The sequence below is a fragment of the Shimia biformata genome, assembly GCF_016888515.1.
GTDB lineage: Bacteria > Pseudomonadota > Alphaproteobacteria > Rhodobacterales > Rhodobacteraceae > Shimia_A > Shimia_A biformata.
The window spans coordinates 455250-511284 of the sequence record NZ_JAFEJK010000001.1 but is presented as its reverse complement, the minus strand read 5'-3'; the positions used below and the strand labels follow the sequence as shown (position 1 = coordinate 511284).

Sequence of the window (56035 nt, the reverse complement as noted above, 5' to 3'; positions counted from 1 at the left end):
GTTGCTGTTGGCCACCCGACAACTGAGCCGGGCGGCGGCCACCAAAGCTGCCCATTTCAACCATGTCCAGCGCGCGCTTGACCTTTTCCTCGCGTTCGGATTTGCCCATCTTGCGGACTTCCAGCGGGAACGACAGGTTCTCGGCGATGGTCATGTGCGGAAACAGCGCATAGTTCTGGAACACCATGCCGATCCCGCGTTTGTGCGGTGGAATGTTGTTGATCGAAACGCCATCCAGACGAATGTCACCATGGGTCGCGGTTTCAAAACCCGCTAGCATCATCAGGCAAGTCGTCTTGCCGGACCCGGACGGGCCGAGCATGGTCAGGAACTCGCCCTTGGGCATGGTGAGGTTCAGGTCTTTGACGACGAGCGTTTCGCCATCATAGCTCTTCTGGACGCGTTCGAATTCAACGAACGCATCGTTTGAAGTTTTGTTAGCCAAAATCGGCTCCCCGTTTTTTGATCCGTCAGTTGGTCTGCGGTTATCGACTCTAGGTAAACATACGAGGCTAGGGTCGTGCAACCAATTGCTGGACGTGGATTTGAAATCGACGTTCAAGAAACGAAAAACGACAGCAAGGCAGGCATTTATGCAAACAATTGCGACAAGACTGGACGCGAATGATATTTTCCCCCAACTTTTTCTCACAAGGCGCGCCGAGACGTGAAAGACGCCCTGATACAGGTGAGAATCGACCATGACGGGACAGAACATTCCCTTTTCAATGTCGGAATATGCCGACCGGCTGGCCCGCACACGGGCTTCGATGGAGCGCGCCGGGCTGGACGCGATCTTTGTCACCGACCCGTCGAACATGGCCTGGCTGACGGGCTATGACGGCTGGTCGTTCTACGTTCATCAAGGCGTGATCCTGACCGGTGACGGAGATCCAGTCTGGTGGGGTCGTTCCATGGACGCCAATGGCGCGCGGCGCACCGTCTGGATGCCGGATTCTGCGGTGGTCGGCTATGACGACGGCTTTGTCCAATCGACCACGCGCCACCCGATGCAGGACCTGGCAACCCGGTTCGGTAACCTCGGCATAAAGGGCCGCGTCGGGATTGAAATGGAGAACTATTACTACTCGGCCAAGGCCCATGACGCCCTGACGTGTGCCGTCGATGGCGTCGAACTAGTCGATGCGACCGGGCTTGTGAACTGGCAGCGCGGGATCAAATCCCAAGCCGAACTTGGGTTCATGCGCAAGGCTGCACGCATTTCCGAAAAACTGGTCGACGGTTGGCTGGAGCGGGTCGAACCGGGCATTCCAAAAAACCTGATCGTCGCCGAGATCATGCGCGACGCAGTGACCGGCGTGGGCGACGACTGGGGCGATTACCCCGCCATTGTGCCGCTGCTACCATCAGGAGCGGATGCCGTGGCACCGCACCTGACATGGGATGGGCGCCCTTTCCAGACCGGCGAGGCGACGTTTTTTGAACTCTCGGGCTGTTACCGCCGCTATCACGCGCCGTTCTGCCGGACGCTATACTTGGGCACCCCGCCCGACGACATCCGCCGTGCCGAAGCCGCTCTGGTAGAGGGGCTGGAGGCCGGTCTGGACGCCGCCCGTGCGGGCAACCGCGCCTGTGACATCGCCAACGCCCTTGCCGGTCCACTGGAACGCGCTGGGATCGAACGCGGCGCACGCTGTGGCTATCCTGTTGGCCTCAGTTATCCCCCTGACTGGGGCGAACGCACGATTTCGCTGCGCGCCGAGGACCAGACGATCCTTCAACCGGGCATGACATTCCATTTCATGCCCGGTCTCTGGATGAAAGACTGGGGGCTTGAGATCACCGAAACCATCCTGATCGGTGAAAGCGGACCAGCGGAAACACTGTGCAACCGCCCTCGAAAACTGTTCGTAAAATCATGAGTCTACTTGACCAGACCAAGGCCATACTCGGCGACCTTGTTGGTTTTCCGAGCGTGTCCTCGGACAGCAACCTGGACATCATCGCCTATATCGAGGCGCGGATGCGGGCGATTGGGGCGCGGACCCTGGTCCTGCCGAACGACACCGGGGAAAAGGCCAATCTTTTTGCGTCGATCGGGCCAGATGTTCCGGGCGGCTTGTTGCTGTCGGGCCATACGGATGTGGTGCCTGTCGAAGGGCAGGACTGGACCACCGACCCGTTTGTGATGCGGGAAGAGGACGGGCGGCTATACGGGCGCGGCACCTGCGACATGAAAGGGTTTCTGGCCGCCTGCCTTGCGATTGCCCCAAACATGGCGGCACGCGACCTGACCGCGCCCGTGCATTTCGCCTTTACCTATGACGAGGAAGTCGGTTGTCGCGGCGCGCGTGCGCTGGTGCCCGACCTTGAAGCGCGCGGCATTCGCCCCGAGATGGCACTTGTCGGAGAACCGACGCTGATGCGTGTGATCGAGGGCCACAAGGGGTGCTGCGAATACACCGCCCGCTTTTCCGGGCTTGAAGGTCATGGTTCGGACCCGTATGTCGGTGTCAACGCCGCCGCCTATGCCGCGCTCTATGTTGGCAAGCTGCTGGAATTGCGCGCGGAATTGGACAGGGGCGTCCCCACCGACAGCCCCTTCCACCCGCGCCAGACCACCATCAATATCGGACGCATCGAAAGCGGCACCGCCCATAATGTCATCCCCGGCAAGGCCGAAGTCGATTGGGAAATGCGCCCAGTCCGCCCCGAGGATGCCGATTTCGTGCGCGAACGGATCACCGCCTTTGTTGCCGATGACCTCTTGCCAGCCATGCAGCAGGTCTTTCCCGAAGCTGATATCGAGACCGAGATCATTGGCGAAGTCGCAGGTCTGATCCCTACCCCCGCGAACAAGGCCCGCGACCTTGTCATGGAATTGACCGGCGCAAACGGGGCCGACCTCGTGCCGTTCGGGACCGAGGCCGGACTGTTTCAATCAATGGGCACCGACACCGTGATCTGTGGTCCCGGCAGCATCGAACAGGCGCACAAGCCGGACGAGTTCGTGACCCTCGACCAACTGTCCGCCTGCCTGCAATTGCTGGAAGGTCTGGCAGACCGGATGACCCGACCCGCCACCTGACAATCAGGCCGCCTTGAAAAGGTCCTGCGCCTTCAACTGCTCCAGACATTCGTCCAGCGCAATGCGGGCGCGGGTGATCAGCGTGTCGATATCCGCCTTCGAGATCACCAAGGGCGGCGAAATCACCATACGGTCATTGACGTGGCGCATGATCAGGTTGTTGGCGAAACTGCGTTCACGGCAGATGTATCCAACCGTTCCGGCCGGCGACGCAAAGGCGGCGCGGTTCGCCTTATCCGGCGAAAGCGCGATTGAGCCCATCATGCCGGAAATCACCGCCTCACCGACCAGCGGATGGTCGGCCAGGGACTCCCATTTCGCCTTCAGATAAGGGGCGGTTTCGGTGCGAACGGTGTCGACGATCTTTTCCTCTTCGAGGATACGCAGGTTCTCAAGCGCGATAGCTGCGGCGACCGGGTGGCCGGAATAGGTATAGCCATGGTTGAATTCGCCGCTGCCGATGACCTTTGCGACCTCATCCGTCACAATCGACCCGCCGATAGGCACATAGCCCGACGACAGCCCCTTGGCGATGGTCATCACATCCGGGCGGATGTTCAGCGTCTCTGACCCGAACCAGTTGCCGGTACGCCCGAAGCCGCAGATCACCTCGTCCGCGATCAAAAGAATTTCGTATTTGTCGCAAATGCGCTGGATTTCCGGCCAGTAGGACGCCGGGGGTATGATAACCCCGCCCGCGCCCTGGATCGGTTCCGCGATAAAGGCGGCGACGCGGTTCTCGCCCAGTTCCTTGATCGCTGTTTCCAGCTCTTGCGCGCGCATCAGACCAAAGTCTTCCGGGGTCATGTTGCCGCCCTCGGCGTACCAATGGGGCTGACCGATGTGGTGAATGTCCGGGATCGGCATGCCGCCCTGAGCGTGCATGTAGCTCATTCCGCCCAGGCTGCCCGATCCGACGGACGACCCGTGATAGGCGTTGTGACGGGAGATGATAACCTTCTTGTCGGGTTTTCCCTTCATGTCCCAATAGGTGCGCACAAGGCGGATATTGGTGTCATTGGCTTCCGACCCGCTGCCGGCAAAAAACACGTGGTTCAGATCACCGGGCGCCAGTTCCGCCAGCTTCGCCGCCAACGCGATGGCGGGCACGTGGGTGGTTTGGAAGAAGGTGTTGTAATAGGGCAGTTCCCGGATCTGACGCGCGGCAACCTCTGCCAGCTCCTCGCGACCATAGCCGATGTTGACACACCAGAGACCCGCCATGCCGTCCAGAATGTCATTGCCTTCAGAGTCGCGCAGCCACGATCCCTTGGCGCCGGTAATGACCCGCGCGCCTTTTTCTGCAAGCTCGCCCTGAGCGGTGAAGGGATGCATGTGGTGGGCGGCGTCCAGTGCCTGCAATTCGGCGGTCGGCATGTGATTGGTGATCATGTTCATCGGGGGCCTCATTTCGCAAAACGACGCGCGGGAATACGGCGTCGAACAATTGCCGCCAAGAATATGATCAAATTTTTTCCTGTCAATCGCCTGTCGATCAGGCGGTGGCGGGATAAAGCGCCTCGCGGATCTGAACCATGCCCTGAATCACGTCTTCACGGATGGCTTCACGGGCTTTTTCGACATCACCCAGACGCATTGCGTCGATAGTTTCCTTGTGCCGGTCGGGAAGGTTCTGGGTGCCCATACGTCCGCAGACCACCCGCAATGACGGTCCGAATCGCAACCACAGCCCATCCGCGATCTGGGTCAGGATCGGCGCAGCGGCAATGGCATATAGCTGTGCATGGAACTCGTAATTCAGACGCAGATAGGCCGGGATATCTCCATGCTCGATGGCACGATCCAGTTGCAGGTCCGTGGCTTCTAGCGCAGCGATCTGTTCCGCCGTCGCACGCTCGGCGGCCCGTTGCGCCAGTGCGGGTTCAAGCGCTTCGCGGGCGATGATTAATTCGTCAACATTGCCCGCGTTCAACTCGGGCACCGTGACACGACGATTGCCTTGAAACTCAAGCGCGCCCTCGGCGGTCAGGCGGCGAATCGCCTCGCGCACAGGTGTCATTCCAGCGCCCAGTTCCGTCACCAATCCCTGGATAGTGACCGGTTGGCCCGGTGTGAAGTCGCCAAACAGGATCGACTCTCGCAGTTGATGATAGACCTGCTGATGCGCGGGCGCGGGTGCCGTATTATTGCTGTCCTGACCGACATTTGCCGTTTGCATCACACTGCCCGTTTTTCAAGCGATCGCTGATCGCGTTTCTTCTGATTCCACCTGAATACCGCGCCGCAGCAAGGCATTTACGCAATGATATATTGCCATACGGGGAAAACTTGATCAAATTGTTCTCGCCAACACAACGCATCGGGTCAACCGGTGTCCAACGGGAGATTGATATGAATCGCAGAATCGCAACCCTTGCGGCAACCGTCGCCATGACCGCGCTGGCGGCGCAGGCGGACGAGGTCAGGGTCTATAACTGGTCCGACTATATCGACGAGGAACTTCTGACCAAATTCGAAGAAGAGACCGGCCTGAAGCTGATCTACGACGTCTTCGATTCCAACGAAGTGCTAGAAACCAAAATGCTGGCCGGCGGGTCAGGCTATGACGTGGTGGTCCCGTCGGGCACCTTTCTGCAACGTCAGATTTCTGCAGGTGCCTTCCAGAAGCTGGACCTGTCGAAACTGCCGAACCACGGCAACATGTGGGACGTGATCCAGGCCCGCACCGAACAATACGACCCCGGCAACGCCTATTCGATCAACTACATGTGGGGAACCACCGGGATCGGTTATAACATCGGCAAAGTCACCGAAGCCCTCGGCGAAGATGCGCCTCTTGACAGCTGGTCTCTGGTGTTCGATCCGGCCAACATGGAAAAGCTGGCCGAATGCGGTGTCTATTTCCTGGACGCCCCGGCCGAGATGATCCCGGCGGCTCTGAACTACATCGGTGAAGACCCCGACAGCCATGATCCCGAAGTAATCGCCAAGGCAGAGGCGGTCTTTGCCGCCATTCGCCCCTATATCCGCAAGTTCCACAGCTCGGAATACATCACCGCGCTTGCCAATGGGGACATCTGCGTGGCTGTCGGCTGGTCGGGCGACGTCTTCCAGGCGCAGTTCAGCGCGTCCGAAGCCGAAAACGGTCACGAGATCGACTATTCGATCCCGGTAGAAGGCGCACAGATGTGGTTTGACCAGATGGCGATCCCGGCGGATGCACCGAACCCGGAAGGCGCCCACGCCTTCATCAACTTCATCCTTGACGCGCAAAACTCGGCCGCGGCAACCAACTATGTCTGGTATGCGTCGGGCAACAAGGCCGCCCAAGAGTTCATCGATCAGGAAATCCTGGACTATCCGGCGGTCTATCCTGACGAGGCGACGCTTGAGAAGCTGTTCACAACCACGCCGTACCCGCAAAAGGTGCAGCGCGTCGTGACCCGCCTGTGGACCAAGATCAAGTCGGGCACCTGACCCCGTCAATTCAAAGCCCGCGCGACCCAAATCGCGCGGGCTTTTTGTATCCAACAAGGACCTCGCAACATGGCCCAGACTGTTTTCGAACCGTGGAATGACCCGGATGCGAAACCCATCATCCAATTCAAGAATGTCACCAAGCGTTTCGGCGACTTCACCGCAATCGACGACCTGACGATCGACATCTATGAAAGGGAATTCTTTGCCCTTCTGGGGCCGTCGGGCTGTGGCAAAACGACCATGATGCGAATGCTCGCCGGGTTCGAGACACCGACCGATGGCACCATCCTGTTGCAAGGCAAGGACATCGCGCCGATCTCGCCGAACAAGCGCGCAGTCAACATGATGTTCCAGTCCTACGCGCTGTTTCCGCACCTGTCGGTCTGGGAAAACATCGCTTTCGGTTTGAAACGCGACAAGATGGCCAAGGATCAGATCGCGGCGCGGGTTGATGAGATGCTGCGTCTGACCCGGCTTGAAAAATTTGCTCGCCGCAAACCGCACCAGATTTCCGGCGGTCAGCGGCAGCGGGTGGCGCTTGCCCGCTCGCTGGCCAAGGCACCGAAACTGCTTCTGCTGGACGAACCTTTGGGCGCGCTCGACAAAAAACTGCGCCAAGACACCCAGTTCGAGCTGATGGACATTCAGGAAAAGACCGGAACGACTTTCGTGATCGTGACCCACGATCAGGAAGAGGCGATGACCGTCGCCAGCCGGGTCGCGGTGATGGACCACGGCAAGATCATTCAGGTCGCCACCCCCGCCGAGATTTACGAGACTCCGAATTCAACTTATGTCGCCGACTTCATCGGGGACGTGAACCTGATCGAGGGGCGCGCCGAACAGGATGGCGACAAGGTCCGCGTAGCCTGGGCCGAAGGCCAACCCGCGATCGTCGGCACCACCACGCGCCAGTTTGACAAAGGCCAGACCTGCCATTTCGCAATCCGCCCCGAGAAGGTGGCGATCACCGCGACCAAGCCGGAAAACATCGCCAACGCGGTCAAAGGGAAGATCCACGACATCGCCTATCTCGGCAATATCTCGACCTATCACGTGGCGCTTCCTAACGGTCACATGATCAAGGCGCAGGCCGCCAACAACCGCCGCCTGTCGCGCCGGTCTTTCACCTGGGAAGACGATGTCTGGCTCAGCTGGACGGACACCGCCGGTGTCCTCCTGGAGCGGTAAGCCATGCGTCGTTTTACCCTGATCGCGATCCCATATTTCTGGCTTCTGGCGCTGTTTTTGGTGCCGTTCCTGATCGTCCTGAAAATCTCGCTTTCCGACACGGCGCTGGCCATTCCGCCCTATATGCCTTCGCTTGACCTGTCCGAAGGCTGGGCCGGGTTCATGGCCTTTCTGACGGAGCTGGATTTTGAGAATTTTGTCTGGCTGACAGAGGATGACCTTTACTGGAAGGCCTATCTGTCGTCGCTTCAGATCGCGTTTTTTTCGACTGTTCTGACCCTGATCGTCGGTTATCCCATTGCCTATGCCATGGCCCGCGCACCCGAGGAATGGCGCCCGACATTGCTGATGCTGGTGATCCTGCCGTTCTGGACGTCGTTCCTGATCCGCGTCTATTCGTGGATGGGTATCCTCAGCCAGGAAGGGTATCTGAACCAGGCGTTGATGTCGCTTGGCCTGATCTCGGAACCGCTGATTATCCTGAACACCAATATCGCGGTCTATATCGGCATCGTTTACACATATCTGCCATTCATGATCCTGCCGATCTATGCCGCGCTGGAGAAGCTGGACGGCAGCCTTCTGGAAGCCGCCGAAGACCTTGGCTGCAGCCGTGCTTCGGCCTTCTGGCTGGTGACGATACCTCTGTCGAAACAGGGTATCATCGCGGGCTGCTTCCTGGTGTTCATTCCGACCATCGGTGAGTTTGTGATCCCGTCGCTTCTTGGCGGCTCGCAGACACTGATGATCGGCAAGGTCCTGTCGGAAGAGTTCTTCTCGAACCGTGACTGGCCTGTGGCCTCGGCGGTGGCAATCATCCTGCTGTTGATTCTGGTGATCCCGATCATCCTGTTCCAGCGCAACGAGCAGAAGCAACGGGAGGCCGAGAAATGAGAAAGCTCACGTGGTTCAACGTCACCTCGCTGACACTTGGCTTTGCCTTTCTCTATCTGCCGATGGTCATCCTCGTGATCTACAGCTTCAACGCCTCGAAGCTGGTCACGGTCTGGGCGGGGTTCTCGACCAAATGGTATGCCGAACTGTTCCAGAACCAGGCCTTCCTTGACGCCGCATGGGTCACTTTGAGGGTTGCGGTGGTCAGTTCGACCTTTGCCACCATCCTGGGCACCATGGCGGCCTACGTCATGGTGCGGGCCGGGCGTTTCTATGGCCGTACGCTGTTTTCCGGCATGATCTATGCCCCGCTGGTCATGCCCGAGGTGATCACCGGCCTATCATTGTTGCTGTTGTTCATCGGCATCGGCCTTGATCGCGGCATCCTGACAATTGTCCTCGCACATACGACCTTTTCGATGTGCTACGTCTCGGTTGTCGTATCGTCACGGCTTGTCAGCTTTGACCAATCGCTGGAAGAGGCCGCGCTGGACCTGGGCTGCTCACCCTGGCAGGCGTTCCGGCTGGTCACTTTACCCATCATCGCACCTGCGGTGATTTCGGGTTGGCTATTGGCCTTTACACTGTCGCTGGACGACCTCGTGATCGCGTCCTTTACGTCGGGGCCTTCGGCGACGACCCTGCCGATGAAGATATGGTCCTCGGTCCGCTTGGGTGTGAACCCGCAGATCAACGCCCTGTCGACAATCATGATCGCAATCGTAACCGTGGGCGTCATCACCGCCTCGCTGATTTCGAAACGAGCGTCAGTGCGGGCGCTTGAGGATGAACAGGCAGCGGCGCGGACCTGATGCGTCGCATCCTGAGCCCGCACGCCTATTCGGACGCACCGATCGCGGATTGCTTCTGGGCAGACTCCGTGCCTCTTCCCGACTGTGCGCCGCTTGCCGGGGACAAAGTCGCGGATGTGGCCATCATTGGTGCCGGGTTCACCGGGTTATCGGCGGCCTTTCGGCTGGCAGAAGCCGGAAGGGATGTTGTCGTCCTTGATGCCAAGCAACCCGGGTGGGGTGCTTCGGGACGCAATGGCGGGTTCTGCTGTATCGGTGGCTCAAAGGCATCCGATACAGCACTGACTGCCCGGGTCGGGTCCGAAGGCTGCCGCGACTATCGACTGGCAGAGCGTGACGCGGTGCTTTTTGTTTCGGACCTGATCGACCGGCTGGGGCTGGATGTTGACCGCCACTCAAAGGGCGAAACCCTGCTGGCTCACCGCCGCCGCGATTTTGAGGCCATGAAGAGAGAGGCCGCCGGCGTCGAAACGCTTTATGGCGTAGCACCCGAACTGATCGAAGCCCGCGACCTGCCGGCCCATGGGATGGCAGGTTCATTCCACGGGGCCATGACCACACCCATCGGCTTTGCGCTAAACCCGCGCAAATACCTTGTCGGGCTTTTGACCGCAGCCCAGAACGCCGGTGCCTGTGTTCATGGCAACACAGGCGTCACCTCGGTCACTCGGACGGGCGCAAGCTTTGCCCTGCTCACCGAACACGGCACTGTCACGGCGGGTCAGGTGATCGTGGCAACCAACGGCTACAGCGCGGAGGACATCCCCAACTGGATGAGCGCCCGCGTCCTGCCCGCCCAATCCAGCGTTCTGGTCACGCGTCCAATCACGCCGGCAGAACAGGAACAACAGGGCTGGACGTCACAACAGATGGCCTATGACAGCCGCCGCCTGCTGCACTATTTCCGCCTGATGCCGGATGGCAGGTTCCTGTTTGGAATGCGCGGCGGAATTCGGACAAATGCATCCGCAGACCATCGCGCCCATGCCCGCACTCGTGCCGATTTTGAGCGGATGTTCCCCGCCTGGCGACACATCGGCGCGCCCTGGCACTGGTCCGGTTTCGTGGCTCTCAGCCGCGATCTGACACCCTTTGCGGCGTCTGTGCCGGATCAGCCCGGCCTGCATGCCGCCTTTGCCTATCACGGCAATGGAGTCGCCATGGGCAGCTATTCCGGCGCGTTGGTTGCGGACACTGTTCTGGGCAGGTCAGAGTTGCGTTATCCCGAGGTCATGAAAGCCCCGCCGGGCCGTTTCCCGTTCGGTTCGCTGCGGCGTGTGGCATTGGCGCCGGCATATCTGGCTTACGGGTTGGCCGACCTTTGAAGCGCCACCAGTTCCAACCCCATTGCCCGGGCATAATCGGTCTCACCCCTTTCAGCCTTCCACGCGCAATAGGCTGCCATGCGCCAGTGATACAGAGGTTTGAGGCTTCGGTATCGGGACTCGACTGCAGCATTGCCATAGGCCGAAAAAAACGCCCTTTCGTCCTCATTTGACAGTGGCGATCCGCCGTAGAGAACCTGCATGGCCGGGGAAAGAAAGATGGCGATGTCCTCGCACGGATCGCCAACCGCGGGGCATTGCCAGTCGATCGCGACCAACCCCGCTGATTCTGAAACAAGGTTCGACGGCACCAGATCGCCATGCAACAGGCACGTGGTTTTGGCGGGAGGAACATCCGCGATGCGCGGCATTGGCGGCAACGTGTTTTGAGCTACCCGCGCCGCGACCTCGCGTGCCGTCTGTCGCAATCCGTCGGCTCCGGTTGGCACATGACGCAAACCTGCTGGTGCCTGTACCTTATGCAGCCGGGCCAGGTAGTGCCCAACGTCATTGGGGTGAAAGCTGGCCACAGCACCGGGCACATGTTTGTAAAGAAGACAAAACCCAAGATCGGTGCCGCATCCGCCGATCGGCTTGGGCGCCAGACCAGTGTCTACGAGATGGGATAGCGTGTTCAACTCGGCATTGCCGTCATTGGGAAACAGTGGGTTGTCGCTATGTGTCGGAAAAAGTTTCAGCACCGCGTCGCCATCGGAAAGCGCCCCGCGCAACAACCAGATGCGATTGCTTCGCCCCCCTTCAAGAGGGATGAAGTCTGACGGCCGGGCGTCTATCCCGAACCGGGCCAACACCGGCGCAAGTGCGGTCGCAGATTTGTCCAAGAAGCAGTCCGGCACACCCTATCCACCCGAAATCGCCAATTCGAACGGCGGCCACAGCCGCCCCTTTGCCCTTTGCAAAATAGGCCAGTCAAAACGACATCCTTGCTCAGATGATCCGCCGCAACCCGTCGCTTAGGTGACGGACAGCATTAGGGCAGACCGGGGTGCGGCTCAACCCTTCAGCGCGGTTCGCGCAACGACAACACGTCCCCTGCGGCCACCATGACGCCCGTGCCGGTTGTAAGCATTGGGCCATCCGCGCCAATAACCGCCTCTTGCACACGAGCATATACCGCAGCCTGGCGTGAATCGATAATCTCTCCAGCCGCGCGGTTTTCGACCGTGAAACTGTAGGTCCCGTATAGGACCGGGTTGCCGTTTGTGTCGATGCCATTCCAGGTCATGCTGCGTGTTCCTTCCGCGATGGCAAAGCGGCCGACCTCGGACCCCGCCTGATCGCGCACCACAAGATCAGCCGAATCCGCCGCGGCCAGCCGGTCGACGGCGACCTCAATCGGCTGCCCCTGATAGGCGGCAGGCATAACCGCCTGCACCTCCATCCCGACCCAGCCCGACAATTGTGAGATATTGGTCATCGACATCAACGTCCCCATGTCGCGCAGCAGATCGTTTGTCAGGACCTGCTGCTCAACCGATGAAAACGTCGCCAGCTGCATGGCGAATTCACTTGAGTCCATCGGGTTCAGAGGGTCCTGATTCTGCATCTGGACGGTCAGCATCTTGAGAAACGTCTCAAAATCTGACGCCAGCGCCGAATTGCCGTTCGCGTCGGAGGTCGAAGCCTCGGACTGAGGCATACCCGTCGCCGCTGCCTGTGGCTGTGTGGCCGAAGAAATCATCTCAGATCCTCATGTCCATGGCGCCCTCTGCGGTAACCGGGCGTTGCCGCGGTTTTAACGAGTGCATTATTGCATCCTCAATTTCTGATAATGACGAGTCTTCATGAGTCCGATCCGCCGCGTGCTGTTGTCCCGATGGGCCGTGTTCGAAGGAAAATGACAGGTTGGAATAACCGATGTCGCGGAACTCGCGCGCCAATTGGTCGATGTGCCTCCGCATCAACTCAGCGGTTTCGCCACGATCCGCCACAATCGAGACGGTCAAATGCGTATCCCCGCCGGTCAGCGTCATGCGCACCGCCCCCAATTCCTCGGGATTAAGGCGAATCTCGACTGTGCCTCCGGCGCGCTGAACCGCAACTTCGGCGATCTGCTGCGCAACCGCGCGGGCAGCCTCGGCATGCGACGGAGCAACCGGGGTTGGCACCACATGGCCAGGTGCAACTGTCATGTCAGGGCCACGTGCTTGCAGTACGGTCAAAGGCAGTTCCTCGGCCAAATCTGGGACCGCGACATCCGGCGCGGAACTGGGCCCCGCCGGGGACTTGGGTAGGGCACTCTCAATTTCAACTGCGTTCGATGTGGACGATACGACGGTGGGACGGTGCCTTGGCGCCAACCCAGCCAACTCAGCATCTTTGTTGGACGCCCAATGGATGCTTTCCCCATATTTGTTCATCTTCCCAAGGCCAATATCGGGCACAGCACGAAGCTCGACGTCCGGCGCTGTCCGATCATCTCGGCCCGTCGCAGCTTTGGGCGCAGTTGAGTTATTCGGACCCGCCCCGCTATGCACAAGATCCCCAAACGCTCGATCCAGACCGGCACGGGTGGCGGGTTCCGGCGCAACGGCCACCGCCATGGCCCGTGCACCCCCCCGCTCTGTCTGCGTGGGCAGCGCGTTTCCAAACTGGGGTTCCTTCCCGTTTTCTCGCCCCACGACCAGCCCAACAGACCGCGCGCCTGCCATAGGTTCGGGCAGCACCCGGCGGACGGACCACGATACGTGCTCAAAATCCCTGGCCGTTGCCTGAAACTGGTTGGAACCAAAGTTTGCTTTGGTGCCATCCGTTTTTGTTGCTGACGGGGCGGTTTGGTCGATTGGGTTTTCCCGCAGCGCTGTTTGCGCAAGACGATGCGGCGCAGCCTCCGTCAACAAAATAACTCCTTCCGACACGGGCTGGTATTTTGCGAACGGATGAACCTCGCGATCGACCCCCACGTGCGTTGTCTGTTCGCGATTTGCCGGCTGTGCCGTCGCATCATCACCTGCGCGAACCGGGCTGCTGCGCGCCCAATCATCCGTCTGTGAAACCGCCTGCTGCGGCTCTGAAATGGCACTTATGGCAAACGCTTCAGCCTCAACGCCCTCGCCGCCTGCATCCGTGTCGCTCCGACTTGCACTGGCATGCGAAGCCACATGCGAATGGACCCGCAAGCGGGGCTTTGATGCCGCCAACATCGAATCACCGTTATCGCCTGCGAAAACCTCTGGTCCATTGGTCGTGGTTTTGTCGATCAATGCTGGCAAAAGCACCTGATTGATCCCCGGATTTTGTTGGTGCTTTTCGTGTAGGCTAGGAAGCGAGACGGGTTCGGGTGCATGATACTGATCGCGTTTGTCCGAGGCTGGGGTCTCAGCCTCAGAGAGCCCACTCCCTGATAAGGTAAGATCGACTTCCTCATCCACCTCAGGCAATCGTGCAAAGATGAGATCAAACGTATCGTCACCAAGCGCAGTTGCGAAAAGCGCAACCTCTGCGCCTGCGCTCGCGCTTATCGCGGTCTGACTTCCCGCCCCCTGAACATTTCCAAACATGATGACTCCGCGATTTCTTCTGCGACTTGGCCAAATATCGCGGCAAGCGGTTACCAGTTCTTTACTGGCGGCAGTGCATTTTCAGAGAAACCGATCAAATTGGAGGTAACCGTGAATCCAGTGTCACTTGGCCCGGTCATTCCCGGCGCAATGCTGCGGGCAGACCCGTTGCGCGTCGCCGCACAAGAACTTGAGGCGGTGTTCCTTTCCGAAATGCTGAAATCCGCTGGCCTTGGCGCGATACCAAATGCTCCGGGAGGGTTGGGTGAGGAACAGTTCGCGTCATTCCTGCGGGATGCCCAAGCGCGTGACATGGTTCGTGCTGGTGGATTGGGGCTTTCCGAGATGTTGTATCAAAGCTTGCTGGAGGCAGAGAATGGCCGGAACTGATCAAATTCTGGAATTGGACACTTTGTTGGACCTCGAACACCAGGCGTTGCTGGGGGGCGACCTGGATCATGTTGTTCGCCAGGCCAAGACCCGCGAACGACTGTTGGCAAATCTCGGCAAGTCCGTCGGAACACGGCGCCTGAGCGGACTGAAGTCGAAGTTGATCCGCAATCAGAACCTGCTCGAGGCCGCGATGGAGGGGCTGCGTTCGGTGCAAAACCGAATGGCCAACATGAAAGACGTCAGAAACGCGCTTCAGACCTACGACCCGACCGGGCAGGTCAGCCCAATTGACACGCGCGTGGACGCCAGGTTGGAACGCCGGTTCTAGCGGAAATTTTCATCAAATGCCCCGCAATCTGGGCTTTTCGTTTAGCACTCCATTAGCACTTCGCGCGCCAATGTGACCCCGCATCCGAAATCGGGTGGCGCCTGTCCTGGGTCCAGGAGGCAGCAGTCAGAACGACATTTGGTCCACCCGGCGGGTGGGGAATTGCAACGCGGCGCAAAGCGCCGCTTTTGATGGGAAAGTGCTATGTCCAGCATTCTGACAAACAACAGCGCGATGGTCGCGCTTCAAACACTGAAAACCGTAAACTCGAACCTCGCCAGTACGCAGAATGAAATCTCGACTGGCAAAAGCATCTCCACGGCCAAGGACAACTCGGCGATCTGGGCGATCTCCAAGGTCATGGAATCCGATGTCGAAGGATTCAAGTCGATCTCGGAAAGCCTGTCCCTGGGGCAGTCGACAGTGGCCGTCGCGCGACAGGCCTCCGAAACGGTCACCGACCTTCTGACCCAGATGAAAACCAAGATCGTCGCCGCACAGGAAGACAATGTCGATCGCGCCAAGCTGAATGCCGATGTCACCGCGCTCAAGGATCAGATCAACTCGGTTGTTTCCGCCGCGCAGTTCAACGGCTTGAACCTTGTTGACGGCTCCACTGCCAGCGCGTCGATCCTGTCTTCGCTTGATCGCGATTCCTCGGGCAATGTGACCGCCTCGTCGATTTCCGTCTCGGCACAGGATCTGTCAACCGGGGGCTATACGGCCAAGGCTGCATTTACCGGAACCGATGGGGTGTCCGCAGATAACGCGGATGCATTCGGCTTCTCGCTTGATGGCACGGGCGGTACGGATGACGCAGGCACGATCGTGATCACCGACCCGACCTATGCGGCGGGTGACAAGATCACCCTGCGCGTAGGTGAGAACGAGGTATCTTATACGGTCACGGCCGAAGATGTTGCCTCAACCACGCCGGAGGACATTATCGCGGTTGGGCTGAAGGCTGCGATTGAATCGACCTCGGCAGAAGTCACCGTCGACTACGACAGCGGTAGCCCGGGCACACTTACGATCACCAACACCGGCGCGGATTCGGTCCAGATCAGCGGCCAGTTCACGAATGCCGGCTCTGGCGCACTGGGGGCGTTGGCTTCCATTGACGTGTCCACAGGCAGCGGAGCAAGCGCTGCACTTGGGTCGATCGAATCGCTTATCAACACGGCAATCGACGCCTCGGCTGCTTTCGGTTCCGTCGAACGTCGCCTGGACACCCAATCAGACTTCGTCTCGAAACTGACGGATTCGCTGAAGACCGGTATCGGCACAATGGTCGACGCCGACATGGAAGAGGCATCGGCACGTTTGCAGGCGCTACAGGTTCAGCAACAGCTGGCAACACAGTCGTTGTCGATTGCGAACCAGGCACCGCAGTCGCTGTTGTCGCTGTTCCGTTAACCGCCATTTGGGCCGTAATCCGGCGCAGTTTCGCGCTGCGTCGGACGTCCACTCCCTGCACGACCGATCCAAGGACAACGCCACGTGACTTATCCCGCTCTTAAATCGAATCCTTACGCAGCTGCGGCGACCCATACCGCGACACCGCGCAGCCTTGAATACCAGGTGATCGCCCGCGTTACACGCCAGCTTCGCCAATCGTCTGAAAGCGCGAATTTTTCAGCGCTTGCCACCGCTGTTCATGACAATCGCCGTCTTTGGAACCTGCTGGCCACCGATGTCGCCGATGCCGCAAACAGCTTGCCGCAAACGTTGCGGGCGCAGTTGTTCTATCTCGGTGAGTTTGTTGCCGCGCACAGTGCGCGCGTGTTGCGTGGAGAGGCGGATGTTGCGCCGCTGATCGAAATCAACACGATGGTCCAGCGCGGCTTGCGCGGAGAAAGGGCCGCAGCATGAGCGGCCTTGTTCTGAAACTTGGCCCGCGGGAACGTCTGCTGATCAACGGGGCTGTGATCGAAAACGGGGATCGGCGCAGCCGGCTGTCGGTGGTCACGCCCGAAGCCAATATCCTGCGCCTTCGCGACGCGATCCATCCTGAACAGGCCAACACGCCGGTGCGCCGACTGGCCTATGCTATGCAGCTCGTCCTGTCGGGAGACAGCGACGCGGGAGAGTGCCGGCTTCAACTCTTGCGTCGGATCGAGGAGCTTAGCCGTATCCTGACTGACAGCGACAGCCGCAAGCAACTTGCCATCGCAACCGACGCGGTGCTGGAGGGTGCGCATTATCGCGGATTGAAGGCGGTCCGGACATTGATACCGCGGGAAGACCGGCTTCTTGCGGCGCGCAGCCACTGATGTTCCAGCCGGTCATCATAGGATCCGGCATGGCGGCTTTCGGATTGCTGAAACGCACAATGCCGCGACAAATGCAAACCATGTCGGCCGACCCGGTTCTGCAGCGCGATACCACCTATTTTAGAAACAAAATCGGGTCGATCACATCCGCCCGCGACCTCGTTGCGGACCGACGCCTGTTGACAGTCGCGCTTGGGGCTTTTGGTCTTGCCGATGACATCAACAGCAAAGCATTTGTTGAGCGGATTCTAACGGACGGGACCGCTGGGCCGGAGGCGCTGGCAAACCGCTTGACCGACAAGCGATACCGCGCAATTTCCGACGCTTTCGGGTTCGGACCTTTTGCAATCCCCCAGACCGCGCGTTCCGGTTTCGCGGACGACATCATCGCGCGGTTCGAACGTCAAAATTTCGAAACCGCTGTTGGTGATGTGGATGAAGCCATGCGACTGGCGTTGAATGCCGAGCGCGAGATTGAAGAGATTGCGCGCGCCGACACCAGCGCAGATGCCAAGTGGTTCACCCTCATGGGCTCGCCCCCCCTGCGCAAGGTCATGGAAACCGCGTTGGGGCTGCCGGGTTCATTCGGCAAGCTGGATATCGATCGGCAACTGACCGTGTTCCGCGAGAAATCGGACAAGATTCTGGGGGCTGGCGAGGTCGCGGATCTTGCCAGCGCGGACGGAATCAAAAAGCTTGTCCAAAGATTTCTTACCATGACGCAGATCGCGGATGATGGCGCAATGAGCCCGATGCAGATTTCACTGACCCTGCTGCAGCATTAAGGGCACCGTCACTATTTGGAAGCGGCGGATTTTCGTAGGATCAGATCAAGACGGTCAAAAGCACGGCCTATTTCACCCTTCTCCTGAAAAAACGTATCCAGATCGTCCCACGCGCGCATGGCCTGGTCCAGGACGGGATCATTGCCCGCCGCATACAACCCAGCCCTGATCATGGCCGCCGAGGCATCATGTGCCCCAAGCAGGCGCCGCACCTGAGAAATCAGTGCATTCTCGCGATCATCGGCGCAGCCGGGCAAGCTGCGCGAGACCGACCTTGAGATGTCGATGGCCGGAAAACGGCCGCGTTCGGCGATGTCGCGGCTGAGAACGATGTGCCCATCCAAGACGCCGCGCAGGATATCGGCCACTGGTTCTTCCAGGTTCGAGCCCGCGACAAGAACAGTAAAAACGGCAGTTATGTCACCGCAACCTTCGACCCCCGGCCCCGCCCTTTCACAAAGCGCGGCAATACGGTGCGCGACCGAAGGCGGGTGTCCCCGCAACGCCGGAAGCTCACCTGCCGCGAGCGCCACTTCACGATGCGATTCCGCCAGCCGTGTGATCGAATCCGCCAGGAACAGAACGTGTCGACCCGCATCTCGAAAATGCTCTGCGATCCGCATCGCGGTGGCGGCACACCGCCGCCTCACAAGAGGGGATTGATCCGAGGTCGCGGCGACGACTATTGCCCGCTTCATGCCGTTCACGCCAAGCGTCTGTTCGACAAATTCCCTCAGTTCCCGCCCGCGCTCACCGATCAGCGCGATGACCACCACGTCGCACTCAATGCCTGTTGCAAGATCCGCCAAAAGCCTTGTCTTGCCCACACCCGATCCAGCGAAAAGCCCTACCCGCTGCCCGCGCACAATGGGCAAAAGTGTATCAATGGCGAACAAGCCGGTTTCCAAGCGAGCGCCAAGTGGCTTGCGGGACATTGCGGGCGGTGCATCAGTCCGCGACATGGGCGGAACGGAACCGGGCAATAGCGGGCGCCCGTCCAGTGGTACCGCGTCAGGGTCGATCACACGACCCAACCAGCCATCGCTTGGAACGATATCAGGCGGTGCAAACAATTCGACCCGGTCCCCGATGGCAAGCCCCTCAAGGCCGGAATCCGGCAAAATCGCAACCTCGGGATCGCGCAACTGCACTGCTTCGCCGGTCACCATGCGTCCGTCACGCTTGCGGATTTGCATCCTGTCGCCCACGGCCGCCACGGTGGCCAATCCTTCCGCGCGCACAAGGTTTCCCTCGACCGCGCAGACGCGCCCCATGTCCCGAACAGGGGAAATACCGCGCAGGGCAGTGCTGAACGAGGTTTCGGTTGCTTGCGACACGGGACTCACCGGCTTTTTCGGTAAGCCTGGCAAAACGACGTTAACAGGTGGTTGACGCAACCCGGTCAAACCCGGATCAAGAGGCATGGGCGAAACTTTGGCAGCTTCCATTCCCCGCGTCCTGATCCTGGGCGCGAACGGCCGCATCGGTCGCCTGCTGCGGCTCGTCTGGGGTACTGGCGCGCGGTTCCAACTTGACCCGGTCTGGCAATGCCGGAACCCGGTGCAAGGCGATAGCACACAGTGCATTGCGCTGGATTTCATGGCCGACCCGGACGGGTTGATCAAAGCCATGACCGGAAGCGATTGCGTTCTGGTCCTTGCCGGGGTCACTCCGGGACTTGGGGTCGCGGAAGCCCGATTCGCCGACAATTCCAGGATCGCCCAGGCAGTGCTGGATGCGGCAATGATTGCGAAACCGGCGCGCGTCTTTCTGACGTCATCCGCTGCGGTCTATGGCGTCGCCTCAGCAGGACTAGATGGCCATGCCGAAACCGGTGCCACGCAGCCCGCAGCACCCTATGGCCTTTCGAAGTTGCATATGGAACAGGTCGCCGCAGCCCACCCGTTTGCACGCACCACATGCCTGCGGATCGGCAATGTTGCCGGGGCGGATCAGCTTCTTGGACCAGGGCTTCGATCGCTGATCGCACTGGATGTTTTTCCCGGCGGAAATGGGCCGCTCCGAAGCTATCTTGGCCCCAAAGCCCTGGCCGACATATTGGCCAGCCTGATCCGCGCGCCCATGCCGTTGCCACCCGTTCTGAATGTCGGGGGCGACGACGCGGTCGACATGCTGGATCTTGTTGTTGCTGCGGGAATGAGGATTCAGCGTAGGGACGCCCCCGACGGTTTGCCGGAACGGGTGGCGCTGGACACCCACCTGTTGCAACGGCATATCACCCTGCCCAAAGGCACGTCAGACGCCGCAACAATTGTGCAGGACTGGCAGGATGTCACCAGAGGGAACGCGATATGAAACGTCTGATCGATCTGATGCTGGCGCTGATCATGGGTCTATTCCTGGTGCCTGTCATCCTGCTGATCGCGGGCCTTGTGCTGATCCTTGACGGAGCCCCTGTGTTTTACGTGGCAGAACGGATGCAGGCACCCGGCCGGCCCTTTCACTTGTGGAAGTTCCGAACGATGACACCCGACATTGCTGACCGCGGTGTCTCGGGCGGGGACAAGGCGCGGCGCATCACCCGATCCGGGCGCATTCTCAGAAAGCTTCGACTTGATGAGCTGCCACAGATCTGGAACGTCATCCGCGGCGACATCAGTTTTGTCGGCCCACGCCCGCCCCTACGGGTTTACGTCGAGGATTACCCCGACCTTTATGCCCAAGTCCTGCAATCGACACCGGGGATCACGGGACTTGCGACCCTTGTCTTTCACCGCCATGAGGAATGGCTGCTGTCCGCTTGCACCACTGTCGAAGAGACCGACCGCGTCTATCGCCAGCGCTGTATCCCGCGCAAGGCGCAGTTGGACCTGATCTATCAGCGCAACCAGTCGGTCTGTTATGATCTTCTGCTGATCTGGCGCACCTTCGCCAAGGTTTTCCTTCGGTAAACGAAAACCGCGCACAGAAGGAACAAAACAGAAACCATTTTTAAAGGAATCACGCCTAGGGTCGCTTCATCCAATCGAGGGAGAAGCCCCGATGTTCCAATCGCTTGAAGTATTCAAGATTTCTTCGGCAATGGCCAGCCACGCCGCAACACGTCAGGCCGTCATCGCCACCAACATGGCCAATGCCGACACACCCGGTTACGTCGCCCGCGACATTGCCGATTTCAAGACGGCACTGGATGCCGCAGGCGATGGCACGTCCATGCGCGCTACCCGCACCGGGCATCTGTCGGGCGGTTTAGGCATGCATGAGCTGTCACCACAGAACGCCGCCACCCCGGAAAACCCAAACGGCAATGCTGTCTCGATCGAGGAAGAGATGGTGAAAGCGGTGAACACCCAGCGTCAGCATGAACGGGCACTAGCGGTCTATAAATCCTCGCTGACCATTCTGCGCAGCGTCGTGGGAAGGGGGTAAGGTATGAGCGATTTCTCAAACGCCCTTACCGTCAGTTCAAGCGGGCTACGGGCGCAGGCAGAACGCCTGCGCTTCCTATCCGAAAACATCGCAAATGCCGATACGCCGGGATACCGGCGCAAGACCGTCAGCTTTGAACAGGCATTTGGCGGACCCGATGGCATGGTCAAAACCGGACCTGTCGAGCTGGGGCGCGGGGCGCTCGAGAAAATCTATGACCCCGCACATCCCCTTGCCGATTCCAGTGGTCACTACATGGGATCAAACGTGGATCTCGTGATCGAGATCGCCGACGCCCGCGAAGCCCAACGCAGCTATGAGGCAAATCTCAAAATGTTCGATCAAACCCGGCAGATGTCGTCGGCGTTGATGGACCTGTTGCGCCGCTGAAGGAGGGGATAATGGATATTGCCAACAACATCGCCGCCCAGGGTTATGCCGCGTCACGCCCTGCCACGGCCCCGAAACCGGAAAGCCCGGAAACGGGTGGTCTGCACCAGGCGGCCAAAAGCTTTGCCGACACGCTGCGTGAAGGCGAAAACATCGCAATGCAGTCGATGACTGGCGGGGCCGATCCGCACAGTCTGGTTCAGGCATTGGCCCAGACCGAACTTGCCGTCGAAACCGCCGTTGCGGTGCGCAACAAGGTGGTCGAGGCTTATCAGGAAATCCTGAGGATGCCGGTCTGATGGATGAATCGATCTTTTTTGACACGCTGCAACAGGGGCTTTGGGTCGCCGTAGTGATCTCGATCCCGGTCTTGACGGTAGCCCTGGTTGCCGGCGTCGCAGTTGGTCTGTTCCAGGCGCTGACATCAATCCAGGAAATGACCCTGACTTTCGTGCCGAAACTGCTGGCCATCGTGGTTGTGTTCTGGATGTCGATGAGCTTCATGACTCAAACGCTTGTCGGTTTCTTCCACGGCCGCATCATTCCCTTGATCGTGGGCATCTGAGATGGACAACGCCACCTATACCACCCTGACCCGGCAGGCGGGGCTGATGCGCGAGATGAGCGTTGTCGCCAACAATATCGCCAATGCCGCGACCACCGGGTTCCGGCAGGAGGGGATGGTCTTTTCTGAATATGTCCGCGCGATCGAAGGCGGCCCGTCGCTGTCAATGGCCACCGCTGGGGGGCGGCATATCTCGGATGTGCAGGGGCCGCTGCAGCAGACCGGCGGGCAATTTGACTTCGCGATCGAAGGTACCGGTTTTTTCCGCGTCGAAACGCCTGAGGGCGACCGCCTGACCCGCGCGGGCAGTTTTTCCCCGAACGCGGCTGGCGACCTTGTCACCGCAGAAGGGTTCCGTGTGCTCGATGCGGGCGGAGGAGCGATTTTTGTGCCGCCGAATGCGACCAATCTTGCCGTGGGCACCGATGGCACGATCAGTTCGGACGGCCAACCTATCGCGCAGATCGGCCTGTTCCTTCCCGAACGCCCCGAGACGCTGACCCGTGCAGGCGGCACCGCGTTCACCGCCGACGGTGAGCTGGTCCCGGTTTTCGACGCCCGCATCCTTCAGGGGTTTGTCGAAAACTCGAATGTCGACACGGTATCGCAACTGGCGCGCATGATCGAAGTCCAGCGCGCCTATGAAATGGGTCAGGGGTTCCTCGACAAAGAGGATGACCGAATCCGCAACGCGATCAAGTCACTGACAAGATGAGGTAACCATGCGAGCACTCAAAATCGCCGCGACCGGAATGAGCGCGCAGCAGATGCGGGTTGATACGATCTCGAACAACCTCGCCAATATGTCGACGACGGGCTACAACGCCCGCCGCGCCGAATTTGCCGATCTGCACTATCAACAGCTTCAGCGCCCCGGCGCGATCTCGGCCGCAGACGGCAGCGTATTGCCAACAGGCGTTCAGGTCGGCCTTGGCGTCCGCCCCGCCGCGATTTCCTATACCTTGACCCAAGGATCGCTGACCCAGACCGGCGGTGACCTGGACATTGCCATCGAGGGGGCTGGATTCTTCGAGGTCACCCTGCCGTCGGGCCTGTCGGCCTATACCCGCGACGGCGCGCTGAAGCGTGGGCCAGACGGGTTGATCGTAACCTCGGACGGCTATGGCATCGCGCCCGAGATCACCATACCGCCCGACGCAAGAAGCATCTCGATCAACACACAAGGAGAGGTCTATGCCCATTTCGTCGACGCCACGGAAGCCGAGCTTCTGGGCCAGTTCACTCTGGCCAGCTTCACCAACGCAATGGGGCTTGAGGCCACCGGCAGCAACCTGTTCCTGGAAACCGAAGCTTCGGGTCCGCCGGTTCTGTCTACACCGGGCGAGGACGGGCTTGGAGCGTTGCGGCAGGGATATCTCGAAGACTCGTCCGTAGACGCGGTGCGTGAAATCACCGATCTGATCGAAGCCCAGCGCGGTTACGAGTTGAACGCCAAAGTGATTTCCGCCGCCGACCAGATGCTTGGCACAACGGCGCAGGTGCGGTGATGCGCTGGATAGTTGCCCTGATCCTGAGCGTCGCGCCCGCGCTGGCCGAAACCGTGGTCGCCAATACCGTCATCCGTGCCGGCACGCTCATCACCCCGGCGATGGTCCGGCTCGACCCGGCGACAGTGCCCGGCACCCTGAATGCGACCGAACTCGCGGTCGGTTTGGAAACCCGCGTCGCCATCTACCCGGGCCGCCCCGTCCTGCCCGGTGACCTTGGCCCGCCTGCACTTGTAGTCCGCAACCAGATCGTGCCGTTGATTTATGCCCGCGGCGGGTTGTCGATCCAAACCGAGGGGCGATCACTGGCGCGAGCCGGTGCTGGCGAGCGGGTCCGCGTCATGAACCTGTCCAGCCGGACGACCGTGACCGGATTGGTGCAGGCGGACGGCTCCATTCACGTTGAAAACTGAGGTTTCGATGCAACAAAAGATCATGCTTTGCGTTCTGCTTGTGACAACCGCCTGCAGTCGCGCAGACCACTTCGGCAAACCGCCGTCTTTCACCCCGACAATGAACAACAGCGAACACTACGCGATGATGAACCCGCCGATCCCGCTCGCATCGGACCGCCCGGTCGCGCGTGAGAAGGCGTCGCTCTGGAGCAAGAACCGGCAGTCGCTTCTTGGGGATCGTCGCGCGATGCAGCGCGGCGACATCCTGACCGTGGTGATCGAGATCGACGAAGAGGCCAAGATCTCGAACCAGACCAACCGATCACGGTCCGGTTCGGAAAAGATGGCGGTGCCCGCGCTGGTTGGCATACCTCAGGTCGCTGGGCAACACATGCCCGAAGGCAGTTCTCTTGACCCGGCGATCGATCTGAACTCATCGGGCAAAAGCAACGGCAGCGGCGCGGTGCGGCGGCAAGAAGAGCTGACACTGCGGATCGCCGCCACCGTTGTCGACGTTTTGCCCAATGGCATCCTGTCGATCGAGGGCAGTCAGGAAGTGCGGGTCAATTTCGAAATGCGCGAATTGCTTGTCACCGGTTTTGTCCGCCCCGAAGATGTGTCGCGCCAGAACCAGATCACCTATGACAAGATCGCGTCGGCGCGCGTGTCCTACGGTGGACGCGGCCAGATCACGGATGTCCAGCAACCGCGCTATGGCCAGCAGGCGCTGGACATGGTCCTGCCGTTCTGAGGCGCTGAGATGTTGGCAAAAGTTCTTCCCGTTGTTCTGGCCCTTCTGGGCACTGGCGCCGGAGTCGGGGCCGGCATAGTCCTGAAGAAACCGGCAGACGCCGAATTCGTGCAAATCGATCCCTGCGGGGACGTTGGTGACAAGCACGGCACCAAGGAAAAGAACTCCGACGGCAAGAACAAAGACGGATCCCACCATGAGTTCGTCAAGTTGAACAACCAATTCGTTGTTCCCGTCGTAACCGATGAAGTGGTCAGCGCGCTGATTCTGCTCTCGGTCAGCCTCGAAGTTGAATATGGCGGCAATGAAACCGTCTTTTCGCTCGAGCCCAAGTTGCGCGACGCCCTTCTGCAGGAAATGTTCGATCACGCAAACATGGGTGGATTTCGTGGGGCATTCACCAACTCCAGCAACCTTGATGTGCTGCGCATGTCTCTGCGTGAAGCGGCCCGGTCTGTGGCCGGTGACATTGTCAGGGACGTGCTGATCACCGATATCGCCCGTCAGGATACGTAATCGCGGCTGACGCGCAGTGCAGCAAACCCCAACAAAGCTTCGGACCGCGCCAGATCGCGCGCGGTTTCGTACTTGTCGTGCTCGGCGCGGCGCAGTTGTTCTACGGCCTCCAGCCTTCCGAATGCCTGCGCAGTTGCGGTCATCTGGGACAACTTTTGTGCCATGATGGTCGCCAGTTCGGCGTTCAGACAGTTACGCCGAGCCTGCACCCATTGCGCCCAAACCAAAGCGTGTCCGGCTTCGTTGTATCCGCTCATCTGCATCGCTTCGATCGCAGCCGTTTTCTCATGTGTTGAGAGTTCCTGCAAAAGCGACCGATAGCGAAACTCTTGGGTTTGGATGTCACGGAGCCGGGCTGTGGCCATGTCCAGACGGGCCCGCAACACGTCTTCGATCCCATCCAGATCCGTCATGGGCGCCACACCTTCGACTTGCGGCGGATCCGTTCGGCAAAGCGGATTGCGGCCGCCACTGCGCGGTAGTGATCAGGAGAGATTTCCTGCCCGACCCGGGTTTCCGCATAGAGCGCGCGCGCCGTTGGAGGGTCGCTTCGGATTGGGACACCGTTTTCGTTTGCGATCTCGCGCATACGCAGTGCGATCTCATCGACACCTTTGGCAATGCACCGCGGCGCTTCACCGGCATCACGGGACCATTTCAACGCCACGGCATAATGTGTCGGGTTCACGATCACCACATCGGCACCGGGCAGATCGCGCATCATCTGCGACATTGCGATTTCCTGGGCTTTCTGGCGGCGCCTCTGCTTCAGATGCGGATCGCCTTCCGCGTCCTTTGCTTCATCTGTCAACTCCTTTCGGGACATTCGGTTCTTGCGAAAGTGTTCATAACGTTGCCAGACATAGTCGATCACCGCGATGCCAGCTGAAACCAGAACGATCACAAACAAGAATTCGGCGCATAGCTTTCCCATCAAGGCCGCGATCATGCCCGGGCTGCCCTGTTGCGCACCCGCGATTTCAGGCAGGCGATTTACAAGCACCGCGGTCAGACTCAGCGTATAGACCATCAGTTTGACAAAACTCTTTCCAAACTCGAACAACCCGCTGCGTCCAAACTTGTTTTTTGCATTCTGGACCGGATCGATCCTCTGACTTTTGAAGGCGATCTTCGACGGTGCAAAAACAATGGCGCGCTGTGCAAGCAGTGACAAAAGAACCGCCATTGCGGGTATGACAAACAGGCCGGACGCCCAGCCGAGGACTTGCCAAAGAACGGAACGCAGAACTGGGGCTGGCGCTCCGGCAAACACCATGCCCGACAAAGCGCCTGCCTGGTCCAGAAGTACCGCAAGCAACTGGCCAGCGGATAGCATCATTGGCTGACCAAGCACCAAAAATGCCAAAAGCAGCCCCGCATAGCCCGCCGCCAAAGATACATCTGTGGATTTGACCAGCTCGCCACGCTTTCGTGCCTCGTCCAGCTTTCTTTGGCTGGCTTCGTGACTTTTCTCGGTGTCGTCGTCCTGGCTCATCTTGTTGGCTCCGCCGGATTGAACAGAAGACCATCAAGCGCTCCAAGCCAAAGCGTCAGAATCGCCGGCGTGACGAAACACAGGATGACCAGGGCGCCGCCAGTGATCAGCGGGGCACCGACAAAGGCGACCATCAGCTGGGGCATCGCGCGATTGATGGCGCCAAGCGCCAAGTAGTAAACGGCCGAAGCCAGAACAAATGGGGCCGCCAGACGGAACGCCAACGAAAACGATGCCGAAACCTGCTGAAGCCCCCAGCTCGACACCATCTCGCCCGATGGGAAGGCACCCGGCGCGATCAGGTCATAAGTCAGCACCATGTATTGCGCCGCTTTCACATGAAGCCCAGTCGCAAAGGCCAAAGCCAGCCCGCCCCAGAAAAACACGTGGCCCACTGCCGGCATCGGTTCAGTCGCCGCGCCGCCCAGAAGCTGGGACAGGGACGAGGCTTGCGCCGCGATTGCCCCTGCGGCTTGAAGAGCTATTGCCATCAGCCGAAGCCCGGCACCAAACAACAACCCGGTAAAAGTTTCTGTTGCGACCAGTTGCAGGGTTGGGATCTCCGACAGGTCATGGCGCTCAGCCACCACTGGCAGAACAACGAGTGTGAACGCGACCGCAATCGACAACCGGAACCGGACGGGAACCACCTGTTCGCCAAATCCCGGAAACAGCATCACCACGGCCCCGACGCGCAGGAACACCGCAAAGGCGTCTTGCCAAAAGGCCGTGCCCTGCCCCCCCAGCCACTCGAAAAGGGCAATCATGCGGCCACCACGCCGACGAGCGCGGGCCGGACGTTGGTCCCAAGTTCCTCAAACGACAGGACCGGGCTTGAAATACCCTTGGCGCTGAGAACCGTGCGCAGGAAACGGCGACGACGGGATGACGTCACGATCGCGGGAGTGACACCGGCCTCGCCATTTCTGGAGATTTCATCCGAAACATTACGGATCAGGTGATTGAAAAGGTCGGGCGGCAATGCCACGTCATGCCCGCCACGATCACCATCAAGCTGATAGCCCTGGAATGTCTCTTCCCACTCGGGCGCTAGCTGTAAAAGCGGCACGGTCCCGTCCGCCCGGCGCAGTTCGGCGACAATTTGGAACCCAAGCCGCTTGCGCACATGTTCACAGATGCTTTCGGGCTGGGCATGAAATGCGCGCGCTTCGGCAATCGCCTCAAGGATCAGTGGCAGATTGCGAATGGATACGCGTTCCTGCAACAAAAGCCGCAGGACCTGATGCAAAAGATCCATTGGCACCTTGTCGGGAATAAGGTCATCCAACATGCGGCGGTTGGCTTCGGCACGTCCGGGATCGGACAGGCCTGTCATCTCATCCAAAAGTCGTCGTAACGAACGCAACGACAACAGCCGGTCAAGGTTCGCCTTGATCGTTTCCAGCAAGTGCGTGGCAAGAATTTCCGGCGCGCTTACAGCGGTCAGCCCCACCATTTCGGCCTGTTCCCGGTGGTCTGGTGTGATCCAGCGCGCCGGCGCGCCATAAACAGGCTCGACGACATCAAACCCTTCCGGTGCCTCATCCGTGTCATCAGGCAGAAGCACAAGTACCCGGTCGGCACGAAGAGTCGCGTCAGCCTCCGCCGATCCCTGGATACGGATGCGATAGCGCCCCGCAGGCAGGGCTGGATCGTCGGTCAGTCGAATCTCGGGCAGGATCAGTCCATAAGTCCGCGCAACATGCGTGCGCATATTGGCAATTCTCACATCCAAACCGACGCCGGGATCCATCACGAGGTTCACGAGGTCCGGGCTGAACTCAATGTGGACATCGTCGAGTTCCAACACGTCACCCATGGTCGGATCAACAGATGGCAGAGGTATATCGGTCTGGTCCGACCCTGCATCGCTCTCCGGATTTCCCGACAACCGAAAAGCCACGAACCCAAGCAGCGCCGCGCCCATGATGAACGGCAAAAAGGGTAAACCCGGCACCAGAGCAAACAAACCCATCAAAACAGCCACTGTGGCCAAAGCACTTGGGTGCGTTCCCAGTTGCCGCAGGAGCGTCAGGTCGGTCGATCCGTTGGCGCCCCCACGTGCCAGAAGAAGGGCGGATGCGATCGATATGATGACTGCCGGAATTTGGGTAACCAAGCCGTCTCCGACCGTTAAGATCGCATAGGTTTCAAAGGCTTGACCAATGGGCATTGCATGAACTGCTACGCCCATCACCAGCCCCATCACCAAGTTCATCAGGGTGATCAACAATCCGGCAACAGCGTCGCCTTTGACGAATTTGGACGCGCCGTCCAAGGATCCAAAGAAGGTGGTTTCCTGTTGTTCTTTCTCACGCCTGGCCTTTGCCTCAGTGTGATTGATCGCACCGGCGGACATGTCGCTGTCAATCGCCAACTGTTTGCCCGGCATTCCGTCCAATGCAAAACGCGCGCCAACCTCCGCCATGCGTGCGGCGCCCTTGGTAATGACCATGAAGTTGACGATCAGAAGCACACCGAACACCACCAATCCAAGAAATACGCTGCCGCCCATGACAAAGTTTGCGAACCCCTGGATGACTCCTCCCGCAGCATGCGTGCCCGTGTGCCCCTGGCCGATGATCAGCTTCGTCGACGACACGTTCAACGACAACCGGAGCATCAGCGATGCCAGAAGAATTGTCGGGAAGGACGAGAAATCCAGCGGCTCTTCGATGAACAGGGTTTTGGTGAAAATCAGGATAGCCAGGGCAAAAGACCCGGCCAGACCGACGTCCAGCACCCATGACGGCATGGGCAAAATCATCATGACGATCACCGCCATCAATGCCAGTGCCAGTATGATTGTCGGTGTAAAAACCACCCGTTTACCCAGCTGCAACATCATCCGCCCTCCAAAGAAATCAGGGCGGGTTTGCTGGTGTCGGGCAACGCCACTAAAGACCCCATGACTGGACGGGCGTGGGCGGTTGCACGGATCAAGGGAAATGCGTTTTTTCGCCTTTTTTCATCGGGCTGACTGCCGTTCTGCGCGCCGGTCACCGCCTTTGCATTGTGGCTTGCAAAATGTGCAGCCTTGGGCAGTGCCGGATCAACCGAAAGCCTGGAAAGTATCCGGGTGAACCGTTTTCGATACCTGTCAGCGTGCTCTGGTGTGCGGGAATGATAGGCCGCAACCGCGTCTTCCCAGTTGCCCTTTTCCTGTTGCAACTCAGCCAGGAACCGTGCGGCGTAAAGGGCGTTGGCTTCGGGCTCCAACATCTCTTCGATCGACGAAAACTCCGTGCCGTGCCAGCGAAAATTGATCTGAAAGCACCCGATATCAAAGTTCTTCAAGCCCATAGAATGCTGTCGCCGGATATGTGCCTGGGCCAACTCGCGAGTTTCAAACCACCGCCCCTTGCCAGCGTCATTTGTGGTCCACGGCCAGGGTTGGAGTGTCTTGTTGACGCTGCGGCCGGTTTCGGCGCGGGTGACGGCCATCAGAATTTCGAGCGGTACACCCGTTTCGCGGGATGCATTGCTTGCTGCCTGATCGCAGATACCGCCCCCAGCGGCCCCAACGCTTGTCCCGGAGCCCAGCCAAATGGCGGCGGCGACAGCGCCCAAAAGGCAAATGGTTTGGCAAAACCCGGTCATCAACTTCCTGCCTTGTGGCGATGCGTTCTGCATCCCTTGCTATCGGACTACTTCAGAAGCGTTAGCCAAGTATTAGCGACCGAGGTCTTTCAGCCAAAACTAGCCGCCGGAGGCTTTTGCCGCCTCGATTGCCTTGGCCGCGTCTTTCCGAAATATGCCGCTGTTGTCGACAAGGGCCCGCAGAAGCTGCAAGCTTGGTTGATCCGACCCATCCCCAATATCGGCGAACTCCTCGGCGCCATTCTGCGGTCGGTTTTCATCGGGCCAGGTTCGGGGCGCATTGTCTGATCCGGTCAGTTTTTTGCGCGCCATCCGGCGAAGGATGTCAGCATCTTCTCCGGACAAACCAAGCAGGTCGACAAGCGCCTGATCCGGCTCTTCAAGGGCAAGCCGCACCTGCGCCCGGATAATGCGCCGTTCACGCATTACATGCGCAGCCGCAGGGCCAGAAACCAAGGGCCAGGCTGCCTTCGCAAAACCTGCACCGAGGATCCGTTTGGCCACAAGATTTGCGGTCACATCAGACAGCACATTTGGATGCAAAAGTCCCTCTGACACGGCAAGCGAAAGCAATTCGAACTCATCCGCGTGTTGGCCCATCAAAAACGCAATCCGATCCCGAACCTGACGCGCCGCCACACTGCCATCCCTGGCCTCGATATCCCGCACCACAAAAAATGCCTGCCTGAACTGTCCGGACGCAGCCCGCGCAAGCGCATGGCTTTTTCTCAGTTCAGGCCCCATTTCGGTTTTTTGAAACTCGACTGCGTAGGCTCCCGCAAGCTCGGCCAGGTCCGCGCCTAGCGGTTTTTTGGATCGCACGTGGTTTTCGATCAGATGCATCAACGCCTTTGGCGACACTGATTGGTCGGAAGTAACCAATGACTGCAACTTATCCCCGGCATGATGTGCATCGATATTGGCGACCACACTGGAAAGCTGCATCTCAGGCGTGGGTTCGGATCCGTCGCGCATTGCAATCCGCAAGATCGACCTTGAGGTTTCCGGGTCACCGTTGGCCCGGAAGCGATCGGCCAGACGCGGCCCCAAATAGGTGCGTAAGTGATCGGGAAGCCGGCTGAAACCACGCAGAATGCTGTCGGCTGCTGGGCGTGCGTATTCGGGCCATTGGTCAACGGCCAACGCAAACCAAATGTCGGCCCCATCCCCGCAACGCGCCTGCCCCGTCAGAATCGGGGTCGCTTCGTTGCGGCCCTCCAAAACGGTTGCCAGCTCTGTCAGAATTGCCGTTTCGCGCGACGCTGGCACCAAATTCAGCGCGGCAAGGGCCTCCTGACCAAGTCCAAAAAACAAATAAGTCTTTGAAAGCCGCAATGCCACTGCGTCATTCAGATGGTCGAATTCACCGGTCAGTTCGGCGTTCAGGGCGGCGACCTGCCGCGCGAGGCTGCGGCCATCGCTCCATTTGGCGATGTCGACAAGATCGGGGTCAATACAGGTTGTGTCTGGCACCTGCATTCTGGCGACCTGCTCACGGAGGGCCCGGTCAACGCTGTTTTCGACTTTGACATTGGGAAAAACCGGTCGGTGCCGAACGGGTATCTCATCATCTGGTTCTACTGTTGACGGATGCGGCGGCGCGATGTCATTTTTGAGGGACTTGCTTTCGGTCGCAACAGTTGGTTTCACTCGCAACAACCCGCTTGTTCCGGCACGGGCCAACCCATCGAGAACAATTTTCTGGACTTCACTGACCCGCAGTTGCCGTTCCATTTTCTCCTGAAAGCCTACTTGCGACACGCGATCGGCCATCGCGACATCTTTCGTCCGCTCAGCGGTGTCTGCAACTGTCGGTACCGCAGTCTGAGACTGGAATTGGAATCGCAACGAAGCAGGCGGATCGACGCGGGCGCCAAGGACAAATCCTGCCAACTCCTTGGATCTGGGGGCCTCCCCGGACCTTTCTGAAATATCGATCACCAAATGTGTCCCGGCATGCCGGAACGCTTTTACGTCACAATCGCAGCCAAGGCCGAGGTCCAATCCCTCAGCGCCGCTAACTCCGAGCGCAGCAAGGCGGGTGCGTGGGATACGTTGAAACACCGACGACGTGTCGAAGCTGTTGGTATGTCCGGGTATGATCACCTGCCAAGTCGTGTCCACCCCGCGCAATTCATACTCTGTGTCCGCGCTCGGCAAAGTCAGTACTAGCCGCGTGAATCCATCATGTTCACCGCTTTTCACCACGATCGGCTGCGCCATTGCCGCCGATGCCAGCGTTATCCAGATTGCGGCAACAAGCGATCTCATGCCGCAGCCTGCTTGACGGCTTTCAGGGCTTCTTCGAGCTCCGAAAAATCGGGGCGGTAGTGCGCGGGCGTGTTTTGGCGCCCGACCTCGATACAGATGTTGGTGGCATGGTTGTGCAGATTGGCGACCAACACTTCACGGATGAGCTGATAGAAATGGCTGTCTTCTTCGACAACTGTTTTGACCTTGGCGGCGAAAGGACCAACCAGGCCATAGGCCAGGAACACGCCAAGGAAGGTGCCGACCAGCGCACCGCCGATCATCTTTCCCAGGATTTCCGGAGGCTGGTCGATGGATCCCATCGTCTTGATCACGCCCAGAACGGCCGCAACGATGCCCAGCGCGGGCAACCCGTCCGCCACGGTTTGCAGGGCATGGCTTGAGTGCAGGGCGTGGTGGAGGTTTGCCTCCATCCGCTTTTCAAGCACCTCTTCGACCTGGTGTGGGTCGTCATAGTTCATGGCCGCTGACCGCAGCGTATCTGCGATCAGTTCAACCGCTTCACGGTCCGCCTGTATGCGCGGATAGCGTGAAAATATCGTCGAGGTTTCCGGCGCCTCGATATGTTCCTCGATCGCAACCGGGTTTGCGCGCGCCAGACGGATCAGCTCGAACAAAAGACACAAAAGATCGCGATAGTCGTCGGGCTTCCATTTCGGCCCTTTGAAGACCTTTCCCAAGTCCTTCAACGTATGCTTGATCGCCGCGCCCTGGTTCGAGATCAGGAACGCCCCGACCGCCGCTCCGCCGATCATCGCCATTTCGAAGGGAAGCGACTTGAGAATGATTGCCAGCTTGCCGCCGGCAGCCAGGTAACCACCAAACACCATTACAAAGATCATCACGATGCCAACGATGCCAATCACGGGTCACTCTCCTGTTCGCCATGGCCGCAGAATGGCGTACGGCGGGTTAAGAATTTCTGAGCGTGACGTCGATTTCGTCCAGTCACTCGGTCGGTGCCCCGACATTTCGGGCTGCCAGAATGACGCTGATGGAATATGCCGCCTCCGGGCTAAGGCCGGCCAGCACCCCAGCTGCCCGCTCTGGCGACATCCGCCCCAGAAAACCGGCGGCAAATTCAGGAGCCATTGCTTCGAACAATTCAGCGGCTTCCTTCGGTTTCATCGCCTCGTAGACCTGCGTCAGCTGGCTGAGGTCATCCTCGGCGGCGGTTTCAGCCAGCGCGATCGTATCGCGCAAGCTCTGTTCTGCCGATTCCAACGCGGCTAGTTTCGCGGTGACTTCACCCTCAACTTGTTCAAGCAGCTTCTGCTTTTCGGACATAGCCTTTTCAGCGGTCAGAAGCTTTTGTTCACGTTCCTTGAACAGGTCGATCAACGGGGCCAGAGATTCGGCCGTTTCGCATTGCGATGGCTCGGCGCTGGCGGGTGCCTCTTCAGGGTCGGCTTGCCTTGCAATCGCCTGACCCGCCCCATTTCCGATCCGGATTGCCGCCGAGGACAGTAGAAACAAAGTGACGACGATCAGGGTGCCGCGACTGCTGCGGTTTCTGCGCCGCGTCATGTGTCCGTTCCTGTCCTGTGGTGAACAAAGACCGGCTCTGGCGGAGCGGCCGGTTCGACGGGGGCGAGGTCGTTGGCGGGAAGGTCATGCATGCTGGCCAGAAGCAATTCCAACCTGCGGGCCACGTCCTCAGCCCGCTCAGTCTTGGCACCAAGCGAACCAGTCGACTCTTTGGCCATGTCCTGCGCTGTGGACAGCATTTTGGTCAGGTCGTCGACCTGCGCCGACAGGACCGCCACGGCGCCGCCAACCCCGTTCTCGAGGTTGTTGAATCTGTTCAGCCGTCGCGAAAGAACAAAGCAATAGACCCCGGCGCCAATCGCGCCTGCTGCCAGCAGAATATCCGATATCAGTTCCATTCTTGCTCCTTCAGGTCAGGACAAATTCCATGATCAGCAGGTCCCGCACCCGCCCCGGACCTGTCACCAATTGCACCCGCCGAAGCATCTGTGACCGCAGCCGGATCAACGCCCCGTCGCCTTCGATATCCGCGCCATCCAGCGCCCGCAGATATCCGTTCAGAACATCCACCACGCGCGGCATCAGTTTTTCGACGTCATGCGCGTGGGACGATGCGACCTCAAGCTGCGCACGAAAGCGAAGATGCCGCGCAGTCGCCGAGCGTGGCAGGGTCACGACGATCTGGTCCACCGGCAGAAAAGCCACGTCCGCAATAGGATCGGGGGAATGGGCCTGATGCTTGGCGTCGTCCTTGGCATGTCCGCCAAGAACCCCTTTCGACACCGCGAGATAGCCGCCACACCCGCCGGCGACCGCCAGAATCACTCCGACCAGCAGGGGCAGCCTGCTTTTCCTTTTCGGGGCCTCCTCATCATGCGTCAGAGAATCGTCCATTGTTCTGTTCCCGGTTCGTTTCACCCTTTTTTACCGCTCAGGCACTAACCGATTGTTAAGGCTGATCGGAGAATGTGAGGCCCGACCCGCAGAACGCGGGGCAACAACACGGGGAAATGTCGTGCAACGACTGATCGAACTCTGGTCCACTTGGGACATGCGGCGCCGGGCGACAGTGATCGGGGCGACGCTGTTCATGTTCGCAGCTATACTTGGCCTTGCGCAGATGGCCGCGCGGCCCAGCATGGCCCTGCTATACAGCGGTCTGGAAGAAGGCGCGTCGGGCGAGGTGATCCGCGCGCTGGAACAGCGTGGCGAACAGTACGAAATCCGAGGAGACGCCATCTTTGTCGAAGCAACGGCACGCGATTCGCTGCGCATGACGCTAGCCAGCGAGGGGCTGCCAGCCAATAGCAGCAAGGGCTATGAACTTCTTGATTCACTCAATGGTTTTGGCACCACGACCCAGATGTTCGATGCCGCGTACTGGCGCGCCAAAGAAGGTGAACTGGCGCGCACCATTGTCGCCAGCCCGTCAATCACCTCGGCCCGGGTGCATATCGCCAATGGCGCCAGTAGCCCGTTTCGAGGGAAACAAGCGCCTTCGGCTTCGGTCGCCGTGTCCACACGCGGAGGTGCGCTTGAAACCGGTCATGCGCGCGCGCTCCGTCACCTTGTCGCCGCAGCGGTTGCAGGACTGGCGGCGCAGGACGTCACCATCATCGACAACGCCGGCAATGTTATCGAATCTGGTGAATTGACCACTGCGCCGAGGGCTGGCGATTTGCGGCTCGAAGATTTGCGTGGCCGGGTCGAACGCCTGCTAGAAGCCCGAGTCGGGGCCGGCAACGCGGTTGTTGAACTCAGCCTGGATCGTGTGACGCAAACGGAATCGATCCAGGAAAAGCTTGTCGATCCCGCCAGCCGGGTCGCGATCAGCACCGACACCGAAGAACGCAGCACAGAGGCGCGTGACAGCGGTTCGTCCCAGGTGACAGTTGCGTCAAACCTGCCCGACGGCGATGCGCGCGGCGACAAGAACTCGTCCCAGGAAAACAATCAGACCCGTGAGCGTGTGAACTATGAGGTGTCGGAAACCCGTCGCGAAATCACCCGTGCGCCCGGGGAAATCAAGCGTATCACCGTCGCGGTCCTGGTAAATTCCGTTGAGACCGTCGGCGATGATGGGATCATGTCCACCCTTCCCCGTCCCGAGGATGAGCTTCTGGCGCTGCGCGAATTGGTGGCTTCGGCTGTGGGCTTTGATGAAACGCGCGGTGACGTGATCACGATTAAATCTATGCCATTTTCGATCACCGAACCGATGGGCACCGAAGCCGCCACGTCAGTTCTCGGCCATCTTTCAACCAGGATCGTCGACCTGATCCAGCTGGCGACCCTGGCACTTGTTGCGCTCGTGCTTGGGCTATTTGTTCTGCGGCCTATCCTTTTGGGACGGCGGACAGAGCTTTCGGCCCCGATCACGCTCGTGGCCGAACCCGATCCAAGTCCCCCCGCCCTTAACGGTGAGATCGAAGACCCCATCACACCTATGCCTGAACCCGTTCCGCCCACCCTTGCCGTGGCCCACCCAGACAGCATGCAGACAGACCCGGTCGAGCGCCTGCGCGCGATGATCGGAGAACGGCAGGAGGAAACCGTCGAAATCCTGCGCAGCTGGCTGGAAGACGAAAGGGAAAAAGCATGAGTACCATCGCGCATTTGCTTGAAGACTTCACGGCTTTGACACCAGAAACGCAGGGGACAGACGGGGCACCTGCTGGCGAATCTGAACTCCTCGACAGTTTCGAGCAGGGCTACAAGGCAGGGTGGGACGACGCGATCAAGGCAAAGTCCGACAATGCCACCAATGTCAGCGACGATCTGGCCCAGAACCTGCGCGACCTGTCTTTCACATTTCACGAGGCACACGCCGCAATGATGGCAGAGGTGACATCCGTTCTGGATGATATCGTCGCAGCCGCCATTCCGGACATCCTGCACGCCACGATGGGAGAAAGGCTCAAATCGGAATTGCTGTCACTGGCAGAATCACAGTCGGACCAACCGGCACACATCCGCGCGCACCCGGATGACTTGGACGCCGTGTCGTCCTCTCTTCCCGACAGTGCCGACCTGCCGGTCAAAGTGCTGACCGATCCTGCGCTGACCCCGGGCCGGGTCGAATTTCAGCTTGGCGGCCGTGAACGTGCGCTGGATGTCTCTGACATTGCCAGGGACATCGTTAACGCCGTCACCGGCCTGAAGGACGAGACCGCCGCGCGGATGCCTCACTCCAACGGGACACAAATGAACAAGGATGTCGCTTATGGTTGAAGAAAAGGGATCGGCGCGGACGGCCAATGCATTTTCCGACCTGCCCGTCGAGATCACCGTCGCCGTCGGTCGCGCCCGCCCGCTGATAGGAGAGCTTCTGTCGCTTCAGAACGATGCGATCCTAACGCTGGATCGGCGGATCGACGACCCGGTCGACCTTTATGTGGGCGACCGGATCGTTGCGCGGGGCGAACTGGTTGAACTGGACGGCGAAAAAAGCGGTCAGATCGGAGTCCGCCTAACCGAAGTCGTCGGGTTGACGGGCATGGACGGATGAAACACGCGCTTTGGGTAACTGGGCTGATCATGGTGCTGGCGTCTCCGGTGGCAGCGCAGGACATTTCCATTTCCCTTGGCGGCGATGGGTCGCTGGCGTCACGCACGATCCAGGTTTTTCTTTTGATAACGGTGCTCAGTCTGGTTCCGGGCCTTGCCGTCATGGTGACCTGCTTTCCCTTCGTCGTCACCGTTTTGTCGATCCTGCGCCAATCACTGGGATTGCAACAGTCGCCACCGAACATGTTGATCATCTCGCTGGCCCTGTTCCTGACCTATTTCGTGATGGAGCCTGTGTTTCAGCAAAGCTGGTCCGAAGGCATCACACCCATCGTGAACGAGGAAATGACGCCCGAGCAGGCATTCCCTGCGGTGATCGGCCCGTTTCGGACCTTCATGGCCGCGCGCACCGATGCAGAAACCTTCCTGGCGATGGCCGACCTACGGCCCGGTCTCGATGTTTCCACGCCTGTCCCGGAGGCGCCGCTTTCACTGTTGGTTCCATCCTTTCTTCTGTCGGAAATGAGCCGCGCTTTTCAGATCGGGTTCCTGATTTTCCTGCCCTTCCTTATCATCGACCTCGTGGTGGCGGCGATCCTGATGTCCATGGGCATGATGATGGTACCGCCTGCCATTGTCTCACTGCCCTTCAAACTTTCGTTCTTCGTGATTGCTGACGGCTGGAGCCTGATTGCAGGCAGCCTGGTCCGAAGCTATTTTTGACCAGGTTTCAGCTCAAAGAAAAGGGGCACCATCGGCACCCGGTCGATGGGGAAAAAACCGCACATTTAGCGGTGCAGACACGGCCATTGGTGCCAGGTCAACGGACCACGAATTCAGCATGAAGCGCACCCGCCGCCTTGATACTTTTCAGGATATCGATCATGTCCCGCGGCGCCACACCCAGAGCGTTAAGTCCGGCGATCACCTCGCTCAGCGATGTTCCGGGCGGCACCTCGGCCAGCCCGATCCCGGCATCCTCCTCAATGCTGGCGTTCGTGCGCGGCACCACCACGCTTTCGCCATCGGTAAACGGGTTGGGCTGAACCACAATCGGCGTTTCCTGAATCCGCAGCGTCAGCCCGCCCTGCGAAACTGCAACCCGAGAGATACGGACATCCGATCCCATTACGATTGTCCCCGAACGCTGATCGACGACAACGCGGGCGCGGCGTTCAGGCTGGACGCCGATATTCTCGATCCTCCCCAGTGCATGGGCCGGCGATCCGATACCGGTTGCGGTGATATCCAACTGCACCGTGCCGGAATCCAGCATCAGGGCAACGCGGCGACCAAAGGACCGGTTGATGGCCTGCTCGATCCGGCCCGCGGTAGTGAAATCAGGCTCACGCAGCGCAAGGCGCAAAGAGCTGAGCGACGAGAACTCAAACTCGACCTCACGCTCGACTCGCGCGCCCGCCGGGATAACGCCGGCCGTTGGAACACCCTTGGAAACTGCGCTGGACTCACCTTCCACGGCTACACCCCCGGCAATGATTGTGCCCTGCGCGACCGCATAGATCTGTCCGTCGGCAGCATTCAACGGCGTCATAACCAAAGTCCCCCCAAGCAGACTTTTGGCGTCCCCGATGGCCGAAACCGTGACATCGATCCGGCTGCCCGCACGTGAAAACGGCGGCAGTGCGGCCGTCACGAAAACTGCGGCAACATTCTTGGGGCGAAGCTGTTCACCAGTGACGTTGATCCCAAGGCGTTCAAGGATATTGGCCATGATCTCTTCTGTGAATGGGGCGTTGCGCAACCCGTCGCCCGTGCCATTCAACCCAACCACCAGGCCATAGCCGATCAGGTCATTGCCGCGGACCCCGTCGACCTCGACCAGATCCTTGATACGGACCGGGTTAGCCAGAAGGGTGGCAGGCATCAGAAACATAAACATCAAATAGCTTAGCAGTTTTCGGGTCATCTGAGGAAATCCAACAAGCTCATGCGCGACATGCGCGCGGTGACGGCATAAAGGCTTTCCAGCTGGGTCTGGACGTTTTCCAGCCGGGTCGCAGTGTCATAGGGATCAATCGCGATCAGTTCGGTTCGCGCCATTTCCGACGCGGTACGTTCGGCTTCATTGCGCACGCGGGCGTGTTCGATCCGCTCTTGTGCGTTGCCCACGCCCGCACGCATCTGCGTCAGGTCGGCCTGGTTGGCAATCAAGCCCTCTGCCCCCGTTTTCAGCACCTCGGTCTGAACCAAGGTGGAAAACCCCACCACCGGATCAGAGGCTAGGGCGATCAAAGCTGTATCGCGCAGCACATTGCGAAGACGCCCGTCATCGGCACGCAGATCCAGATTGACCCATGTGTCGCCGGAAACCTGCGCCGGCGACAGGTTGTCTGTCGCGCCGATGTATCCCACGGTTTCGAACCCGCCACCCGCCGCATGAAACCAGTCGTCCACCGCCGCGACCACATCGCCCGGGGTCATCAACCCGCTGGTCACAGCGCGCAGTTCGGCCAGGATTTCGTCGGCCGGTGCCAGCGCGTTTCTTCCGGTCGCAGTCCCTCCGAAAAGCGACCGTCCAGCCTGTGTGGTGTTCAGCGCCGATACCAGGGTGCGAAAGTCCTCGACCCCGCGCTGTGAGGCGATCTCGTATCCCGTGGTGAGCTGCGATCCCGCGACAGTAAGGGTGTTGCGGCCAAGCTCGGTGGTGGTTGTCTGCACCAGCTCTAGTACGTTTTGCATCGCATCCGTGAGCAGTGCCGCCTCGCGGGTCGAGTTGCTGAACCCCGCCAGTAATTGCAGCGATCGTTCAATATCAGAAAGATAGGTGTAGTCGCCGGTCAAGGGGTTCGCCAGGTCGCTTCGCCTGCCGGACGCCATTTCCGCGGTCAGGTCACCCAGCTGCCGCTTCATCTCGACATTCTGGCGGCGCAGGACGAAGTGTTCGGCCAGGTCGCCGATCCGGTTCAGGTTCATGCGCCCAACCTCAGTAATGTCTGGATCATTTCGTCGATGGTCTGGATCATCTTGGCGTTGGCGGAATAGGCCTGTTCGATTAAAAGCAGCTTTTGCATCTCTTCATCGCTGTCGACACCATCCTCAAGCTGCATCGCCGTCAGGCTGTCCAGCCGCGCGGCGGCAAAGCTTTGTTCGCGTTCCGCCGTCAGGCGTGACGAACCGATACCCGAAAGGTGGCTGCCAACCAGTGTACCCAGCGTCTGGTTTCCGCCACCGTAATCGCCCGAAGTCGGCACGCGACGCAAATCCATCACGTTCACCATGTTCTGCAAGAGCGCGCCATTGCCGGAGTCGCCCGGCGACGCGGCCAAAATGCCGTCTCGTAGCCGCCAGACCTCACCTCCTGCAGCCGGATCGACCGCGGCGTTCAGCGCCAGACGCCCTGCAAGCCCGGTTTCATTCACTGGGTCAAAGGCCACACCGCCGTCGGTAAAAAGCCCGGCATCCCCGATGCCAAGGCTGGGGTCCACCGACGGGGATTGAAACCGCTCGATTAGGTCACGGGCCACTGCGTCAAGCTGCGACTGGGCAGCGATGGAGTGTTCGTCCCGGATTTCGAAAGCGGCGGCAAGCGCACCGCCACGCAGGGGGCCGGAGTCTGAGTCCGTTCGCACGGGGACGCCGTTCACGGTCAGACCTGACAAGTGCCCGCCACCAACCGTCATATGCGGTTCAATGACATTGGTGCGCTGAAATCCCAGCGTTGCCGCCGTTCCGTCCAAAAGGATCGACCCGCCAGTGGAAAAAAGCGCCACGGCTCCCCTGTCACGTGGCACCTGCCGGATCGGAATGAAACTTGATAACGCGTCGATCACCTTCTGTCGTTCATCCAGAAGCGCAGCCGGATCGCCGCCTGTGTTCAAGGCGCCCGTGACGCGCTGGTTCAGGTCCTGCACCTGGCCCAACAACGTATTCACGCGATCGACCATGGCACCGATGTCCCGGTCCGCCTGCTGCCGCAGGTCTTGAATTCCGGCCGACATCTGCTGAAACGTGTTGACCATTTCAACGGCTCGGTCCGCGGCGGCCCTCAGCCTGTCGTGTGAATCCGGGCGGCTGGCCGCAGTGATCAGACCCGACTGAAAGGCCGCGACACGATCCGAGAGCGACCCGTCTTCACCCGGCAGGCCGGTCAGTTCCTCAAGCCGGGTATAAAAATCCAGCACCCGTTCCGCGTGACCGCTATCGGCGTCGGCAAGACGGCGGTCCGCCACGACCTGTTCATCCACGACCCGCATGACACCGTTGACCCTGACCCCCGAGGCCGCACCGAAATTCTGCGCCGAAAGAGAAAGCTCGCGCCGGGCGAAACCCTCGGTCATGGCATTGGCCAGGTTCGACGACACGACCTGCGCCGCCTTACCCGAGGCGGTCAGGCCGCTGAGTGCGTTGGACAATGCTCCGGTGATGCTCATATGGATCTACCTCGCGGCGGGGCCGCTATCCGGGTCAGCGCTTGATATTGGTGGTTTCCTGAAGCATCTCATCGACGGTCTGAATAACCTTGGCATTCGAGGAATAGGCGCGCTGCGTCTGGATCATATCCGTCAGTTCGCCTGCAACGTCGGTTGCCGACTCCTCTCTCGCGAAGGACACAATGTCACCGGTTGGTCCGTCACCGGCATCCCACAGGAAATAGGACCCGCTTTCCGGTGACGGAATATAGGTCTGGTGATCGAGTGCGACCATACCGTTGGGATTTGGCAGATCGACAAGCGGCACCTGGAAGATCGTGCGTGTAATGCCGGTGTCAAAAAACGCGTGGACAAGCCCGTTTGCATCGACTTCGACGGACGTCATGTTGCCGACGGGCGAGCCATCCTTGGATATCTGGAGCGGCGCGAAAGTGTCGGACAATTGGGTGAGACCGTCACTGGCGCCCAGGCGTCCGATATTGATCTCCATCGGGCCACCGGCAACATTGACCGACAGCGAACCGTCGGATGGGTCATAGGCGCCGCCCGAAACTGTGGTGACCGACGCCAACGTTCCGCCAGACGCGCGGCTGTCATCGAATGTCAGCGTGTATTCCCCGACGACTGCCCCCATGGACGCGCTGTCACGGATTGTCAGGGTCCATTCATTGGACGACCCCGATGCCGGAACCGTCGGCACGAACTCAACTGCCAGTGTCTTGGACGTGCCAAGGTTGTCGTAGTATTCGACCGACAGTTCACGTGGGGTTCCATCCGATGTGGACGCGGTTTCCGTCGCAGGCAGGTTCACCCCCAGCGACATTGCCGTGGTCGGCTCACCGGTCAGCTGGTTGACGTTGATCTGAACCGGCTCAAGACCATCGCTGGTGTCACGCGGATAGGGGGGGACGGTGCCATCGGCATTCGCCGGCCACCCCATCAGGACCAGGCCGGACTCAGTGGTCAGATACCCTTGGGCGTCGGTTCGAAAAGAGCCGGTCGTCGTCAGAAGCATCTGACTGTTGCCATTGCCAAGCCCCACCTGTGCGGCCTGGGCCACAGGCAACATACCCCGTCCGCGAACCGCCAGATCGGTGGCATTGCTGGTCGACACAAGCGGCCCGCGTTCGTCGATCAGGCGCTGGTTGGTGACTCGGACACCACCGGCGGAGTACGTGCCGCCACTGGACGAAATGACCATGGAATGAAAATCCGAAGCCATGCGTTTATAGCCATAGGTGGCCGAGTTCGCGATGTTGTCAGAGATTGCGGCAAGACGGCTGGCGTTGGCGGCAAGCCCGGCGACACCCGCATTCAGCGAGGATGAAATGGTCATGAATACGCCTTTCTGCTGTATCGACCTTCTGGGACGATTCAACAGATACCGGGCGGGGCTTTAACATGACCCTAACGGCTAAAACTTGAACTGTTTTCTGTCCCCGGCTTTCAGTCTCGCAAAAGTATGATCTCAATACGGTTGTTGCGCACCGACATCGGTGTCAGGTCGGCGGGATCGCGGTCAGCATGGCCGGTGACACGGTCGATCCGGGACGCGTCCAACCCATGGGCCTCCAGCAACCGGCGCACGCTGTCGGCACGGTCGACGGAAATCTCCCAGCTTTTGGGCTGGGCCAGTGGCAGCGGCCCGGCCCGGACGTGTCCCTCGACGGCCACTTCGTTGGCCACCAGATTGACCGCGCCAGCAATCATCCGCATCAGATCGACTAAAATTGGAAATGCGCGCGCCTCTCCGTCGACAAAAAGGGGCATCTCATCGAGGTCGAACACCTCGATCACCAACCCCTCGTCGGTCTGGCGTGTGATCACGTGTTTCATCAAGTTGTCAGTGACAAGGCTTTCACCGCCATTGCCGATCAGAAAATCCTCGATCATGCCAAATGCCTTGTCCGAGGGTCCGCTTTCCTCGTTGGCGACACGGTGCGCGCCAACGTCCGCCTTGGTGCGCGGAGCCATTGTGACCGGGGGCAGGCCGCCGGTGCCGTTTTTGGCCAGCGTGCTGTCCTCGAATACGGACTTGCCACCGAACAGCGCGTCACCGCCGCCCGAAATCCGGTTGATCGGAACGTTCGGATTAAAATAATCCGCGATCCCCTTGCGTTGTTTTTCCGTCGTCGCGTTCAGCAGCCACATCAACATGAAGAACGCCATCATTGCGGTCACGAAATCCGCATACGCCACTTTCCAGGCCCCCCCATGGTGCCCGTCGCCGGCGACGACCTTCTTCTTCTTGATGATGACCGGCGCGGCATCATTGTGCCCTGCCATTCTCACCACCTATTACTCACCCGGGACAAGACTTAACAGCCGCGGGATTTAGAGGGCGTTAACAGATAGAATTGTTGGGGTTTTCCTCAATTCGGCCGTGATGGGCTCTGCGCTGGAAATTACTGCGAATATTCGCAACCCGTCCGCAACGCCCGGTTGACGTATCTGCAAAGGAACCCGAAACTCGCCCCGAAACCAGAGGCGGAAGGGGAACGGCATGCGCATCTTGATCACCGGGGGCGGGGGATTCATCGGTCAGAAAATCGCGCGCTCACTTGCCGGGTCGGGCAGGTTGCGGGAGGCAGCCGTCTCGGAACTGGTGCTTGCCGACCTTGCGACGCCAGCCCGTGTCGACGCAGGGTTTGTCGTGACGCCAACGGCCTGTGACATTTCGGATGCAGACGCGGTCGATGCACTGTTTGCAGATCACGGCCCGTTTGATGTCATCTTTCACCTTGCCACCATCGCGTCCGGCGGGTCCGAGGCGGATTTTGACCTTGGCATGCGCGTCAACCTGGACGGCACCTTGGCGATCTTTGCCGCGGCGCGCGCGCAGGGTAACTGCCCGGTTCTGGTCTATACCTCGTCCTGCGCCGTTCACGGCGGCGAAGCGCCCGAGGTGATCACCGACGGGGTAGAATTGAACCCTCAGACGTCCTATGGCGCACAAAAAGCGATGGGAGAGCTGTTGCTGAATGACATGACCCGGCGCGGCTTCATCGATGGGCGGGGACTGCGTCTGCCGACGGTGACGATCCGGCCGGGCAAACCGAACACGGCGGCCTCGTCCTTCATGTCCTCGATCTTCCGCGAACCTTTGCAGGGTGAGGCCGCGAACTGTCCAGTGAAAGACGACTTTCCGATCTGGCACACTGCGCCGCGCACCGTAACGCGAAACCTGATTCATGCAGCGGAAATTGACGGCGCACTTTTTGGCCAGAACCGCAATCTCAACCTGCCGGGTCGAACCGACACGGTGCGCCAGATGATTGATGCGATGACTCGTGTCGCCGGACCCGAAGCCGAGGCGCGGATCACATGGAATGAGGACCCGACGATTTTTGCCATTGTCACGGGCTGGCGTGCGCATTTCCGTCCCGACAAGGCGTTGAAACTGGGTTTTGTCGCCGACGAAGGCTTCGACGACACCGTGCGCTGGTTCCTCGAAGACGACATTGCCATACCGTAATAAGGCCACGGGTCACACCTCGCGGACATTGAAACATGACGTCCGAAGCCGTATCTGGGCTAGGAAAACAAAAGGCATGATCCGCGGATGACCAACTTCCTCTACAAGAACGACCTTCCCGACGGGCTGGACCTTGGTCCGGTCGTCGCCATCGATTGCGAAACGATGGGACTGAATCCCCATCGCGACCGTTTGTGCGTGATCCAGATGTCGGGCGGCGATGGCAATGCCCATATCGTGCAGGTCGAAATCGGTCAGACCGAAGCCCCGAACCTGTGCCGGATGCTTGAGGATCCGAATGTCCTGAAACTTTTTCATTTCGGGCGGTTTGACATTGCCGCGATGTACAACGCCTTTGGCGCACTGGCGGCACCGGTATATTGCACCAAGATCGCGTCGAAACTGGTGCGTACCTACACTGACCGTCACGGGTTGAAGAACCTGTTGCAAGAACTGTTGGGAACCGACATCTCCAAAATGCAGCAGCAAAGCGACTGGGGCGCCGAGACGCTGACCGAAGCGCAGCTGGAATATGCTGCCTCTGATGTCCTTTTTCTTCATAAGCTGCGCGAAAAGCTGAACGAGCGGCTGGACCGCGAAGGCCGCACCGAATTGGCGCAATCCTGTTTCGACTTCCTTCCGACACGGGCAAAGCTGGACCTTGCGGGCTGGCCCGAAACCGACATTTTTGCCCACTGAGGCCCGATCGCATGACCGAAAATTCGACATTTCTTGAGACCGCCCGCCGGGTGATCGACATCGAATCCCGCGCGCTGACACAATTGGGCGACGCGCTGGGGGATGAATTTGACGCCGCGGTGAACCTTTTGCTCAGTGCAAAGGGACGGGTGATCGTCTCGGGGATGGGAAAATCGGGGCATATCGCACGAAAGATCGCCGCGACCTTTGCCTCGACCGGCACACCTGCGCATTTCGTGCATCCCGCCGAAGCCAGCCATGGCGACCTTGGGATGATGGCGCAGGGCGACGTGGCACTGGTCTTGTCGAACTCGGGTGAGACACCGGAACTGGCCGACCTGGTCGCCTACACGCGCCGCTTTTCGATCCCACTCATCGGGGTAGCAAGCCGGGCGGAGTCGACACTCATCAAACAATCCGATGTCGGCCTGATCCTGCCCAAGGCGGAAGAGGCCTGTGGCACCGGTGTTGTGCCGACAACCTCGACCACCATGACGCTGGCGCTTGGCGATGCGCTGGCGGTGGCGCTGATGGAGCATCGCCGCTTCACGCCCGAGAACTTTCGCGAATTCCACCCGGGCGGCAAGCTGGGCGCGCGCCTCAGCCGGGTGCGTGACCTGATGCACGCAGGCGACTCGGTGCCGCTGGTGGCGGCAAAAACCCCGATGGCCGACGTGCTTATCGAGATCAGCCAAAAAGGGTTTGGCGTCGTTGGTGTCACCGGCGACAATGGCGCGCTAATCGGCATCATCACCGATGGCGACCTGCGCCGTCACATGGACGGGCTTCTGGGTCATACCGCGATCGAAGTCATGACCAAGAGCCCGACCACCATTGCCCCGTCCGCACTGGCTGAAGCCGCGGTCGGAGTGATGAACGCCAAGAAGATCACCAGCCTGTTTGTCGTCGACCCCGACGGCAATGGTGCGGCAGAAGGACTGTTACATATCCACGACTGCCTGCGCGCCGGTCTCGGCTGACATGGCCGAGCCGGGAACCACATATTCCCGCGTTGTCGCGTGGCTGAAGATCGTGTTGCCATTGGCGGCGCTGGCGCTTTTGTCCACGCTGTTTCTTCTTGCGCGCGACCGTGACATCACCGGCGACGTTCCCTTTGCCAAGGTCGATATCGAAGAACGCGCCCGCGACCCGCAGCTGACCCGACCACATTTCACAGGCGTCACCGATGGTGGTGACCGGATCTCGGTCACGGCCGAAAGCGCCCGTCCCGATCCGGCGAAGCCGACGACGGTGGTAGTGACCGGAATCAACACTCGGATCGACCTGTCAGGGGGATCGCGGCTCGAGCTGAAATCGGGTTCGGGGCGGCTGAACAACGCAGACGGTCTTGTGGTCCTGAGCGATGGCGTGACCGTGACTTCGTCCAACGGATACCAGGTCCAGACGGACGAAATCCTGACCGAAACCCGCACCCTGAATGCCGAATCCACCGGCCCGGTCATCGGCACCGGACCGATGGGGCAGTTCGAAGCCGGGAAACTGGTCGTCAAGCAGGGCGAAGAAGAGGGTGAGGCCCTTTTGTTTTTCACAAACGGCGTGAAGCTGGTATACACGCGCAACGAATAAAGTTTGAGGTCTTGCGTGTCCGTATTTCGAGCCGCCCTTGTCCTTTTGATCACCCTGTTTCCTCTGACCGTTTCGGCCCAGGGTATGAAAGTCGCCTTTGGCGGTCTTGCTCAGGATCCCGACGCGCCGGTTGAAGTCACGGCTGACTCTCTGGTCGTGAACCAGGAGGATGGCAGCGCCACATTCACCGGAAATGTGGTGATCGCCCAGGGCACTTTGCGCATGTCCGCGCCCAAGGTCGCCGTGTTCTATAATGAGGATACTCAGGGCGTATCCCGGCTTGTCGGCTCGGGCGGCGTGCTGATCGTGAACGGCGACGATGCCGCCGAGTCCAGCGATGCCAGCTATGACGTCGACGGCCAGATGATAGAAATGACTGGCGGTGTGCTGCTGACACAGAAACTGAACACCATTTCGGCCGACCGCATGACCGTAAATCTTCGGTCCAACTCAGCCGAGATGCATGGCCGGGTCAAAACCGTTCTGAAGTCCGGGGAAAACTGATGCCCACGCCGGACCTGACAGTCACCGAAGGCCAGCAAGGGCTGGACGTTCAGAACCTGCGCAAAAGCTACAAGAAACGGGTCGTGATCCGCGACTTCTCGATGCATCTTGACCGGGGTGAGGTCGTCGCGCTTCTGGGGCCGAACGGCTCGGGCAAAACCACGACGTTTTATTCCATCGCCGGGCTGGTCTACCCCGAGGGCGGTCACGTGAAGATAGACGGACGTGACGTCACAACTTTGCCGATGTATCGCCGCGCCAAATTGGGAATCGGCTATCTTCCACAGGAAATGTCGATCTTTCGCGGCCTGTCGGTTGAGGACAACATCACCGCGATTCTCGACATCACCCAGAAGGACCGCCACAAGCGCCGCGAGCGGCTTGAGGAACTTCTGTCCGAGTTCTCGATCGAACACCTGCGCCGCGCCCCCGCGCTGGCGCTGTCAGGCGGGGAACGCCGCCGGGTCGAAATCGCCCGATGCCTGGCCGCCGATCCGAAATACCTTCTGCTGGACGAACCCTTTGCCGGGGTCGACCCGATCAGCGTCGGCGATATCCGCCACCTTGTCGCCGATCTGAAAAAGCGCGGCATCGGTGTTCTGATCACCGACCACAATGTTCGCGAGACGCTGGAAATCGTGGATCGCGCCTATATCCTGCATGACGGCAAGGTGCTGATGTCAGGCACCCCAGACGACGTGGTCGAAAACGAAAATGTGCGACGGGTTTACCTGGGCGATAATTTCCGCATTTCCTGACAATAGCTTGCGGCGCTGCGGCGCGGATTTCGTGATCCAGATCATTGACAATGCCTGCCTTTCAGAGCCTAGAATGGGGTATGACATTTCTGGATTCCGCCCTGCTTCCTACAGTGACCGGATTGAACGCCGAAGCTTCTGGGCCATATCAAGTCATGTCGCATTCCAGCATTCGGACCTGATCTCTTGCTGCGCCAGATGCGCGCTGCGGAACCCGTCCGGCATGTGACACGTAAAGGAGAGACGATGCGCTATCAAATCACCGGAAAACAGATCGATATCGGCAACGCCCTGCAAGTTCACGTTCAGGACGAACTTGGCGCGGTAGTCAGCAAATATGCTGAGCGACCGACCGACGCCAACGTGATCTTTTCCAAAAGCGCTCATGAATATGTCTGCGAGGCCACGGTCCACTTGTCGACCGGGCTGACCGCACAGGCCAAGGCACACGCGACCGAAATTTATGCGGCGTTCGATGACTGTGCCCAAAAAATGGAAAAGCAGCTGCGCCGTTACAAGCGTCGCCTGAAGGACCACCACCGGGATCGCGCAGAACCGGTTGAACTCTTTGGCGCGTCCTCTTATATCCTCGCGCCAGAACGAGAGACCGAGGAATCGGAGCCTGAATCGCTCCAGCCCATCATCGTCGCCGAAATGGAAACCAAGATTCCTTCGCTTTCGGTTGGTGAAGCCGTGATGCAGATGGAGCTTGCAGGCGCGCCGGTGCTGGTCTTTCAGAACGAGGGGAAAGGTGGATTGAACGTCGTATATCGCCGCGAAGACGGCAATATCGGCTGGATTGATCCGCAACAGTAAAATGTGATGGGGTGGGCAACCGCCCCGTCAGGAGAACCGGGCAGTATGGACTTATCGAAGATCCTGAAGCCTGAGGCGGTCAAGGTAATCTCGTCCGCCTCAAGCAAAAAACGGCTTTTGCACGAGCTTGGCGACATCGCAGCCTCGGCCTATGGGCTTGAGGCAACGCAGGTCGTCGAGGCGTTGCAGGAACGCGAAAGCCTTGGACCGACTGGTGTCGGCCACGGTGTCGCGCTGCCGCATGCCCGGTTGTCCGGTACGTCAGACGTGGTTGGTGCGTTTGTCCTTCTTGAGAAACCCGTCGATTTCGATGCGGTGGACCGGCAACCCGTGGATATTGCCTTTGCGCTGTTTGCGCCGGAAGAAGCAGGTGTAGAGCACTTGAAGGCACTGGCGCTTGTGTCGCGCACGCTGCGCGAGACCTCGATCTGCGCCAAGCTGCGCGCCAACGCCGATGCCGCGACGCTATTCACCATCCTGACCGAAAGCCAGAAGGTTCAGGCTGCCTGATACAGCACCAGCGATCGGCCGCGCTTCAGGCCCATTTGTCGAACCCAAACCCAAGATAATCTCGCTGGTAGATGTCGCTGACCAGCGCTTCGATCTCGTCTGAGTAAACCTCGGCCAGAGCAAACGGAGTATCATCCGGTGCGCTGTCTACCTGGGGTGGCTCTGCGCATCCAACGCCGCGCGCAAGATCGGACAATGCCGGCGACATCTCATCCTCGCGGACGATCAGGTCGGGCAACGCAACGTTGGCAAACCCCTGTATCTGGCTGGTCTGGGTTGCCCAATGCGCGTCGATGCGGATGCCGGTTTGTCCGGCGAGATTAGCCTTCACAAACTCCAGGAACCCGACAAAGGCCGTGCGGTGGGCATCGAGGTCAAAACCCTCGTCGAGGCCTTCTTTGGGAAGCGGCACTTTGTAGACCTGAGCCAGGGTTTTGCGGATCTTGGCATAGGACCCCTGCCCGGTCGAAAGGATCTTTTGGCAGAAGACAGCATGGGCACGTGCAACCGGGTGCCGCACCACCGTAAACCCTCGGTGCCCCTTGTTGCGCCTTTTCCATTGACGCAGGGATTTCTGATTGAAGTCCATCGGCAACTGTTCGGGGTTCGCGCCGTCCAGCGCCGCCAGCCAGCGGTTGACCTGTTCCTGTGGACCGCCCTGTACCGGCAGATAGAGAAGCGGCGCATTGATCGCGGCTGTGTAGCTGGGCACCATCGGCCCGCGACGCGGCTCAAAGTTTGGGGTGCGGCTGAGGTTGAACCGGTCGAGATCGGCCAGTGCCATGCTGATTTCGTGAAAATTCTCGACCTTATCCGATATCGCCGAAGGGTTTTGACGCTTGAGACTGCTGTCCAGGCTGTCCAGCTGTTCGTCCAGCCCCAGAAACCGTGCCAGCCCGTTTATCACGTCTAGGTCCTGAAGATCTTCGTAGGCAACATAGAAGGCTGTCTGCCCAGTGACCTGAAGCGCATGAAGCAGCGTGACCTGAAAGTCTTGCAATTCCTCCAGGTGGCGCTTGAACTCGATCCGGTCAAAGGCGACCTTGCTGTCCTTGCGGCGCCGAACGTCGGTCAGTTTCCACTGCCCGGTAGCCTGCGCGATCTTCCAACTGACGTATGAATCGATCGGGTTGCGAGTCAGCACGATCTTGGCACAGCGCGGATCGGCCAGACATTGATCCAGCACACGCGGGTCATGGTCGTGAAAGAACCGAAAACCGCCCAGAACGCCGTCCTGATCCCGGATCGCAGCCAATAGTCGGTCGGGATCGGCGCTGCGCTGGTCCAGCGTCACGCCCAGGATGTCGTCATGGTTGGGATAGCCTATGAAATGCGGATTGAACGCCTCGCCGTGACAGGAGATGCCGTGAAACGCGTTGAGGTTGGCCTCAAGGAAATTCGAGCCGGTCCGCATTTCGGCAAAAACGACAAAATAGTCAAACTTACTGGTCATACCAAATTACTGCACCAAATAGGGTTTGCGCGGCGGTTTCTTCTGGTTCGGGTCGGAAGATTCTACCGGGAAGTCGCCCATCAAGTATGGGTGCATCCCCTGGTTCTTCAGGTTTTGCAGGAATTGCCCGAAGCCAGTAAGGTCAGCCATCTTCGGCGCTTCCGACAAGCGCCGCAGTCCCGACTGCCCCATCTCGTCGATCACTGTTTGCAATGGCTCCATCGGCGCCTCGATGAATTCGGCCATGGTCCAGATGCGGATGCGGGCTTTTGCATAAGGTGACCGTAACGTGTTCAGGAACTGGCTTTCCACCCGCTGCAATTCCGCCGCTTCCCGCCGCAGGTCAGCAAAGTTGCGGTTCGACTTGAACAGCGGCACCGCCCAGGCCCCCGAGATGACCGAGATCTGGGCATTCGGATCCTTGGCCATAAACCAGGATATCCACTGCTCATCATGCGGGCCAAACTGGAAACACTGCCGTTCGCCGCGGGTGTTCCAAATCAGGTTGGTCAGAAACGCGATCGGGTTATAGTCGCGCATGGCGGCGCTGTCGGACAAGGCGCCATTGAACGCGCTCTGACCGCCGGAGTATTCCACCTTTTCCGTTGAAAACAGATGCCCATGCACCTGGGTCCCGGTCGCCTTGGCCAGCCAGGGTTCGAAATCCTCGAACAGGTCGGAAAACCCCTGAAAGACAGAGTAGCGCCCGCAGGTCACACCGTTTTCCCAGCCGTCGTTGGGGAACCGGCTTTGCATGTAAAGCCCGGCCCGCCCGCGCGTCCGCCGCTCAACTGCCTTGGCAAAGATCCGGTCGATCTTGGCCGGGTTCGGCTCGGCCATCTTGGTGGTGACACTGCCCTTGCCCAGGAACGTGTCGTACAGCTTGTTGGCATGGGGCCAGATTTTGCGCGCAACAAAACAGTCCGACCGCATGAGAAGCTGCAGGTGGTCATCATAGAAGATGTGCGGTTTGCCCTGGAAATCGAACTTCGACAGGGTCAGCGACCGGCTTTCGATATTCGACGAGTATTGCCGCGCTAGGGTCTGGAAATAGCTTTCGTCGGGGATCCAGACCTTGCTGAAATAGGCATCATAGGTATCGCGCTCCGGATCTGACAGAATTGCCGACAAGGTCTGGCGCGTCAGGCACCACCACTGCGACCCCATATGCGGAACAAGGCCGTTTGGAATCTTGCGCTTGAAACCGACGCGGCGCTGAAGTTCGACATATTTGTCGAACAGGAACCGCTGCTTTCGCCACGAGAACGGGAATCGCAGGGTAAAGCGTTCTTCGTCCAGCCCGCCCACCGTCCACGGCACATCCGCCGTTGTCGCGCTTTCGATGAAGTCGGTGCGCGGCCGCGCTTCCAGGTATTCGATCAGTTCCTTGACCGGGCGCAACGGCACGCAGGCGCCCGATGACAGGTAAACGTGACGCACGTCAAGGAATGTGTCGAGCATCAACTCGGATGCGGACTGCGATGCCGCGACAAGCCCCCAGGTTCCCCATTCGCACTTGTGGCGTTTGCAGAAACGGATCAGAGGATCAGTCACCAGCGCCCTGTAGAACGAAGTGTAGGCCTTGCGAGATACGGAGGCGTCGACATGGATCACCACTGGACACCCTGCAGCTGTCCAGTGCCGCGCGATCTGTTTGGCGCGATCGAAGTCCGTGTGGACCAACATGACGATTCCAACGCTCATGCCCAGTTCCCCTTGGACATCAGGCCGAGAATCTCAAGCTGGCGCCAGTTGATGTATTTCTCGGACCATTTGCACCACAACTCGGGGTCGTCGCGCATGGTCTGGGCATAGGCCTTGTATTCAACGCTGGCGGCATAGTGCTGGCCACGCTGCAATTCCTCTTGTGCCTTGACCGAAAACGTATCGAGGAACTTCGTATGCAGCAGCAAGCCGGATGCCTTTTCTCCGCCCCATTCGTCATAGACCTGGTTCAACCCGCGCGGCAGCAGCATGTGGGTGGACGAGACATAGGCATAGCGCCGGTTCCATTTGACCAGCGGAATCTTGTTCAGGGCCGGCGCCTTCTCGGGCCGGTCGGGGAAAAACACCCGCGCCCGTGGTCCGCCTTGGATCCAGAGATTTCCGAACTTCTTGTTTTTCTCGACCGTGTAGTTACCGCTGTCGAACCATGACGCGATCTCAAGCGGGTTCTGACCTGGTTGATAGGGCTGCTCATCCAGCCGCCCCTTTGGGTACATATCCAGCAGCATCGCCGAGAAGGACTTGATCGACGAGGCATCAAGCCAGTCGGTCAATGCCCGGATCGGGCGCGTGTCACAGAACGGGTAGATCAGGAATTCATCCGGGTCCACCACCAGACACCAGTGATTGTGGCCGTAACGGAATTGCAGCCAGTTCAGCCAATCCACTCCGAAACGCGCGCGCTTATAGCTTTTGCGCGTATGCCACAGGGACACATCCGGTTGCTCGGCCAGATACTCGGCCCCGCCGTCATCGCTGTCATTGTCCACGATCAGGAAATGGTTGATCCCCTTTTCGCGGTAGTAGTCCAGGAAAAAGGGCAGCCGAACATGCTCGTTCCTGAGGGTCGAGAAACACAACAGGTCGCTGGACCGGATCTGATGGGTGCGGTCGACTATGGGGCGAAGTTCGCGGCGCTTGTGAATGGCGCGGATCAGCCAGCGGCGCCGAAGCAACCTGAGCCGGTATGACTGAAATACACCCAAATCCTGTCCCCATGCGAAGCCACTGCCAATGCGCGGACAATGTCCGGGCTATCAAAGGACCTTTAAGACAGAGTTGAAATGCGCATCCCATGTCATGGATGCCAACCGCCCGTCTTGTTCCTGTCCTCTACCGGCATGCGCCGGATCCCGGTTCAAGTGCCCGATTATGGCTTTTTTCCATGCATAAACGTCTGACACGTCCACGTAAACGGGAATGTCGTCAAGGGTTTCACGGACAGATTCAAGTGTGTTGCTGATTACCGGCAGCCCAACAAGCGCCGCTTCGACGGGCGGCAGTCCAAACCCTTCAGCATGACTGGGGAACAGAAGCGCGGCTGCGCGCGACATGACAAAGCCGATCTGCGGGTCGGTCAAGTCAGGATACTCACGCACGAAACGCGCCGACAAAGGCGCCGTGTCTAGCCAGTCAAACACCGCCTCATTGCGCCAACCGCGCTTGCCGCAGATCACAAGGCACGGCATGTCTTGCGGTGCCAGTTCCGTGGCCAGTTCTTCCCACACGCGAAACAGGAACGCGTGGTTCTTCCGTGGTTCGATCGTGCCGAGGGAAAGAAAGAAACGGTCGGGCAGACCGGCAACGACGTCACTGTCTGCGAAATCAAAACAATCCACCTCGACCCCAAGATGCGCAACAACGATCTCGGGCGGGTTGCTCATGTGGTTCAGGACAGAATTCCGCGTGACCTTGGAATTGCAGATCACCACATCGGCAAACCGCTCAACCCGTCGCAGCATTGCACGAAAGGCGATGTCGGTGCCCTCGCGCTGATATTGGGGGGTGTCCAAAGGGATCGTGTCGTGCAGCTTGACCCCGATCCGCGCGTCCAGCCCGTGCCGCATCGCGAACAGAACCCGGTCGGTCAGGTTGCTGTGACCCACATTGAGATAACTGGCCCCACGCGGAACATGGCGTCGCAACATGCGGGACAAACCGTTGGGACGGCACCGCGCAATGCACAGTCGGCGCAGATCGCTTTCCGCGCGCTGACGGTTCCTGTCCCTGATGGTGGCCCGCGCCAACAGATCGGCGTTCCCCCATGTGGCCCCGCCATCAAACCGCGCGCGTATCGAAGCCATGCCCGACTGGTCCAACAGGACAAAGCCCAGCCTTGTGCGAACCAGGCCGAAACACGGAATCGTGCTGTCCGACACGGCGCGAAGATAGGCCAATTCGACACGGTCCACGCCCGTCAGGACCCGCCCCACCCGCGACATAAGTCGC

62 protein-coding genes (1 of these 62 running past the window's edge) are annotated in these 56035 nt (G+C 59.6%); 36 read left to right on the top strand and 26 right to left on the bottom strand.

Annotation, left to right across the window (positions count from 1 at the left end):
* On the bottom strand, positions 1-445 hold the start of the coding sequence (locus tag JQ863_RS02400) for an ABC transporter ATP-binding protein (RefSeq protein WP_204112731.1). 656 nt of this gene lie to the left of the window's left edge; the window shows 445 of its 1101 coding nt (coding positions 1-445); its start codon is at positions 443-445; its stop codon lies off the left edge, out of view.
* Between the two features lie 256 nt (positions 446-701).
* On the opposite strand from JQ863_RS02400, the gene JQ863_RS02395 reads away from it, so the two are divergent.
* On the top strand, positions 702-1883 hold the full coding sequence (locus JQ863_RS02395; protein ID WP_204112730.1) for a M24 family metallopeptidase: 1182 nt from the start codon (positions 702-704) through the stop codon (positions 1881-1883).
* On the top strand, positions 1880-3049 hold the full coding sequence (argE, locus tag JQ863_RS02390; protein ID WP_204112729.1) for an acetylornithine deacetylase: 1170 nt from the start codon (positions 1880-1882) through the stop codon (positions 3047-3049). Before JQ863_RS02395 ends, argE begins: the two co-directional genes overlap by 4 nt.
* A gap of 3 nt (positions 3050-3052) precedes the next feature.
* On the opposite strand, the gene JQ863_RS02385 is transcribed toward argE, so the two are convergent.
* Positions 3053-4447 carry an aspartate aminotransferase family protein gene (locus JQ863_RS02385; RefSeq protein WP_204112728.1) on the bottom strand — a complete coding sequence of 465 codons (1395 nt, stop codon included), beginning with the start codon at positions 4445-4447 and terminating at the stop codon, positions 3053-3055.
* A gap of 97 nt (positions 4448-4544) precedes the next feature.
* The gene (locus JQ863_RS02380; RefSeq protein WP_204112727.1) at positions 4545-5228 is read right to left on the bottom strand and encodes a GntR family transcriptional regulator; all 684 of its coding nucleotides are present in this window, start codon (positions 5226-5228) and stop codon (positions 4545-4547) included.
* A gap of 173 nt (positions 5229-5401) precedes the next feature.
* Between JQ863_RS02380 and JQ863_RS02375 the strand changes: the two genes are divergently transcribed.
* The 5 genes from JQ863_RS02375 (at position 5402) to JQ863_RS02355 (ending at position 10712) form a co-directional block, all read left to right on the top strand.
* On the top strand, positions 5402-6487 hold the full coding sequence (locus tag JQ863_RS02375; protein WP_204112726.1) for a polyamine ABC transporter substrate-binding protein: 1086 nt from the start codon (positions 5402-5404) through the stop codon (positions 6485-6487).
* 69 nt (positions 6488-6556) lie between these two features.
* On the top strand, positions 6557-7681 hold the full coding sequence (locus JQ863_RS02370) for an ABC transporter ATP-binding protein (protein ID WP_204112725.1): 1125 nt from the start codon (positions 6557-6559) through the stop codon (positions 7679-7681).
* A 3-nt stretch (positions 7682-7684) separates the two neighbouring features.
* Complete coding sequence (locus JQ863_RS02365) at positions 7685-8575, top strand: ABC transporter permease subunit (protein ID WP_204112724.1); 891 nt, start codon at positions 7685-7687, stop codon at positions 8573-8575.
* Positions 8572-9387 (top strand): ABC transporter permease, encoded by an 816-nt coding sequence (locus tag JQ863_RS02360; protein WP_204112723.1) that lies wholly within the window; start codon positions 8572-8574, stop codon positions 9385-9387. Before JQ863_RS02365 ends, JQ863_RS02360 begins: the two co-directional genes overlap by 4 nt.
* Positions 9387-10712: an NAD(P)/FAD-dependent oxidoreductase gene (locus JQ863_RS02355; protein WP_204112722.1), complete on the top strand. Its 1326-nt coding sequence runs from the start codon at positions 9387-9389 to the stop codon at positions 10710-10712. Before JQ863_RS02360 ends, JQ863_RS02355 begins: the two co-directional genes overlap by 1 nt.
* On the opposite strand, the gene JQ863_RS02350 is transcribed toward JQ863_RS02355, so the two are convergent.
* The 3 genes from JQ863_RS02350 to JQ863_RS02340 all read right to left on the bottom strand — a co-directional run bounded on the left by JQ863_RS02350 (position 10691) and on the right by JQ863_RS02340 (position 14233).
* Complete coding sequence (locus JQ863_RS02350) at positions 10691-11554, bottom strand: aminoglycoside phosphotransferase family protein (protein WP_204112721.1); 864 nt, start codon at positions 11552-11554, stop codon at positions 10691-10693. The genes JQ863_RS02355 and JQ863_RS02350 overlap by 22 nt on opposite strands.
* A 179-nt stretch (positions 11555-11733) precedes the next feature.
* Entirely contained in the window at positions 11734-12372 is a 639-nt protein-coding gene (locus JQ863_RS02345) for a flagellar hook capping FlgD N-terminal domain-containing protein (protein ID WP_204112720.1), read from the bottom strand.
* 43 nt (positions 12373-12415) lie between these two features.
* Positions 12416-14233, bottom strand: coding sequence for a flagellar hook-length control protein FliK (locus JQ863_RS02340; protein ID WP_204112719.1), 1818 nt, complete (start codon positions 14231-14233; stop codon positions 12416-12418).
* Positions 14234-14344: 111 nt separating this feature from the next.
* Here JQ863_RS02340 and JQ863_RS02335 point away from each other — a divergent pair, with 111 nt between their 5' ends.
* The 6 genes from JQ863_RS02335 to JQ863_RS02310 all read left to right on the top strand — a co-directional run bounded on the left by JQ863_RS02335 (position 14345) and on the right by JQ863_RS02310 (position 18012).
* Positions 14345-14623 carry a rod-binding protein gene (locus tag JQ863_RS02335; protein ID WP_338055471.1) on the top strand — a complete coding sequence of 93 codons (279 nt, stop codon included), beginning with the start codon at positions 14345-14347 and terminating at the stop codon, positions 14621-14623.
* Positions 14610-14954, top strand: a complete 345-nt coding sequence (locus JQ863_RS02330) for a flagellar biosynthesis protein FlgN (RefSeq protein WP_204112718.1) — start codon at positions 14610-14612, stop codon at positions 14952-14954. The genes JQ863_RS02335 and JQ863_RS02330 overlap by 14 nt, the downstream gene beginning before the upstream one ends.
* A 204-nt stretch (positions 14955-15158) precedes the next feature.
* Positions 15159-16370, top strand: a complete 1212-nt coding sequence (locus JQ863_RS02325) for a flagellin (RefSeq protein ID WP_204112717.1) — start codon at positions 15159-15161, stop codon at positions 16368-16370.
* A gap of 84 nt (positions 16371-16454) precedes the next feature.
* On the top strand, positions 16455-16826 hold the full coding sequence (flaF, locus tag JQ863_RS02320; protein ID WP_204112716.1) for a flagellar biosynthesis regulator FlaF: 372 nt from the start codon (positions 16455-16457) through the stop codon (positions 16824-16826).
* Positions 16823-17227, top strand: coding sequence for a flagellar biosynthesis repressor FlbT (flbT, locus tag JQ863_RS02315; protein WP_204112715.1), 405 nt, complete (start codon positions 16823-16825; stop codon positions 17225-17227). The genes flaF and flbT overlap by 4 nt, the downstream gene beginning before the upstream one ends.
* 71 nt (positions 17228-17298) lie before the next feature.
* Entirely contained in the window at positions 17299-18012 is a 714-nt protein-coding gene (locus tag JQ863_RS02310; protein WP_204112714.1) for a DUF1217 domain-containing protein, read from the top strand.
* A gap of 11 nt (positions 18013-18023) precedes the next feature.
* Here JQ863_RS02310 and JQ863_RS02305 read toward each other — a convergent pair whose 3' ends face one another.
* Entirely contained in the window at positions 18024-19349 is a 1326-nt protein-coding gene (locus tag JQ863_RS02305; RefSeq protein ID WP_338055470.1) for a FliI/YscN family ATPase, read from the bottom strand.
* A gap of 85 nt (positions 19350-19434) precedes the next feature.
* Here JQ863_RS02305 and JQ863_RS02300 point away from each other — a divergent pair, with 85 nt between their 5' ends.
* The 11 genes from JQ863_RS02300 (at position 19435) to JQ863_RS02250 (ending at position 25527) form a co-directional block, all read left to right on the top strand.
* Positions 19435-20328 (top strand): NAD-dependent epimerase/dehydratase family protein, encoded by an 894-nt coding sequence (locus JQ863_RS02300; protein ID WP_204112712.1) that lies wholly within the window; start codon positions 19435-19437, stop codon positions 20326-20328.
* Entirely contained in the window at positions 20325-20924 is a 600-nt protein-coding gene (locus JQ863_RS02295) for a sugar transferase (protein WP_204112711.1), read from the top strand. Before JQ863_RS02300 ends, JQ863_RS02295 begins: the two co-directional genes overlap by 4 nt.
* Before the next feature lie 91 nt (positions 20925-21015).
* Positions 21016-21402, top strand: coding sequence for a FlgB family protein (locus JQ863_RS02290; RefSeq protein WP_204112710.1), 387 nt, complete (start codon positions 21016-21018; stop codon positions 21400-21402).
* Between the two features lie 3 nt (positions 21403-21405).
* Positions 21406-21792: a flagellar basal body rod protein FlgC gene (gene flgC / locus JQ863_RS02285; protein WP_204112709.1), complete on the top strand. Its 387-nt coding sequence runs from the start codon at positions 21406-21408 to the stop codon at positions 21790-21792.
* A gap of 11 nt (positions 21793-21803) precedes the next feature.
* Positions 21804-22091: a flagellar hook-basal body complex protein FliE gene (gene fliE / locus JQ863_RS02280; RefSeq protein ID WP_204112708.1), complete on the top strand. Its 288-nt coding sequence runs from the start codon at positions 21804-21806 to the stop codon at positions 22089-22091.
* Complete coding sequence (locus tag JQ863_RS02275; protein ID WP_204115031.1) at positions 22088-22357, top strand: flagellar biosynthetic protein FliQ; 270 nt, start codon at positions 22088-22090, stop codon at positions 22355-22357. The genes fliE and JQ863_RS02275 overlap by 4 nt, the downstream gene beginning before the upstream one ends.
* A gap of 1 nt (position 22358) precedes the next feature.
* Positions 22359-23072 carry a flagellar hook-basal body complex protein gene (locus tag JQ863_RS02270; RefSeq protein WP_204112707.1) on the top strand — a complete coding sequence of 238 codons (714 nt, stop codon included), beginning with the start codon at positions 22359-22361 and terminating at the stop codon, positions 23070-23072.
* A 7-nt stretch (positions 23073-23079) separates the two neighbouring features.
* Positions 23080-23865 (top strand): flagellar basal-body rod protein FlgG, encoded by a 786-nt coding sequence (flgG, locus tag JQ863_RS02265; protein WP_204112706.1) that lies wholly within the window; start codon positions 23080-23082, stop codon positions 23863-23865.
* On the top strand, positions 23865-24278 hold the full coding sequence (gene flgA / locus JQ863_RS02260) for a flagellar basal body P-ring formation chaperone FlgA (protein WP_204112705.1): 414 nt from the start codon (positions 23865-23867) through the stop codon (positions 24276-24278). The genes flgG and flgA overlap by 1 nt, the downstream gene beginning before the upstream one ends.
* A 7-nt stretch (positions 24279-24285) precedes the next feature.
* Positions 24286-25011 carry a flagellar basal body L-ring protein FlgH gene (gene flgH, locus JQ863_RS02255; protein ID WP_204112704.1) on the top strand — a complete coding sequence of 242 codons (726 nt, stop codon included), beginning with the start codon at positions 24286-24288 and terminating at the stop codon, positions 25009-25011.
* Between the two features lie 9 nt (positions 25012-25020).
* Positions 25021-25527: a flagellar basal body-associated FliL family protein gene (locus JQ863_RS02250; RefSeq protein ID WP_204112703.1), complete on the top strand. Its 507-nt coding sequence runs from the start codon at positions 25021-25023 to the stop codon at positions 25525-25527.
* Here JQ863_RS02250 and JQ863_RS02245 read toward each other — a convergent pair.
* From JQ863_RS02245 to JQ863_RS02200, 10 genes are all read right to left on the bottom strand, one after another.
* On the bottom strand, positions 25515-25940 hold the full coding sequence (locus tag JQ863_RS02245; protein WP_204112702.1) for a hypothetical protein: 426 nt from the start codon (positions 25938-25940) through the stop codon (positions 25515-25517). The genes JQ863_RS02250 and JQ863_RS02245 overlap by 13 nt on opposite strands.
* Positions 25937-27022, bottom strand: a complete 1086-nt coding sequence (locus JQ863_RS02240) for an EscU/YscU/HrcU family type III secretion system export apparatus switch protein (protein WP_204112701.1) — start codon at positions 27020-27022, stop codon at positions 25937-25939. Before JQ863_RS02240 ends, JQ863_RS02245 begins: the two co-directional genes overlap by 4 nt.
* A complete protein-coding gene (locus JQ863_RS02235) occupies positions 27019-27789 on the bottom strand; it encodes a flagellar biosynthetic protein FliR (protein WP_204112700.1) in 771 nt (256 codons plus the stop codon). The genes JQ863_RS02240 and JQ863_RS02235 overlap by 4 nt, the downstream gene beginning before the upstream one ends.
* Entirely contained in the window at positions 27786-29867 is a 2082-nt protein-coding gene (gene flhA, locus JQ863_RS02230; RefSeq protein WP_204115030.1) for a flagellar biosynthesis protein FlhA, read from the bottom strand. The genes JQ863_RS02235 and flhA overlap by 4 nt, the downstream gene beginning before the upstream one ends.
* The gene (locus JQ863_RS02225) at positions 29867-30655 is read right to left on the bottom strand and encodes a transglycosylase SLT domain-containing protein (protein WP_204112699.1); all 789 of its coding nucleotides are present in this window, start codon (positions 30653-30655) and stop codon (positions 29867-29869) included. Before JQ863_RS02225 ends, flhA begins: the two co-directional genes overlap by 1 nt.
* A 66-nt stretch (positions 30656-30721) precedes the next feature.
* Positions 30722-32845, bottom strand: coding sequence for a hypothetical protein (locus JQ863_RS02220; protein WP_204112698.1), 2124 nt, complete (start codon positions 32843-32845; stop codon positions 30722-30724).
* Positions 32846-32889: 44 nt separating this feature from the next.
* A complete protein-coding gene (gene motA, locus JQ863_RS02215) occupies positions 32890-33759 on the bottom strand; it encodes a flagellar motor stator protein MotA (RefSeq protein ID WP_204112697.1) in 870 nt (289 codons plus the stop codon).
* An 82-nt stretch (positions 33760-33841) separates the two neighbouring features.
* Positions 33842-34420 carry a MotE family protein gene (locus JQ863_RS02210; RefSeq protein WP_204112696.1) on the bottom strand — a complete coding sequence of 193 codons (579 nt, stop codon included), beginning with the start codon at positions 34418-34420 and terminating at the stop codon, positions 33842-33844.
* The gene (locus JQ863_RS02205; protein ID WP_204112695.1) at positions 34417-34779 is read right to left on the bottom strand and encodes a hypothetical protein; all 363 of its coding nucleotides are present in this window, start codon (positions 34777-34779) and stop codon (positions 34417-34419) included. Before JQ863_RS02205 ends, JQ863_RS02210 begins: the two co-directional genes overlap by 4 nt.
* Before the next feature lie 10 nt (positions 34780-34789).
* The gene (locus JQ863_RS02200) at positions 34790-35275 is read right to left on the bottom strand and encodes a flagellar basal body-associated FliL family protein (protein ID WP_204112694.1); all 486 of its coding nucleotides are present in this window, start codon (positions 35273-35275) and stop codon (positions 34790-34792) included.
* A 121-nt stretch (positions 35276-35396) separates the two neighbouring features.
* Between JQ863_RS02200 and fliF the strand changes: the two genes are divergently transcribed.
* The 4 genes from fliF to fliP are packed head-to-tail and all read left to right on the top strand — an operon-like array spanning position 35397 to position 38611.
* Positions 35397-36983, top strand: a complete 1587-nt coding sequence (fliF, locus tag JQ863_RS02195; RefSeq protein WP_204112693.1) for a flagellar basal-body MS-ring/collar protein FliF — start codon at positions 35397-35399, stop codon at positions 36981-36983.
* Positions 36980-37612, top strand: coding sequence for a FliH/SctL family protein (locus JQ863_RS02190; protein WP_204112692.1), 633 nt, complete (start codon positions 36980-36982; stop codon positions 37610-37612). The genes fliF and JQ863_RS02190 overlap by 4 nt, the downstream gene beginning before the upstream one ends.
* A complete protein-coding gene (locus tag JQ863_RS02185) occupies positions 37605-37889 on the top strand; it encodes a FliM/FliN family flagellar motor switch protein (RefSeq protein ID WP_204112691.1) in 285 nt (94 codons plus the stop codon). Before JQ863_RS02190 ends, JQ863_RS02185 begins: the two co-directional genes overlap by 8 nt.
* Positions 37886-38611 carry a flagellar type III secretion system pore protein FliP gene (gene fliP / locus JQ863_RS02180; RefSeq protein WP_204112690.1) on the top strand — a complete coding sequence of 242 codons (726 nt, stop codon included), beginning with the start codon at positions 37886-37888 and terminating at the stop codon, positions 38609-38611. Before JQ863_RS02185 ends, fliP begins: the two co-directional genes overlap by 4 nt.
* A 97-nt stretch (positions 38612-38708) precedes the next feature.
* On the opposite strand, the gene JQ863_RS02175 is transcribed toward fliP, so the two are convergent.
* From JQ863_RS02175 to JQ863_RS02155, 5 genes are all read right to left on the bottom strand, one after another.
* Entirely contained in the window at positions 38709-39788 is a 1080-nt protein-coding gene (locus tag JQ863_RS02175; RefSeq protein ID WP_239113192.1) for a flagellar basal body P-ring protein FlgI, read from the bottom strand.
* A 23-nt stretch (positions 39789-39811) separates the two neighbouring features.
* Positions 39812-40822: a flagellin gene (locus tag JQ863_RS02170; RefSeq protein ID WP_204112688.1), complete on the bottom strand. Its 1011-nt coding sequence runs from the start codon at positions 40820-40822 to the stop codon at positions 39812-39814.
* A complete protein-coding gene (gene flgK, locus JQ863_RS02165; RefSeq protein ID WP_204112687.1) occupies positions 40819-42279 on the bottom strand; it encodes a flagellar hook-associated protein FlgK in 1461 nt (486 codons plus the stop codon). The genes JQ863_RS02170 and flgK overlap by 4 nt, the downstream gene beginning before the upstream one ends.
* Positions 42280-42313: 34 nt before the next feature.
* Positions 42314-43615, bottom strand: coding sequence for a flagellar hook protein FlgE (locus tag JQ863_RS02160; protein WP_204112686.1), 1302 nt, complete (start codon positions 43613-43615; stop codon positions 42314-42316).
* A 110-nt stretch (positions 43616-43725) separates the two neighbouring features.
* Entirely contained in the window at positions 43726-44565 is an 840-nt protein-coding gene (locus tag JQ863_RS02155; protein WP_204112685.1) for a flagellar motor protein MotB, read from the bottom strand.
* 217 nt (positions 44566-44782) lie between these two features.
* On the opposite strand from JQ863_RS02155, the gene denD reads away from it, so the two are divergent.
* The 8 genes from denD (at position 44783) to JQ863_RS02115 (ending at position 50628) form a co-directional block, all read left to right on the top strand.
* Positions 44783-45754 (top strand): D-erythronate dehydrogenase, encoded by a 972-nt coding sequence (denD, locus tag JQ863_RS02150; RefSeq protein WP_204112684.1) that lies wholly within the window; start codon positions 44783-44785, stop codon positions 45752-45754.
* A gap of 87 nt (positions 45755-45841) precedes the next feature.
* Positions 45842-46453, top strand: coding sequence for a ribonuclease D (locus JQ863_RS02145; RefSeq protein ID WP_204112683.1), 612 nt, complete (start codon positions 45842-45844; stop codon positions 46451-46453).
* A gap of 11 nt (positions 46454-46464) precedes the next feature.
* Entirely contained in the window at positions 46465-47433 is a 969-nt protein-coding gene (locus JQ863_RS02140; RefSeq protein WP_204112682.1) for a KpsF/GutQ family sugar-phosphate isomerase, read from the top strand.
* Position 47434: 1 nt separating this feature from the next.
* Entirely contained in the window at positions 47435-48040 is a 606-nt protein-coding gene (lptC, locus tag JQ863_RS02135) for an LPS export ABC transporter periplasmic protein LptC (protein WP_204112681.1), read from the top strand.
* A gap of 15 nt (positions 48041-48055) precedes the next feature.
* A complete protein-coding gene (locus JQ863_RS02130) occupies positions 48056-48544 on the top strand; it encodes an LptA/OstA family protein (protein WP_338055468.1) in 489 nt (162 codons plus the stop codon).
* A complete protein-coding gene (lptB, locus tag JQ863_RS02125) occupies positions 48544-49302 on the top strand; it encodes an LPS export ABC transporter ATP-binding protein (protein ID WP_204112680.1) in 759 nt (252 codons plus the stop codon). The genes JQ863_RS02130 and lptB overlap by 1 nt, the downstream gene beginning before the upstream one ends.
* A 246-nt stretch (positions 49303-49548) precedes the next feature.
* Complete coding sequence (gene hpf / locus JQ863_RS02120; protein ID WP_204115028.1) at positions 49549-50118, top strand: ribosome hibernation-promoting factor, HPF/YfiA family; 570 nt, start codon at positions 49549-49551, stop codon at positions 50116-50118.
* A 45-nt stretch (positions 50119-50163) separates the two neighbouring features.
* A complete protein-coding gene (locus JQ863_RS02115) occupies positions 50164-50628 on the top strand; it encodes a PTS sugar transporter subunit IIA (RefSeq protein ID WP_204112679.1) in 465 nt (154 codons plus the stop codon).
* Positions 50629-50653: 25 nt separating this feature from the next.
* Here the strand turns inward: JQ863_RS02115 and JQ863_RS02110 are convergent, their stop codons facing one another.
* From JQ863_RS02110 to JQ863_RS02095, 4 genes are read right to left on the bottom strand one after another with little or no spacing between them, the layout of a single operon-like run.
* Positions 50654-52081, bottom strand: coding sequence for a sulfotransferase family 2 domain-containing protein (locus tag JQ863_RS02110; protein WP_204112678.1), 1428 nt, complete (start codon positions 52079-52081; stop codon positions 50654-50656).
* 6 nt (positions 52082-52087) lie between these two features.
* A complete protein-coding gene (locus JQ863_RS02105; protein WP_204112677.1) occupies positions 52088-53785 on the bottom strand; it encodes a DUF5927 domain-containing protein in 1698 nt (565 codons plus the stop codon).
* Positions 53782-54792, bottom strand: coding sequence for a glycosyltransferase family 2 protein (locus JQ863_RS02100; protein WP_204112676.1), 1011 nt, complete (start codon positions 54790-54792; stop codon positions 53782-53784). Before JQ863_RS02100 ends, JQ863_RS02105 begins: the two co-directional genes overlap by 4 nt.
* A gap of 51 nt (positions 54793-54843) precedes the next feature.
* Positions 54844-56028, bottom strand: a complete 1185-nt coding sequence (locus tag JQ863_RS02095) for a glycosyltransferase family 4 protein (RefSeq protein WP_204112675.1) — start codon at positions 56026-56028, stop codon at positions 54844-54846.
* Positions 56029-56035: the final 7 nt, after the last annotated feature.

Excerpts from the sequence above, each read along its gene's own strand:
- JQ863_RS02340 (WP_204112719.1), bottom strand. The coding sequence starts at position 14,233 with ATGTTTGGAAATGTTCAGGGGGCGGGAAGTCAGACCGCGATAAGCGCG.
- JQ863_RS02105 (WP_204112677.1), bottom strand. The coding sequence starts at position 53,785 with ATGAGCGTTGGAATCGTCATGTTGGTCCACACGGACTTCGATCGCGCC.
- JQ863_RS02225 (WP_204112699.1), bottom strand. The coding sequence starts at position 30,655 with ATGCAGAACGCATCGCCACAAGGCAGGAAGTTGATGACCGGGTTTTGC.
- flgC (WP_204112709.1), top strand. The coding sequence starts at position 21,406 with ATGAGCGATTTCTCAAACGCCCTTACCGTCAGTTCAAGCGGGCTACGG.
- JQ863_RS02190 (WP_204112692.1), top strand. The coding sequence starts at position 36,980 with ATGAGTACCATCGCGCATTTGCTTGAAGACTTCACGGCTTTGACACCA.
- JQ863_RS02365 (WP_204112724.1), top strand. The coding sequence starts at position 7,685 with ATGCGTCGTTTTACCCTGATCGCGATCCCATATTTCTGGCTTCTGGCG.
- JQ863_RS02290 (WP_204112710.1), top strand. The coding sequence starts at position 21,016 with ATGTTCCAATCGCTTGAAGTATTCAAGATTTCTTCGGCAATGGCCAGC.
- JQ863_RS02110 (WP_204112678.1), bottom strand. The coding sequence starts at position 52,081 with ATGACCAGTAAGTTTGACTATTTTGTCGTTTTTGCCGAAATGCGGACC.
- flbT (WP_204112715.1), top strand. The coding sequence starts at position 16,823 with ATGAGCGGCCTTGTTCTGAAACTTGGCCCGCGGGAACGTCTGCTGATC.
- JQ863_RS02295 (WP_204112711.1), top strand. The coding sequence starts at position 20,325 with ATGAAACGTCTGATCGATCTGATGCTGGCGCTGATCATGGGTCTATTC.
- denD (WP_204112684.1), top strand. The coding sequence starts at position 44,783 with ATGCGCATCTTGATCACCGGGGGCGGGGGATTCATCGGTCAGAAAATC.
- JQ863_RS02375 (WP_204112726.1), top strand. The coding sequence starts at position 5,402 with ATGAATCGCAGAATCGCAACCCTTGCGGCAACCGTCGCCATGACCGCG.
- flgA (WP_204112705.1), top strand. The coding sequence starts at position 23,865 with ATGCGCTGGATAGTTGCCCTGATCCTGAGCGTCGCGCCCGCGCTGGCC.
- JQ863_RS02310 (WP_204112714.1), top strand. The coding sequence starts at position 17,299 with ATGCAAACCATGTCGGCCGACCCGGTTCTGCAGCGCGATACCACCTAT.
- JQ863_RS02325 (WP_204112717.1), top strand. The coding sequence starts at position 15,159 with ATGTCCAGCATTCTGACAAACAACAGCGCGATGGTCGCGCTTCAAACA.
- hpf (WP_204115028.1), top strand. The coding sequence starts at position 49,549 with ATGCGCTATCAAATCACCGGAAAACAGATCGATATCGGCAACGCCCTG.
- JQ863_RS02245 (WP_204112702.1), bottom strand. The coding sequence starts at position 25,940 with ATGACGGATCTGGATGGGATCGAAGACGTGTTGCGGGCCCGTCTGGAC.
- JQ863_RS02205 (WP_204112695.1), bottom strand. The coding sequence starts at position 34,779 with ATGGAACTGATATCGGATATTCTGCTGGCAGCAGGCGCGATTGGCGCC.
- JQ863_RS02160 (WP_204112686.1), bottom strand. The coding sequence starts at position 43,615 with ATGACCATTTCATCCTCGCTGAATGCGGGTGTCGCCGGGCTTGCCGCC.
- JQ863_RS02270 (WP_204112707.1), top strand. The coding sequence starts at position 22,359 with ATGGACAACGCCACCTATACCACCCTGACCCGGCAGGCGGGGCTGATG.
- JQ863_RS02385 (WP_204112728.1), bottom strand. The coding sequence starts at position 4,447 with ATGAACATGATCACCAATCACATGCCGACCGCCGAATTGCAGGCACTG.
- flgH (WP_204112704.1), top strand. The coding sequence starts at position 24,286 with ATGCAACAAAAGATCATGCTTTGCGTTCTGCTTGTGACAACCGCCTGC.
- JQ863_RS02235 (WP_204112700.1), bottom strand. The coding sequence starts at position 27,789 with ATGATTGCCCTTTTCGAGTGGCTGGGGGGGCAGGGCACGGCCTTTTGG.
- fliE (WP_204112708.1), top strand. The coding sequence starts at position 21,804 with ATGGATATTGCCAACAACATCGCCGCCCAGGGTTATGCCGCGTCACGC.
- JQ863_RS02140 (WP_204112682.1), top strand. The coding sequence starts at position 46,465 with ATGACCGAAAATTCGACATTTCTTGAGACCGCCCGCCGGGTGATCGAC.
- flhA (WP_204115030.1), bottom strand. The coding sequence starts at position 29,867 with ATGTTGCAGCTGGGTAAACGGGTGGTTTTTACACCGACAATCATACTG.
- fliP (WP_204112690.1), top strand. The coding sequence starts at position 37,886 with ATGAAACACGCGCTTTGGGTAACTGGGCTGATCATGGTGCTGGCGTCT.
- JQ863_RS02145 (WP_204112683.1), top strand. The coding sequence starts at position 45,842 with ATGACCAACTTCCTCTACAAGAACGACCTTCCCGACGGGCTGGACCTT.
- flgK (WP_204112687.1), bottom strand. The coding sequence starts at position 42,279 with ATGAGCATCACCGGAGCATTGTCCAACGCACTCAGCGGCCTGACCGCC.
- argE (WP_204112729.1), top strand. The coding sequence starts at position 1,880 with ATGAGTCTACTTGACCAGACCAAGGCCATACTCGGCGACCTTGTTGGT.
- JQ863_RS02095 (WP_204112675.1), bottom strand. The coding sequence starts at position 56,028 with ATGTCGCGGGTGGGGCGGGTCCTGACGGGCGTGGACCGTGTCGAATTG.
- JQ863_RS02155 (WP_204112685.1), bottom strand. The coding sequence starts at position 44,565 with ATGGCAGGGCACAATGATGCCGCGCCGGTCATCATCAAGAAGAAGAAG.
- JQ863_RS02240 (WP_204112701.1), bottom strand. The coding sequence starts at position 27,022 with ATGAGCCAGGACGACGACACCGAGAAAAGTCACGAAGCCAGCCAAAGA.
- JQ863_RS02210 (WP_204112696.1), bottom strand. The coding sequence starts at position 34,420 with ATGACGCGGCGCAGAAACCGCAGCAGTCGCGGCACCCTGATCGTCGTC.
- JQ863_RS02185 (WP_204112691.1), top strand. The coding sequence starts at position 37,605 with ATGGTTGAAGAAAAGGGATCGGCGCGGACGGCCAATGCATTTTCCGAC.
- JQ863_RS02355 (WP_204112722.1), top strand. The coding sequence starts at position 9,387 with ATGCGTCGCATCCTGAGCCCGCACGCCTATTCGGACGCACCGATCGCG.
- JQ863_RS02380 (WP_204112727.1), bottom strand. The coding sequence starts at position 5,228 with ATGCAAACGGCAAATGTCGGTCAGGACAGCAATAATACGGCACCCGCG.
- JQ863_RS02200 (WP_204112694.1), bottom strand. The coding sequence starts at position 35,275 with ATGGACGATTCTCTGACGCATGATGAGGAGGCCCCGAAAAGGAAAAGC.
- JQ863_RS02300 (WP_204112712.1), top strand. The coding sequence starts at position 19,435 with ATGGGCGAAACTTTGGCAGCTTCCATTCCCCGCGTCCTGATCCTGGGC.
- flgG (WP_204112706.1), top strand. The coding sequence starts at position 23,080 with ATGCGAGCACTCAAAATCGCCGCGACCGGAATGAGCGCGCAGCAGATG.
- JQ863_RS02395 (WP_204112730.1), top strand. The coding sequence starts at position 702 with ATGACGGGACAGAACATTCCCTTTTCAATGTCGGAATATGCCGACCGG.
- JQ863_RS02360 (WP_204112723.1), top strand. The coding sequence starts at position 8,572 with ATGAGAAAGCTCACGTGGTTCAACGTCACCTCGCTGACACTTGGCTTT.
- JQ863_RS02370 (WP_204112725.1), top strand. The coding sequence starts at position 6,557 with ATGGCCCAGACTGTTTTCGAACCGTGGAATGACCCGGATGCGAAACCC.
- lptB (WP_204112680.1), top strand. The coding sequence starts at position 48,544 with ATGCCCACGCCGGACCTGACAGTCACCGAAGGCCAGCAAGGGCTGGAC.
- JQ863_RS02115 (WP_204112679.1), top strand. The coding sequence starts at position 50,164 with ATGGACTTATCGAAGATCCTGAAGCCTGAGGCGGTCAAGGTAATCTCG.
- JQ863_RS02220 (WP_204112698.1), bottom strand. The coding sequence starts at position 32,845 with ATGGCGCAGCCGATCGTGGTGAAAAGCGGTGAACATGATGGATTCACG.
- JQ863_RS02345 (WP_204112720.1), bottom strand. The coding sequence starts at position 12,372 with ATGCCTCAGTCCGAGGCTTCGACCTCCGACGCGAACGGCAATTCGGCG.
- JQ863_RS02330 (WP_204112718.1), top strand. The coding sequence starts at position 14,610 with ATGGCCGGAACTGATCAAATTCTGGAATTGGACACTTTGTTGGACCTC.
- JQ863_RS02250 (WP_204112703.1), top strand. The coding sequence starts at position 25,021 with ATGTTGGCAAAAGTTCTTCCCGTTGTTCTGGCCCTTCTGGGCACTGGC.
- JQ863_RS02170 (WP_204112688.1), bottom strand. The coding sequence starts at position 40,822 with ATGAACCTGAACCGGATCGGCGACCTGGCCGAACACTTCGTCCTGCGC.
- JQ863_RS02175 (WP_239113192.1), bottom strand. The coding sequence starts at position 39,788 with ATGTTTATGTTTCTGATGCCTGCCACCCTTCTGGCTAACCCGGTCCGT.
- lptC (WP_204112681.1), top strand. The coding sequence starts at position 47,435 with ATGGCCGAGCCGGGAACCACATATTCCCGCGTTGTCGCGTGGCTGAAG.